Source organism: Shinella sp. S4-D37, from assembly GCF_040812195.1.
GTDB lineage: Bacteria > Pseudomonadota > Alphaproteobacteria > Rhizobiales > Rhizobiaceae > Shinella.
Map to the genome: position 1 here is coordinate 1 of NZ_JBFNXL010000001.1, position 54,435 is coordinate 54,435.

A 54,435-nucleotide genomic window follows, 5' to 3' on the forward strand; every position below is an offset into this window, starting at 1 on the left:
GCAGGTCGCCTATCAGCTCGGCATCAGCGAGATGACCGTCAAGATCCACCGCATGAGCGTCATGCGCAAGATGCAGAGCCGTTCCCTGGCGGATCTGGTCCGGAAGGTCGAGCAACTGCCGAAGAACTGATCGGTAAGGGGCCGCTGACGGGCCATCGCGTCCGGCAAAGCCGAGAGACTCTACTCCATTGCCCGCCGAAAAGACGGAAAGCGCTCCCGCGAAGCCTCGCGCTCGAATCCCGGGCGCGAAGGCTGTGGGACCGGCACGGCCTCCCCCCAAACCTACGTTTAGCTACCCCCCGAACGATATTCTTTTAGGGTTGAAGACAGCCGTCAAACGTCGGCGCCCGTCTCACTTCAGCGAGGAATGACCCAATGACACAGCGCATCGATTTCGCGAAGGAATCCGCGGATATCACGAAGAAATTCGTCGAATTCGTCGCGGCCACCAAGGAGAACGCGGTCGAAGAATCCATTCGCGACCTCGTCAACGTGCGCATCGCGCAGCTCAACAACTGCACGTTCTGCCTCGACATGCACGTCAAGCAGGCGAAAATCCATGGCGAGCGCGATCTGCGCCTCTACCATCTCGCCTCCTGGCGTGAATCGACGCTTTTCGCCCCCCGGGAGCGTGCCGCCCTCGCCTGGGCGGAGGTACTGACCCGGCTGCCGGACCTCGGCGTTCCCGACGACATCTATGAACGCGTGCACACGCAGTTGAACGAGAAGGAAATCTCGGACCTGACATTCGTCGTCATGGCGGCGAACGCCTGGACCCGGGTCAATGCCGGTTTCAAAACCGTCCCGGGGTCCTCGGATACGATGCTCGGCCTCGACAAGGCCGGCCTGAACTGAACCGACGGGGCTGCGTCTGGCCGCCGGCGCAGCCCTCCTGCGATATCCCAACAGACAAGGAGAAAGACATGAAAATCGTCGTTATCGGCGGAACCGGCCTGATCGGTTCGAAGCTCGTGAAGCGCCTTGAGGCCAGGGGGCACGAGACGATTGCCGCCTCGCCGGCATCGGGCGTCAATACGATGACGGGCGAGGGGTTGGCGGAGGTCCTGGCCGGCGCTCAGGTCGTCGTGGACGTCGCCAACTCCCCCTCGTTCGAGGACAAGGCCGTGATGGAGTTCTTCCGGACATCGGGCCGCAACCTGCTGGCGGCCGAAGCCGCCGCCGGGGTCAAGCATCACGTCGCGCTTTCCGTCGTCGGCACGGATCGCCTCCAGGACAGCGGTTACTTCCGGGCGAAGCTTGCGCAGGAAAAGCTCATCGAGGAGGCGAGGATCCCCTATACGCTGGTTCACTCGACGCAGTTTTTCGAGTTCATGTTCGGCATCGCCCAATCCGGCACCCGGGGCGACAGGGTCCATCTCTCGCCTGCGATGATGCAGCCGATCTTTTCCGACGACGTCGCCGACGCGCTCGTCGATCTGGTGCTGGGGTCCCCGGTCAACGGTCTCGTCGAGATCGCCGGCCCGGAGCCGATCCGGATCTCGACCGCGGTCGAGAAATACCTGCGCCAGATCGGCGATCGCCGCGAGATCGTCGTCGACGACAAGACGACGTATTTCGGCGCTCTGCTCGATGACAAGACGCTCATGCCGGGGGCGGGCGCCCGCGTCGGCAGGACGGCCTATTCCGAATGGGTGAGGACGGCCACGCCGCCGCCCGCGCGGTAGCAGGCGTCTGCGCCCCGGTCGCCGCGGCGGTCGGGATCGACATTGATGGTTTCGGTGAAGGAGATCGCAGGCGCTGCGGTCTCTTTTTTATCGTCTCGTTTGGGCGAACGAGGATGCCCGTCTCGGGCATCCTCTCTGCGCATCAGCTTTCGATGAAGCTGAGAATGTCCGCGTTGATAATGTCGGCATGGGTCGTCGCCATGCCGTGGGGAAGGCCCTTGTAGATCTTGAGGGTCGCGCCCTTCAGCAGCTTTGCGGACAGAACCGCCGAATCGGCGACCGGAACGACCTGGTCGTCATCGCCGTGCAGCACGAGGGTCGGCACGTCGATGGACTTGAGGTCGTCGGTGAAGTCCGTCTCGGAGAAGGCCTTGATCCCGAGATAGTGCGCATTCGCCGCGCCGGTCATGCCTTGCCGCCACCAGTTCTGGACCAGCGCGTCCGATGTCTTCACGCCGTCCCGGTTGAAGCCGAAGAACGGGCCGCTGGCGACATCGTAGTAGAACTGGGACCTGTTCGCCGCCAGGGCGGCACGAAAGCCGTCGAAGACCTCGATGGGCAGCCCGCCGGGATTGTCCGCGGTCCGGACCATGATCGGCGGCACCGCGCCGATCAGCACGAGCTTGGAAACCCGCCCCTTGCCGTATCTCGCGGCATAGCGTGTCGCCTCGCCGCCGCCGGTCGAATGTCCGACGTGAACGGCGTTGCGAAGGTCGAGATGGTCCACCACCGCGGCGACGTCCGCCGAATAGTGGTCCATGTCGTGCCCGTCGCTGACCTGGCCCGACCGGCCATGGCCGCGGCGATCGTGGGCGACGACGCGATAACCCTTCGACAGGAAGAAGAGCATCTGGTTGTCCCAGTCGTCGCTGCTCAGCGGCCAGCCGTGATGGAACACGATCGGCGTGCCGTCCCGCGGGCCCCAGTCCTTGTAGAAGATGACGGTGCCGTCTTTCGCGGTCACCCGCCCGGTATCGCCGGAGGTCGCCTGCGCTGCCTTCTGCTTTCCGGCGGCCATCGCCGCGGTCGTCGCGGCAAGGGTCAGCGTTCCCGCCATGACGGACCGGCGCGTGGAGGTAAATGAGCGTGCATTCATTTCGGATCTCCTGATCGAGATGTTGAACAACAAGCTGAACTGAAGCCGGAGAGAGGCAGGCTCCAGTAGAGCAGTTCACGCTAACAATTTGTATTATATGGAGAAACTATACGTTGGTTTCCCTCTGTGCCGCCGCCTCGCCGCAACCGGCTGCACGTCTCCACGTAAGCCAGTAGATTCGCCAGGACGCAGCCGGCGAGGTGCACCTCGCCCGAGTCCAGGAAGGCGTCGGCCCACCTGTAGATCCGGCTCCCGATCCCCACGGAAACGAGAAAATCATGCAGGGCCTCGGGCAGGAACGGGTCGTCGCCTTCGCACTTCATTTGACCTCGGATCATGGGTGACGGGCCGGATGCGGCGGCGCATGGCTAGTCGAGAAGCCCGGACTGCCTCACCAGTTCGGCCAGGGACGATGCCTGCATCTTCTGCATCACGCTGCCTCTGTGAAGCTTCACCATGATCTCGCTGATGCCGAGTTCGTAGGCGACCTGCTTGTTCATCAGGCCGCGCGTCACCAATTCGAGCACCTGCACCTCCCGGGGCGTCAGCGTCGCCGCGCGCTCTCGCACCAGGCGGCGATAGGCCCATTCCTTTCGCTGTCCCGTATCGATGGCGAAAGCCGCATCGATGGCATCGAGAAGCTCGCGAGTGCGCAACGGCTTTTGCAGGAAGTCGATCGCGCCGCCCTTCATGGCGCTCACGCTGGTGGCGACGTCTGCGTGCGCGGTCATGAAGATCACGGGAAGCCCGTAGCCCCTTGCGTCGAGCGCGCGTTGAAATTCGATGCCGTTCACGCCGGGCAGCCTGACGTCCAGGAGGACGCAGCCCGCCGCTTCGCGCGGCACCCGCGCAAAAAAATCCTCGGCGTCCGCATAGACGTCGGCCTCGATGTTCAGCGATTGAAACATATCCTGAAGCGAAAGACGAAGCGGCTCGTCGTCCTCCACGATATGAACGGCCTGGCGTGGCGGGGGGCTGTTCTCGGGAATGGGGGCGACAGCGCGCATGGTTGTTCCTCCAACCGGGACAACGGCCTCGTTTCTCCGGACTATTCTATCCCTCGATCCGCCCGGCACAAGTAAACCAACGTTTGCTATCTTATTGCAATTGAAAGGATAAGTTTGGCAGTCTGTGAGCGCGAAGGGCGGGCAATCCAGCAGACCCGTTCACCGATCATGCGAGGCTACGGGCTATGCAAGGGCTTTTGTCGGAAACCACCGGGCTCGTGACCTTCGTCCGGGTCGTGGAAACGGGCTCGTTCAGCGCGGCTGCCAAGAGCCTGGGGGCGACCCCGTCATCCGCGTCCAAAAGCATCTCCCGCCTTGAAAACCTGCTGGGGGCGAAGCTGTTTCGCAGGTCCACCCGCGTCCTGATGCTGACCGCCGAGGGGGAGGCGTTCTACGAGCGCGTGATGCCCCTGCTTCGGGAAATCGAAAACGCCACCGATGTCCTGCAGTCCCATGGCGCTATATCCGGCCGCCTTCGCATCAGCCTGCCCGGCGAAATGGGACGGCTTCTCGTGCGGTCGATCTTCAGCGGCTTCCTGCCGTCCCATCCGGACATATCGCTCGAAATCGGCATGACGGACAGTCATGTGGATATCCTGCGCGACAACTACGATATCGCCTTCCGCGTCGGCCACACGGATCACAACGGGCTCATGTCCAGGACGCTCGCCCATCTCGACATGGTTCTGGTCGCCGCACCCTCTCTGATCGAGCGGCATGGACGCGTCCAGACGGTCGATGGCCTTCGCCGGCTTCCTTTCGCGCGATACTCGGTCGAGGGCCGCCCCTATCCCATCCGTTTCGCCGACGGGCTTGAAGTCCATCCCCAGGGGCGGCTGGATCTGGATTCCGCCACCGCGATCAAGGAAGCGGCAAGACGGGGGCTCGGCGCGGCCCATCTCCTGAAACGGATCGTGCAGAAGGATATCGACGACGGATCGCTCGTCGTCCTCCTGCCCGATCGTCCCCTGGAGAAAGTCCCGTTCCGGGCCCTCCATGCGTCCGGTCGGATGCCGAGCCTGAGAATGCAGGTATTGACCGATTTCGTCGCGGAAACCATCCGGGCGTCGAGCTGACCGATTTCCTGCTGCCACCGGCTGGCTGGTCGAAACAACCGGACTAGGGTATCACGGAACGCGATGATCGCGTCGGAGCGGCAACGGGCTGTTCGAGCGGTTGGCCGCAACGGATCCCGGAGGGCGGATGTGTCGGTTTATCGGCAAAAGAGTGTTCGGGGATGGCTGAGCTGACGGCACGACGCCCGGACGCCGATCCGGTCGCCGCGGCAAGGACCATCGAAAATCTTTTCGGCAACGGCTGGGCGTTCGATGCCGCCGGCCGATGGATCTACCTTGCGGCGGACGCGCAGGCGGCGTTCGGACGCACGGTGGCGGAACTGAACGCGTCGTGCGACGAGGGCCACATCGCCTGGCGGCAACTCCTTCATCCCGACGAGCATGACGCCGTTGCCCAGACCTGGCTGCATTCGCTGAGAACGGGAGCGCCCTTCGACGCCGAGTTTCGCATGCGACGGAAGACGGGCTACGCCTGGGCCCGGATTTCCGCCCGGGCGGTTCACGACGCCTCCGGCCGGTTGGTCGGCTGGTACGGCACCGCCATCGATATCGACCTCCATCGCAAGACGGTCGATGCTCTCCACGAGCGGGAAAGGGAACTCCTGGAACTCGTCAATGTCGTTCCGAGCAATCTCTGGCGGCTGTCGCAAAACGGCGAACCCAATTTCTTCAACACGAGAATGGTCGACTATCTGGGCGTGTCGGTGGAGGAAATCGACAAGCCGGGCCTTACCCGCCTCGATGCGATGATCGAAACGGCGATACACCCTGAGGACCAACCCCGCTTCAGGGCGGCCATCATGCGGTCGCTGGAAAGCGGCGAGGGCTTTTTCTCCCGCTATCGCCTGCGCCGTTTCGACGGGGCCTATCACTGGATGTCCAGCCGGGCCGAGGCGCTGCGCGGCACAGACGGCGAGATCCTTCAATGGTATGGGCTTTGTCACGATATCGACGACCAGGTGCATGTCGAGGAGGCGCTGAAACGCAGTGAATGGCACCTGCAGCAACTGATAGACGCGCTTCCCGTGCGTGTGTGCAGCTGGACGCCCGAAGGCGAGATTTCCTATGTCAGCAAGCGGTATCTCGACGAGCTTGGCCTGACGGCGGCGACCTTCGCCGAGATAAGCGCGGCCGCGATGAACCTCGTCCACCCGGACGATGTGCCGAACGTTCGCGCGCGTGCCGCCGGAGCCATCGGCAACGGCGAGGTCTTCGTGACGCGGTATCGATGGCGCGGAAGCGACGGCGTCTATCGATGGACGGACGGCCGGTTCGAGCCCTTGCGCAATGCCGAAGGAAAAATCACCGAATGGTACGGCCTGGCAATCGATGTCGATGACGAAATGCGCGTGCAGCAGGCGCTGCGCGAAAGCGAGCAATCGCTCCAGCAGCTCGTCGAAACGCTTCCTGCGCTGATCTATTGCTCCACACCGGACGGCAAGCCGATCTATCGCAGCAAGAAGCTCCGCGAGTTCCTGGGCTTCGGCCTCGAAGACAAGGATGGCCCGGGCAAGACCCGCCTGGAGGGGACCCTGGACGCGATCATCCATCCCGATGATCTCGCGCATGTCCGGGAAAGATACGGCCATTCGCTCGCGACGGGGGAGCCCTATATACTCAAGCATCGTTTGCGGCGTCACGACGGCCAGTACCGTTGGGTGGAGACCCGGGCGTCGGCCATGCGCGATACGCTGGGAACGATCGTTCAATGGAACGGGGTCTGCCTCGACATCGACGACTGGATGCGCGCCCAGGAAGAGCTCGGCCAGGCCCAGCGCAACCTGGCGAAGGCAAGCGAAGCGGCCAGCCTTGCCGAGCTCACCGCCTCCATCGCCCACGAGGTCGGCCAGCCGCTTGCCGCGCTGGTCTCCAGTTCCGATGCCTGCCAGCAATGGCTTTCCGCGGAGCCGCCGAATATCGAAAGGGCGCAGAAGGCTCTTGAACGGGTGATCAGAAGCGCCGGCACGGCGACCGAAGTCGTCACGCGCATCCGCGCCCTGTTCAAGCACAACAATGAGGCAAGGCGCCGGGAAACCTTCGGCTCGGTCCTTGCGGAGACCCGGGAGCTGATGGGCGAGGAAGCCTTGCGCCGCCATGTGCTCGTGGAGATCGACAGCGAGCGGGAGCTGCCGCCCGTCGTCATCGACCGGGTGCAGATACAGCAGGTGCTGGTCAATCTCGTGCGCAACGCATTCGATGCCTTGGAGGCGATCCCCTCCGACCGCGCGCTCAGGATAAGGACCAGCAGGAAGGACGACGCGCTCCAGGTCGAGGTCATCGACAACGGGCTCGGCATCCAGAACGCGGCGCGCATTTTCGAGCCGTTCTTCACAACGAAAGGGCAGGGCATGGGCATGGGACTGGCCATCTGCCGGTCCATCGTCGAGTCCCACGGCGGAAGGCTCTGGGTCGACGAAACGCAGCCGAGAGGAGCGACGTTCGTCTTCACGCTGCCGCTCGACGGCCTCTGACCCCGCCTCCGGTAGCCGTCAGGGGTTGACCGCAAGCTCGATCGCGGACCGCAGCTCCTTGCTGGCGAATGGCTTGAAAAGGCAGGTGCCGGCCTTTCTGGCTTCGTTGATCACGGCGTCCTGGGCATGGCCGGTCATGAAGACGACGGGGATGTCGATCGCGCGCCGCTTGAGTTCGAGATTGAGGTCGACGCCTCCCATGCCGGGCATGGATATATCGAGGAGGAGGCAGTTCGTGTCCGGTATCGACGACGATTCCAGGAATTCTCTGGCGGATGCGAATGTCTTCACGGAATATCCGAGCACTTCGAGCAGGTCGAGCAAGGATTCGCGAACCGATTGATCGTCATCGATGATCGTTATCCGCAGTGCATCGGCCGTCCTGTTCATATCCGCGTCTCATGCAATGCTCGAAGAGGCTCACCGACCCTTTGCCGTTTCTCCGCCGGGCTCGCGATCTGTTCGGATGCGCGCTGGAGCGTAAAGGAAAACGTGGCGCCGTGCCTGTCGTTCCCGCAGGCCCACAATCGCCTCTGCCGTCCGCCTTAGCGCGAATGCACCGCCGGGTCCTCCTCATCGCGCCTTCGAGTGAGCGGAACTTGCAAGGTGCCTGAGAAACCGGCGCCATCTTCCCACACGCGATCCTCCATTTTCGCCGAAGGCGCGTCAAGGCATAGGGAGGACAGGATACCGGTCATCCACCGGACCGCTTCCCCAACAGATGTATAGCTATATCCGTGCTCGCCCGTGAACGACCATGGGTCGGCCACGCGTGGAACACGGCTTGCACGCATGGCTCCCACACATCTTCCAGAAAGGCACCGGGTGAAAGACAATGACACAGCGGCTAAACTACGCGCAGCTATCGCCTGAACATTTCAAGGCCCTCATGGCCTTCAGCAACGAAATCAAGAAAGGTTCGATCGAACAGTCGATCCTCGACCTTGTCGATATCCGGGCATCCCAACTGAACGGCTGCACCTTCTGCCTCGACATGCACACCAAGGAGGCGACGCTCCATCAGGAGCGGCCTCTGCGTATCCATCATGTCGCCGGCTGGCGCGATTCCACGCTGTTCAGTCCGCGCGAGCGCGCGGCGCTCGCCTGGACCGAAGCGCTGACCAGGCTTTCGGATACCGGCGTTTCGGAGGAGCTTTACGACCGGGTTCGCGGTCAGCTTTCGGACAAGGAGATAGTCGATCTGACGTTCCAGATCATGTCCATCAATGCCTGGAACCGCGTGAGCGTCGCCATGCGCGCGGTTCCGGGGTCTGCGGACAAGATCTACGGGCTCGACAAGGCCGGCCTGGCCTGAAGCCCCTCCCGCCAGGCCCTGCCGCGGTCCGGCCGCAGGCGATCCGCTCGGGTTGCCTGTGGCTGGATCGCGTCCGCGTGGCGTTCGTTGCCGGCCCCTGCGCAAGGGCCTCGGAAACCGGTCGGCTCGCCCGTTGCAAGCCCTAAACCTAAGTTTGGATTACGGGTGCCGGGGGGCGGCTGTAAACGTATCGGGGAGCCGTCGCCAGGGAAACGTTCGAACGACCTGCTCGGCAAATATCGGCTCGTGTGCCGGGCCTTCCGCGATTTTCAGCGGTCGCCGAGGTGACGGCTCGTATCCAAGCAACACAGGAGTGCGTTATGTCGCAAGCAGCAACGAAAGCCCGGACCTTGGGTCCGCAGGAAACAAGGGTCCCTTCGGAGAATGCCTTTCATCCCGGCAAGACGGGCACGGGAGAGCTGGTTCCATCGCGCTATGCGCTGCGGATCGGTGATATCGACGTGATGATCGTCAGCGACGGGGTGCTGCCGCTCCCCACCCAGATGCTGGGGCACAATGCGGATCCCGCGGCGCGGGCGTCCTGGATGGAGAACATGTTCCTGCCGGCGGATGCGTTCGACTGGCCGCTGAACGCGGTGATCGTGCGCAGCGGTGAGCAGACCATCCTCGTGGATGCCGGGCTCGGCCTCGACCCGGACCTGCACCTGCCGCGGGCGGGGCAGCTGGTCAAGCGGCTGGAGGCCGCCGACATCGATCTCGCCTCCGTGACCGATCTCGTGCTGACCCATCTGCACATGGATCACATCGGCGGGCTCGTCGTGGAAGGGGTGAAGGAACGCCTGCGCCCGGACCTGCGGATCCATGTGGCGGCGGCGGAAGTCGACTTCTGGGAGGCACCCGACTTCTCCAGCACCAGGATGCCGCAGGGATTTCCGGATGCGCTTCGGGCGACCGCCAAGAAGTTCCTCAGCGAGTACCGCAGCTATCTCCGGCCGTTTGACGAGCGGCAGGAGATCGCACCGGGCGTCGTGGCCCGGCGCACCGGCGGGCACACCCCGGGCCACTGCGTGATCCGCGTGGCGTCCGGAGACGATGCGTTGACCTTCGCCGGCGACGCGGTGTTCGCTGTCGGTTTCGACCAGCCGGACTGGCATAACGGGTTCGAGCACGACCCCGAGGAGGCGGCCCGCGTCCGGGTCGAGCTTCTGCGGCAGATATCGGCGAGCGGCGAACTGCTGGTGGCCACGCACCTGCCGTTCCCGTCCGTCGGCCGGGTCGCGGTGGCCGGCGAGGCCTTCCGCTGGGTGCCGGTGTTCTGGGACTACTGACCTGCGTCGAATCTTGAAACGCGGCGCCGCGATCATCGCGGCGCCGGCCTCAGGTCCTCGCGGCGAGGGTGGCGAGCGCCGTCGAGGGGTCGAGCCAGCCGACCTGCCTGCCGCCGAAGAGGACCGGCATGGGGCCCTCGGCCGAGACAAGCTCTGGCGCGATGTCCGAGATCGTCGCATCCGCCCTCACGCCGGTGCTTGCCGTGCCGTTCTCGGCGGCGGTCATGAGCGAGGAAACGCGGACGACCTTGGCGACACGCCTTTCGGCCCCGGCGCGGGGCGTTGCCTGCACTTCGAGCGGGAAGGCGACGGTGCCGACGACGGTCCGGTTGGGCGGCAGCGCGAAGTGCTGGAACACCTTGCCCATGCGCCGGCGGCGAAGGTCAGCCACCTCCTTGTCGGCGAGTTTCAGGATATCGCGGCCGAACACTTTCCAGCGCGACGGCCGCCACGCCCAGGCCCGCGACGATGCCCGGTCCCGTCTCGCCGCGGGCAAGCGCGGTATAGACTTCCTGGCCGAGTTCGCGCGTGCCGACGAGGGCGGCGATGACCAGTATCGACGGCGCCATCATCACCGTCTGGTTGACGCCGAGGATGAGCGTCGGCAGGGCGGCGGGCAGGCGGCTTTACCTTGATCTCCCATTTCTCGCGGGTCTACCGCGATCATTTCGGAAAATCGCCGGTCAACCAGCGATCCATCCTCAACCGAGCATCCGGAAGGACAGCATGGAAAGATTTCGTGGAAGGGCGGCGCCTGCCCGGCGACCTCACCGATCCCGCCTATGCCTCCACGCTCACGCGGCCGATCGGTTTCGAGCAGCACGCCAGGATGTAATTGTCCTCGATGTCCTCGTCCGTGATGCCGCCGTTGTGGACCATATGGACCTGCCCCTCGGTCTTGCGGATCTTGCACGTTCCGCAGATGCCCATCGAGCATCCCGAGGGGATCACCAGTCCGGCGGCCTTCGCGGCGACGAGGATCGTGTCCGTCTCGTTGCATTTCGCCGTGACGCCGGAGAAGGCGAACTCGATCTCCGCCTGGTTCTGTGCATCGGGCAGCACGTCCTCGGGAACGTCCTCGGCATTGTCCGGCTCCGCGCTGAAGCTCTCCTGGTGATAGCGGCTCATGTCGTAGCCGAGGCCGGCCAGCGCCTCGCGCACCGCGCGCATGAAGGGCTCCGGGCCGCAGCAGAACACCTCGCGCTCCAGATAGTCCTGCGCCATCAGGCCGAGCATGATCTGGTTGAACATGCCGCGATAGCCCGTCCAGGGCCGGTAGGGATCGGCCTCCTCGACCACCCATTTCAGGTCGATGCCGACGATGCGCGAGGCCATGAGTTCCATGCGTTCGCGCAGGATGATCTCCGAGGGGCGGCGCGCGCAGTTGATGAAGACGATGTCCGGCTCGCGGCCGGAATCGTAGAGCCATGTCGTCATCGCCACCATCGGCGTGATGCCGGAACCGGCCGAGATGAAGAGGTATTTTTCGGCCGGATGATGGGCGATCGAGAATTTCCCGGCGGGGCCGATCACCCTTATGCGCATGCCCTTGTGCAGGTTGTCGAGCATCCAGCGCGTGCCGATGGACGCGCGCTGCGCCTTGACGGTGATCGTCAGCGCCGTCGGCCGCGAGGGCGAGGAGGAGATCGTGTAGGTCCGGTAGAGCGGCCCGCCGGGGACGGGCAGCTCCAGGGTGAGGAATTGGCCGGGATCGTGGTTGAACAGCGCGCCGGACGGGCTCTGGAAGCTGAAGGTCACGACGTCGGGGGCTTCCGGCGTGCGCGTCACGCATTCGAGCACTTCCGCATCGCTCCAGAAGGCGAGGTTCTTGAAGACGCTCATCGCGCTTACTCCGCGGCCTGCTGCATCGGCTCCATCGCGTGTTCGAGCCAGGTGGCGTACCAGTCCACGAACTGGATGACGCCGCTCTCCTGGTTCGGCGAATAGGGCCCGGGGACATAGCCGGGCGAGAGAATGCCCTGCTGGTTGGTCTCGACGATCTCGCGGTCCTCGTCATTGGTGGCGATCCAGACCTCGGTGAGGCGCTTGAGATCGTAGTCGACGCCCTCCACGGCGTCCTTGTGGACGAGCCAGGTGGTGGTGACCTCCGTCTCCATCGGGCCGATCGGCGTCACGCGGAAGGTGAGCGAATGATCCGGCAGGAAATGGTTCCAGGTGCTCGGATAATGGAATTTCAGCAGCGTGCCAGCATCCGGCAGGCGAATGCGGCCGAGGTTCTTCGCCACGGCGACCTTGCCGTCCATCGTGTAGCTCAGCGCCTTCTCCTGCAGGGGCATGCGTGCCAGGCGGTACTGGCCGTCCTCGGAAATGTGGAACCTGGCGGGCGCGCCGGCCGCTTCGCAGCGGTCGAAATGCGCCTGGAGGACGTCGGAGACCGACCCGTCAGGCGAAACGCCGGCGACATTGGGGTCGAGCGGGAACGAACGACAGAGGGCGGGATGGTTGCTGCTGCAGTGGTAGCATTCCCGGTTGTTTTCCCACACGAGCTTCCAGTTGGCCTTCTCCACGATGGTCGAGGTGTAGGCGACCTTGGCCTCGGTGAGGTCGTGGACCGCAAGATAGGGGCGGGCCGTCTCGGCGAAGGCCTCGAAATCCGGCGGGGTCTGCGACAGGCAGATATAGATCAGCCCTTCGAGATTGCGCAGCGCGACCGGTTTCAGGCCGTGCTTGGAGGCGTCGAAATCCGCGCCCATGTCGTTCGCCCAGATCAGCTTGCCGTCCAGCTCGTAGGTCCATTGATGGTAGGGACAGACGAGCTTGGCCACCTGTCCCTGTCGCGCCTTGCAGATCAGCGAGCCGCGGTGCCGGCAGGAATTGTGGAAGGCGCGGATCTCGCCGTCGCGGCCGCGCACGATGATCACTTCATAGGCGCCGACGCGCATCGTGACGTAGCTGCCCGCCTTGGCAAGCTGGCATGCCGGGGCGGCATAGAGCCACTGCTTGTAGAAGAGATGCGCGAGGTCGAGATCGTAGACGGCGGGCGAGGTGTAGAAGGGCTGTTCGAGGGCGTGGCCGGGACGGCGGCGGGCTAGCAGGTCGTCTATGGAGGAAGAGAGGATTGTCATGGGAAGGATCCAAACTTGTCGGGTTCAACGGGTCGGAATTGTCATTGCAGCCCGCGTGATTGACAACGGCACTTTTTTTGATGTGAAGTTAGTTTGGCTAATGTCAAAAGCCTGCGAGGCGCCCCATGCGAAGACCCTATGATCTTCCCTCTCTGACCGCTCTTGCCTGCTTCGAGGCCGCCGCCCGGAAGGCGAGCTTCAAGGATGCGGCCCGGGAGATGAACGTGACGCCGGCGGCCATCAGCCACCAGATAAAGGCGCTGGAGACGGACCTCGGCTGCAGCCTGTTCGTCCGCCGCAGCCGTGGCGTCGAACCCACGGAAAAGGGGGCGTTCCTGTTCCTTTCCATCCGGCGCGGCTTCGAGGCGATGTCGGAGACCGTCGCGCAGATCCGCGACCGCCGCGACACCGTCGACGTGACGATCCGCACGACGACGGCGGTGAGTTCCCTCTGGCTGACGCCGAAAATCTCCGCCTTCTGGAAAATCTATCCCGCCGTGACCGTCTCCCAGATTATCAGTGATATCCCCGGAACGAGCGGCCCCTACGACATCATCATCCATTACGGCGACCCCGGCGAGAACGGCCTCGAACATCGCATCCTCTTCCAGGACCGGATCGTGGCGCTGGGCACGCCCGAATTCGCGGCGCAGCATCGCATCGCGAGCGTCGCGGACCTCGCCAAGGTGCCGCTCATCCACATGAGCAACGAGGAAAACGGCTGGACGACCTGGACCGACTGGTTCCAGGCCCTGGGATGCGCGGCGCCGAAAGGCCGTGGCTTCTACGTGAACAACTACATGATCGCGCTTCAGGCCGCCCAGGACGATGTCGGGGCCGTGCTGGGCTGGGACGGGCTGGTGAAGAGCGTGATGGAGGCGGGGCGGCTCGTTCCGCTGGTGCCGCAATCCGTGCCCTCGCCGGCGCCCTTTCATCTGAAGATCCATGCGAAGGCGACCGGCCAGGCCCGCTTGTTCGCGGACTGGCTGGTCAAGACCGCCTAGAGTTGCCGCTTTTCCTCGAATCGCGAAAATGCCCTATCTGTTTGCTTTCACGGCCGGCGGTCTATGATCGGCGGCGACAGGAGGAACCCATGACCCTTTTCAGCGGCCTTTCGGCCTTTTCCATCACGCCGGCGGACGCAGCGGGCCGTGTCGACACGGCTGCCCTTGCCGGTCTTCTCCGCCGCATCCTGGCGGCCGCGGCGGATTCCATCGGCCTTCTCGGCAGCACGGGCGGCTATGCGTTCCTGTCGCGCAGCGAGCGCCGGCGCGCCGTCGAGGCCGCGATGGAGAGCGTCGGTGGCAGGATCCCGGTCATCGTCGGCGTCGGCGCGCTGCGCACGGACGAGGCCGAGGCGCTCGCCCGCGATGCGAAGGTGGCCGGTGCCGATGGCCTGCTGCTCGCCCCCATGTCCTATACGCCGCTGACGGAGGAGGAGGTCTTCCAGCACATGGCCTCGGTCGCGGCGGCGGGCGAGTTGCCGCTCTGCATCTACAACAATCCCGGGACCACCCGTTTCGTCTTCAGCGATGACCTGATCGCGCGGCTCGCGACGGTGCCGAACATTGCGGCGATCAAGATGCCGCTGCCGGCGGACGGCGACTTCGCCGCCGAGCTTGCCCGGCTGCGCGCCCGCACGCCGAAGGATTTCTCCATCGGCTACAGCGGCGACTGGGGCGCGGCGCAATCACTGCTTTCGGGCGGCGATGCCTGGTACAGCGTCGCGGCGGGCCTGCTGCCGGCCGAGGTTCGTGTGTTGGCTCGTGCCGCGACGGCCGGCGACCGCGAGGAGGCGGATCGGCTCGACCGGTCGTTCGAGCCGCTCTGGAGCCTGTTCAAGGAGTTCGGCAGCTTCCGCGTCATGTATGCCATCGCCGATCTCCTCGGCCTTTGCCGGGTCGCGCCGCCCCGCCCCATCCTGCCCCTCGGCCCCGCCGATGTCCTGCGGGTGAAAATGGCACTCGAAACCCTCGGGAGCGAGATCCGGCCCGCGGCCTGACCTGCGAGCCGCATCCCTGCGTCACGGCGCGCCAAGGGGCAGGGACCGGGTGGACATCCGTCCGCCGCCCCGGCAATATCGGGCATCGTCATTGTCACAACGGCATATCCACCGGAGGCACGTCCGTCTTGAACCGGCCGGGACACCATCGCGGCGCGGGCTGGCGTCTGTTGCTCGCCGTCATCCTCGCCTTCGCCTTCCATGAGGCGCGGGCGGCGGACCTGTCGATCATCACCTCCTATCCGCCCTCCTTCTACGAACCCTTCCAGCGCGCCTTCGAGGCGCGCAACCCGGATATCCGCGTCACGGTCGTCCAGCGCAACACGGGCAGCGCCAGCCGCTTCATCCTGGAGAAGCCCGACGTCGCGGCGGATATCTTCTGGGCATCGGCGACGGACGCCTTCGAACTCCTGAAGCGCAAGGGTGCGCTGCGGGCGATCCGGTCGCGGGAGACCGGCGCGCCGGACCGCATCCTCGGCTATCCCGTCGACGATCCGGAAGGCTTCTATCTGGGCTTTGCCCTTTCGGGCTACGGGCTCGTCTACAACGCCGCCTATCTCGCGCAATACGACCTGCCGGTGCCGCAGAACTGGCAGGACCTGCTGAAACCCGTCTATGCAGGCCATATCGGCATCACCTCGCCCTCCCGCTCGGGCACCACGCACCTGGTCGTGGAGGCCCTGCTGCAGACCTATGGCTGGGAGCGGGGATGGGCGCTCCTGTCGGAGATCGGCGGCAACCTGTCGACCGTCACGGCGCGCAGCTTCGGCGTCGCCTCGGGCGTCGCGCAGCGCCGTTTCGGCATCGGCGTGACGATCGACTTCCTGGCCAGGGCGCCGGACATCCCGGGGGCGGAAAACGTCTTCGCGCTGACGCCGGACCCGCTCTATGTGCCGGCCAATATCGCCATCCTGTCGCGCGCGCGGAACGGCAAGGCGGCCGAGCGCTTCGTCGACTTCCTGTTCTCGCAGGAAGGGCAGGCCATCCTCCTGCGGCCGGCCATCGGGCGCATTCCCGTGCGGGCCGAGCTGAATGCGGCGCTGTTGCCGCCGGAAAACACCGGCGGGCTGCTTGCGGCGCACGGTTTCGACGCCCGCCTCTCGGCGGAGCGCTACGGCATCGTCAACCTGATCTTCGACGACTACATCGTCCGCCGCCGGGCGATGCTCGCCCGCCTGTGGGCACGCCTGCGGGCGCTCGAGGGCGAGGCGGAGGGGGTGGCCGACAGGCGGAGCACGCTGGCGAGCGTTCGCCGGCTGCTCGGCACGCCGCCGCTCTCTGCCGGCGATGTCGGCAAACTGGCGGAGGACCTGAAGGGCGAATGGCCGCGGGGCATTGCCCGCACGCCGGCACAGCACGCCTTCGCGCGCGATATCCGCGGCGCCGTCGAGCAGAACCTCGCCCGGGCGGAAAGCCTGCTCGCCGCCATCTCGACCCCGGCCGGGCGGCGATGATAGAAGCCGCCGCCATGGAGACACGCGACGGATCACGACGGAAGGGGCCGCGGCGCTGGCGCTTCGGCATCGGCGCCCGCCTCGGCGCGGCCTTCGTCGCCATCGTCGGCCTTGCCGTCGGCGCCAGCCTCGTCGGCTGGCTCTCCTACCGGGAACTGTCGGGCGAGCTTTCGCGCATCGCCGAGGTGCAGATGCCGCAACTGGCCTTCGCCTCCCGCCTTTCCAAGGCCGGCGCCGATATCGGCTCGGTCACCGCGGCGCTGACCGGCGCGGAGACGCGGGCGGAGTATGACGAGACGAGGCGCCTCTATGCCGAGCGGCTGGCGGCGTTGCAGAGGCTACTGGAGAATCACGAGCCGGAACCCTCGGTGCAGGCCCTGCTGCCGCTGGCCGCGGCAATCAACGACAACCTCGCCCGGATCGACCTTGCCGCCGGCAAGCGTTTCACGCTGGCCGAGGCGATGCGGGCGGATGTGGAGGAGCTGCGCTGGGTCCAGGCCGACCTGATAGAAGAGGCCGATCCGCTGGTCGACGACATTCGCTTCAACATCGAGGCGGAGATCCGCAACGGCCGCAGTGCCGCCGCGCTCGGCGAGCAGCGGCGCAGCGAGGCGCTGCTGACGGTGGTCTCGCAGGCCAACCTCGCCACCGGGCTGATCGCACGGCTGGTCAGCAGCACGACGGCGGAGGAGGTTCAGGAGGCCAACGCCTTTCTCGGCGACAGCGCGGACGAGCTTGCCGCGCGCCTTGCGACGCTGGAGGACTGGACGGACAGCCTGACCGTGCGCCAGCTCGCCCGGCGCATCCTGCAGCAGTCCGATCCCGCCACGGGCGCACCGAACCGGAAGCGGTCCGAGATGCGCGAGGCGGGGCGGCTGGGGGAACTGGCCAGGGAAACCGGCCGGCTCGTCGCCGAACTCGGCCAGCGCATCGAGGCGGAGGTGGTGGCGATCGAGGCGCGGGCCGGCACGGCGGCGCAAAGGGCCGCAGCCGCCATCGATCTCGGGCGAAAGCTGCTTGCCGCCATCGCCGTGCTGGCGGTGGTGCTCGCCATCGTCATCGGCGTCTTCTACGTGCACCGCAGCCTGCTTGCGCGCATCGACCAGCTTGCCCGCGCCGCGATGGCGATCAGCGAGGGCAATCCGGCGGTAGCGATCCCGGCCGGCGGCGGCGACGAACTGGCCGACCTTGCCCGCGCGCTCGCCCTGTTCCGCCAGACGCGCGACGAGCTGGTGCAGTCGGCCAAGCTCGCGGCCCTCGGCCAGATGGCCGCCGGCATCGGCCACGAACTGAACCAGCCGCTCGCGGCGATCCGCGCGCATATCCACAGCGGCTCCACGCTGATTGCCCGCGGCAACAGCCAGCAGGCACTGAACAACCTGGAGAAGATCCGCGCGCTTACCGCCCGCATGGCCGGCCAGATCAGCCATATCCGCCGCTTCGCCCGCCGGCCGGATGCGAAGCTGCACCCCGTCGACCTTCCCGCCGTCGTGCACGAGGCGCTGAGCCTGTTCGAGCACCGTTTCGAGGAGGAGCGGGTGACGCTCCAACTCGCCCTGTCGCCCGACGTGCCGAAGGTGATGGCCGAGCCGGTGCGGCTCGAACAGGTCGTGGTCAACCTCATCGCCAATGCGCTCGACGCCGTCGCGGACCGGCCGGAGCGGGTCGTGACGGTGACGGCGGAGGCCAGCGGTGCGGGGGCGAGCCTGATCGTCGGCGACAGCGGCGGGGGCATCGGCGCCGAACATCGCGATGCCGTCTTCGATCCCTTCTTCACCACCAAGCCGGTCGGCGCGGGCCTGGGCCTCGGCCTTTCTATTTCCTATAACATCATCAAGGATTTCGGCGCCGATATCAGCGTGCTGGAGACCGGACCCGGCGGCACGCGTTTCATCGTGTCCCTGAAAGGAGCGACATGACCGCATCGCCTGACGTCATCCTGGTCGACGACGACGCCAATGTGCTCGACGCCTGCCGCGAGCTTCTGGAGATCGAGGGTTTTCGCGTTTGCGCGCATGCGTCCGTCGCCGCAGCGCTCGCAGGCCTTCGGGTGGACAGCGAGGCGGTCGTCGTCTCGGATGTGCGCATGCCGCAGCAGGACGGTTTCGATCTCATCGCCGCCGTGCGCGCCGTCGACCGGGAGATCCCCATCGTGCTGATGACCGGCCATGGCGATATCCCGATGGCGCTGCGCGCGATGCGGGACGGTGCCTGGGACTTCCTGGAAAAGCCAGCCGACCCGCTGCATCTCATCGAGACCGTGCGCCGCGCGCTCGACCATCGCCGGCTGCTGATCGAAAACCGGCGCTTGCGTCTTTCCATCGCCGCCGATGGCTGGGAGGCGCGGCTGATCGGCCATTCGGCGCCGATGGTGGCGCTGCGCGAGCGGCTGCAGCGCATTGCGGGGGCGGCGACCGACATCCTCGTCCTCGGCGAGACCGGAACGGGCAAGGAGGTGACGGCGCGTGCGCTGCACGATTTCAGCGGGCGCAAGGGCCGCTTCGTCGCGGTCAATTGCGGCGCGATCCCGGAGACCATGCTGGAATCGGAACTCTTCGGCCACGAGGCCGGCGCCTTCACCGGGGCGAAGGACAAGCGCATCGGCAAGATCGAGCATGCCGACGGCGGCACGCTCTTCCTCGACGAGATCGAATCCATGCCGCTCTCCGCGCAGGTCCGGCTGCTGCGCGTGCTCCAGGAGCGCGTCATCGAGCGGCTCGGCTCGAACGACGAGGTGGCGGTCGATCTCCAGGTCGTCGCCGCAACGAAGGCGGACCTGCACCAGCTCGCCCGGCAGGACCGGTTCCGCGAGGACCTTGCCTACCGGCTCGATATCGCCCGCGTCGAGCTTCCCGCGCTTTCGACGCGCCGGGGCGACGTGGCGCTGCTCTTCCGCCACTTCCTCGATCTCGCCGCCCGCCGGCAGGGGCGCGCGGCCCCGCCTGTCGACGCGACCTTCCTTGCCGATCTCGACCGCCGCACCTGGCCGGGCAACGTGCGCGAGCTGCGCAATGTCGCCGAGCGCCATGTGCTGGGCCTCGAGGACCTGCCGGCCGGCGGGCGCGGGGCGTCCGGCGAGACGCTGGAGGCGCGGATGGACAGGGTGGAGCGGGCGATCCTCGTCGACAGCCTTGCCGACCAGGACGGCCGCATCGGCGCCACGGCCGATGCGCTCGGCATCTCGCGCAAGACCCTCTACCTCAAGATGCGCAAGCACGGGCTCGGGGGGGAGGAGGAGGCGTGAGGTTACCGTTCTGACCCCGAAAAACGGGGCCGATGTTACCTTTCTTTCCCATCTTCCGCGCGGCGATGCCGGTTTTCCGGCATTTTCCAAACTGGCACGGGCCTTGCGCACTTACCGATGACCGCCGGAGCACCGGCGGTGCCATTGGGAGGAAAACCATATGCTCAAGACCATTGCCGCGGCGATGCTGATGTCGGCTGCCGTTCTTTCGACGGTTCACGCCGAGGACGGTGGAAAGGTCACCGTCATCACGTCCTTCTCCAAGGACGTCACCGATCCCTTCAAGGCCGGCTTCGAGGCCGCCAATCCCGGCTATACGCTCGACGTGCAGAACAAGAGCACGAGTTCGGGCGTCAAGTTCGTCGACGAGACGAAGGGCAACAACCAGGTCGACCTGTTCTGGGCTTCGGCGCCCGATGCCTTCGAGAACCTGAAGAGCCGCAACCTTCTCGCCAAGTTCACCCCGTCCGTCACGGGCCTGCCGGAAAAGGTCGGCTCCTATCCGGTCAACGATCCCGACGGCTACTATTTCGGCTTTGCAGCCTCCGGCTACGGCATCATGTCGAACGACCGGTACCTTGAGGCCAACAGCCTGCCGCAGCCCACCGAGTGGAGCGATCTCCTGAAGCCGGAATATCACGATCATATCGCGATCGCCGCGCCTTCGCGCTCGGGCACGACGCACCTGACCATCGAGACCATCCTGCAGGGCGAAGGCTGGGAAAAGGGCTGGGCGACGCTGACCGGCATCGGCGGCAACCTCCAGCAGGTGACGGAACGCTCCTTCGGCGTGCCTGACGCGGTCAATTCCGGCCAGACGGGCATTGGGATCGTCATCGATTTCTTCGCCTTCTCCGCCAAGGCGAGCGGCTTCCCGGTCAGCTTCAGCTATCCTTCGGTCACGACCGTCGTGCCGGCCAATGTCGGCATCATCGCCAATGCGCCGAACCCGAAGGGCGCCGGGGCCTTCGTCGACTACCTGCTCTCGGAAAAGGGCCAGGCCGTTCTGCTCGAACCGGCGATCCGCCGCCTGCCGATCAATCCGGCGCTCTACAAGGACGCCCCGGAAGGCTTCCCGAACCCCTTCGAGGATCCGCGCTTCCAGTCGATGATCACGTTCGATTCCGACGTCTCCAAGCAGCGCACGGACGTCGTCGACGCCCTCTATGACCAGCTCATCACCTTCCAGCTCGACAGCCTGCGCGATGCGACGAAGGCGATCCAGACCGCCGAGAAGGCGCTGGCGAGCAACGACCAGGCCGAAGCGCGCGCCCTGATCGCCGAGGCCCACGGCCTGATCTCCAAGATGCCCGTCACGGCGGACGAGGCGGCGAGCGACGAAATGCACGCCGCCTTCACCGGCGGCGAGGAGAAGACGGCCCGCCAGGCCGAGCTGGAACAGGCGTGGGCGGCGTTCGCGAGCGAGAAATACGCCGCCGCCAAGGCCAAGGCCGAACAGGCGCTCGATCTCGTCGACTGATGCCTTGAGGGTTTCCGCGTCTTCCCGGATGGCGGAAACCCTCGATCCCCTGTCTTCCCCGCCCTGTCTTCGTTCCCCCGGTGCCCGTCGGCGCCGGGACGGCCGATCTCATTCCGGAGACTGCCCCATGGCTTTCGCACTTCCATCCCTGCCGGCCCGGCGCGTCGCCGCGCGGCCCGGCCAGATCCTGGCCGTGACGCTGATCGCGCTGTTCCTCGCGATCTTCCTCGTCATCCCCGCCGGAACCGTGATCTACACCGCCTTCACGGAGAAGGGCACCGGCGCGCTGACCGCCGTCAACTTCATCGATTTCTTCAGGACCGATCTCTTCCGCCGCTCCTTCTTCAACTCGGTCTATGTCTCGGCCATGTCCGTGGTCTGGGCGAGCGCCATCGCGCTGCCGCTCGCTGTGCTGACGACGCGCTTCGATTTTCGCGGCTCGCTGATCATCCAGACGCTCGGCTTCGTGCCGCTCATCATGCCGCCTTTCGTCGGCGCGGTCGCCATGCAGCTTCTCTTCGGCCGCAACGGCACGGTCAACCTTCTCTTCAACGACTGGTTCGGCTTCCGTATCCCCTTCATGGAAGGGCTGAACGGCGTCATCTTCGTGCAGTCGCTGCACTATTTCCCCTTCATCCTCATCAATCTCTCCACCAGCCTGCGCAATATCGACCGGTCGATGGAGGAGGCGGCGCAGAACCTCGGCTCGTCGGGCATGCGGCTCTTCCGCCGCATCGTCTTCCCGCTCGCCATGCCGGGTTATCTCGCGGGCGCGTCGCTCGTCTTCGTCAAGGTCTTCGACGATCTCGCCACGCCCCTTCTTCTCAACGTCAAGGACATGCTGGCGCCGCAGGCCTATCTGCGCGTCACCTCGGTCGGCCTGACGGACCCGATGGGCTACGTCATCTCCGTCATCCTCATCGTCGTCTCGATCTTCGCCATGTGGCTTTCGGCGGTCGCCATGCGCGGCAAGGACTATGCCACCACCCAGCGCGGCGGCGGCGGCCTGTCGCGGCGCAAGCTCGGCCTTTGGGAGAGCGTCCTCGCCTACGGCGTCGTCGGCCTCATCCTCCTGCTCGTGCTCTCTCCGCATATCGGCCTGCTCATGCTGTCCTTCGCCACGGTCTGGTCCTTCAGCCCGCTGCCGGATGCCGTGACGCTGGCGCATTACGGCCGGGTCTTCGGGGAAAGCTCGCTCTACATCAAGAACACGCTGATCTACGCGACGCTCGCCGGCCTCATCGACGTGGTCGGCGGCGGCGCCATCGCCTATCTCGTGCTGCGCACCAAGATCGTCGGCCGCCGCTGGCTCGACTGGGCGGCGACCTCGGCGCTCGCCATTCCGGGCGTCGTTCTCGGCATCGGCTACCTGCGCACCTTCTACGGCGTCTCGCTGCCGGACGGCACGCCGCTCGCCACGCTCTGGGTCATGGTCGTGCTGGCGCTCGCCATCCGCCGCCTGCCCTATGCGCTGCGCGCCTGCTACGCGGCGCTGCAGCAGGTGTCGGAATCGCTGGAGGAAGCGGCAGAAAACCTCGGCGCGACCAAGCAGCGGACCATCCGCCGCATCGTGCTGCCGCTGATGACGGGCGGGCTTCTCGCCGGCTTCGTCACCAGCTTCTCGACCGCCGCCGTCGAGCTTTCCGCGACGCTGATGCTCATCCAGAGCAATTCCGACGCCCCGCTCGCCTACGGTCTCTACGTCTTCATGCAGTCGCCGGCCGGTCGCGGCCCCGGCGCTGCGCTCGGCGTCATCGCGGTCGTCATGGTCGCGCTGTGCACGCTCTTGTCCCACTACGTCATCGAGCGCCGCCAGAAGGCGCTCGGCATCGGCAAATGATCCGGGAGGAACGGACTATGACCATCGACATCGACAAGGCCACCCTCGCGGAAAGCCCCGCCAAGGCGATCAGCATCCGGGACGTGAACCTCTATTACGGTTCGCTGCATGTGCTGAAGGACATCAATCTCGACATCCGGCCCGGCGAGTTCTTCGCCTTCCTCGGCCCGTCCGGCTGCGGGAAGACGACGCTGCTGCGCCTCATTGCCGGCTTCAACCAGGCCCAGAGCGGTGCGGTCGTCGTCGGCGGCGAGGACGTGCTCGACATGCCGCCGTGGAAGCGCGACATCGGCATGGTGTTCCAGTCCTACGCGCTCTGGCCGCACATGACCGTGGCGCGCAACGTCGCCTTCGGCCTGGAAGAACGGCGCCTGCCGCGCGCGACGGTGGAAAAGCGCTGCGCCGCGGCCCTTGCGCTGGTGGGGCTCTCCCATCTCGCCGACCGTCGGCCCTCGCAGCTTTCCGGCGGCCAGCAGCAGCGCGTGGCGCTCGCCCGCACCATCGCCATAGAACCGAAGGTGCTGCTGCTCGACGAACCGCTGTCGAACCTCGACGCGAAGATGCGCGTGGACGTGCGCCGGGAACTGCGCGAATTGCAGCAGCGTCTGAAGCTCACCACCATCTTCGTCACCCACGACCAGGAGGAGGCGAATACGGTCTGCGACCGTATTGCCGTCTTCAACGAGGGCAGCATCCAGCAGGTCGGCACGCCGATGCATCTCTACGAGAAGCCGGCCAATCTCTTCGTCGCCAACTTCCTCGGTACGGCCAATATCCTGGAGGGCAGCGTGAAGGGGGAGGGCGCGGCGCGCAGCTTCGAGGTCGCCGGCGGCGGCAGCATTCCCGTGCCGGCGGGCGCCGAGGTCCCGGCGGGCGCCAGGCTCGTCTTCCGGCCGCAATATGCGACGATCGGCACGGTCGGGGCCGATGCCGTTCCGCTCTCCGGCACCATCGCCCACCGGGAATTCCTCGGGGCCACGGTGCGCTATGGCGTGGAGGTGGGCAAGGCGACGGTGCTGGTCGATGCGCCCTTCCATTCCGGCGACGGCCTGCTGGCCCCCGGCAGCCGGACGGTGCTCGGCATCAATCCGGCCTCGGTGCTGTGGCTTGCCGATTGACGGTCCTTCCTTCGCCGCTCCGGCGGCGAAGCCCCTCCATGCAAAGGCCTCCATATCCATGACTGAAAGCCTGCCCAGCCTCCTCGTCATCCGCCATGGGGAGACCCAATGGAACGTCGCCGGCCGCCTGCAAGGCCGCCGCGACACGCCGCTGACCGCCAATGGCGTGCGGCAGGCGCAGGCCGTGGCCGTGCGGCTCTCGGAAACCGTGGCGGCCCTGCAGGACGCGGCCTTCTGGGTCAGCCCCCTCGGCCGCGCCCGGCAGACGGCCTCCCTCCTTGCCGATCTCTGGGCGCTGCCCTTCGACCGCTTCGCCGAGGAGCCGCGGCTCGCCGAGCGCAGCTATGGCGCCTGGGAGGGGCGCCTCCACGGCGAAATCGAACGGGACCTGCCGGAGCAGTACGGCGCGCACGCCGCCGACCCCTGGGACTATTCCATGCCCGGCGGCGAGAGCCGGACGGCGCTTTCCGGACGGCTGCTGGCATGGCTGAGGACCCTCGACCAGGACCGCCCGCATGTCGCCGTCACCCATAGCGGCTGCCTGCGTGCCCTGCGGGGCCTCTACACGCGCGCCTCGCGGGACGAGATGCTCGCCTATCGCGAGCCGCAGACGGCGGCATTCTTTCTGACGGACCGGAGCGAGCGGCTGTTCGACGTATCGCCGGGCCTGCTGCGCGCATTCGGATGCGAAGGCGAAGGACGGACGGTCTGGATATAGGACCCCGGGCTTATGCGACGACGCCTGCCGAAAGCCCCTCCCGCCGATGCGGCTCGCCGACGCCGCGGCTTGACGGCACGGCCGCATCCGTCCGCCAGGTCCGGAGCCATTGCTCGAACCCGGCCGCCCGGCCTGTCGGTGCGGGGCCTGCGATCTCGTAGGCTCCGACGATGGGGTTGAGGGACGGGCAGAGCAGGATGAGCTGGCCGTCGCGCAATTCCCGCTCGATCAGCGAAGGGCTCGCCTGGCCGATGCCGAGGCCGGTCATGCAGGCGTCGATGGACGCCTCGTCGGTATCGAAGGTGATGCTGCCGCCGCGCGGCTGGAACGCGATCCCCGCCGCCGCGCACCAGCGGTGCCACGACCACGCATCCGCGGTGTCGAGCAGGATCGGCAGGTCCAGCAAGGCTTCGGGCGCCACCGTCTTGGCCACGCTGCCGATCAGCAGCGGCGAGCAGACGGCCACCGTCCGGTCGAGAAGGAAGGCGGAGGGAAACCCGGCCTCGTCCGCGCCCCTCTTGTAGCGCACCGTGACATCGGGAATATCGCCCGCGCCGAGCGCGAGCGACTGGATGTTGAGGTCGACGCTGGGGTTTTCCTGCAGATAGGCGCCGAGCCTTGGAATGAGCCAGCGCCGCGCCAGCGTGATCGGCGCCTGGATGACGAGGCGAACGCGATCCGGCAGAAGGGCGCGTGTGCCGTTCTCAAGCGTGGCGAGGGCCGCATTCACATGGAGGAGATATTGCCGTCCCGCATCGGTGAGCGAGATCGCATTGTGCCCGCGATGGAAGAGCTGGACGCCGAGCGCGTCTTCCAGCGCCTTGATCTGCCGGCTGATCGCGCCGGGCGTCAGGTGGAGTTCGCGCGCCGCCAGCGTGAGGCTGCCGGTGCGCGCGGCGATGGAAAAGGCCGGCAGCGTCGCCAGCGGCGGCAGTTTGGCGCGTGTGGATTGAGAATTCCTCATGCCGGCGTGAGAATCTTTCGCTTGCAAATAAGTTGACCATATCTATCCACATTCTGTCAGAACGACAAGAATGATCCGGGAACCCCGCCTTGAAGACCGATATCCGCAATCGGCGTGATCGATGTGCGCCGGGCTTTCCGCCGGGCAGCAGCATGCATTCTGCGCAACCGTGCGTGCGGCCATCCGTCCGCTACTGTCATCACCGATCAGCTTCCAGGGAGAGAACCATGTTTTCCAGTCTTGCCGTGCCCAGCAGGCGCGCCCTTTTGTCCGGCGTCTTCGCCGCCTGGCTCGTCGCCGGCGCAGGCCCCGTGCTCGCGCAGGACGCGACGCAGAAGGTGACCGACGACCGCGGCGTCGAGGTCGAGGTCCCCGCCCATCCCAAACGCATCGCGTCCATCTCGTACTTCGCCGACGACGTGGCGCTGGCGCTCGGCATCAAGCCGGTGGCGAGCACCTACATGGTGGCGGACCGCCCGCCGGAATTCCTGCTCGGCCTCACGGGGGACATGACGCAGATCGGCCAGCGCGCCAAGCCGAACCTCGAACTGCTCTCGGAGGCAAAGCCCGACCTTATCGTCGCGATCCGCCGCTACACCATCGGCAATGCGCCGCAGCTTGAGAAGATCGCGCCCTATGTCGCCTGGAACATGGAGCTGCTCGACGGCAGCGACAAGGAGATCGAGGCGCTCGCAAAAATCCTCGGCAAGCCCGAGCGCGGCGTCGAGCTAAACAAGGAATTCCGCGCGCATCTGGCGGAGATCGCGGCCAAGGCGCCGAAGGACACGCATCCGCGCTACGCCATCATGTGGGGCGGCGAGGTGCCGTTCGCCTTCCATGACGAGAACACCTCGGCTTCCATCGTCAACGCCATCGGCGGCGAGAACATCGCCGGCGCCATGACGCCGGGCGGCGAATTCGGCATCGACCTCAGCCTGGAGACCATGTTGGAGAAGGATCCGGAAGTCCTTTTCATCTATGACTACGGCCCGGACCGCCCGCATGAGAACAACCCGATCTGGAAGGAGCTGACGGCGGTCAAGAACGATCGGGTCTTCTATGTCGGCGACCAGTGGGTGGAGACCAACGGCCCGATCGCGCGCGAGATCGTGCTGCGCGAAGCGGCCCATTACCTCTATCCGGATGCCTTCCCCAAGGTCGACGTGAAGGCGGAAGCGGCCAAGCTCATCCCGGCCGAGCTTCAGAAGTAACCGGCTGAAGCGACGGCGATGGATGCACGGAAATCCTCGATAGCCATCGGCCTCGTCGCCGTCGCGACCCTTCTCGTCATCGCGGTCGGGCTGATGCCCGGCGCGCGCATGCTCTCCGTCGATGCCGTCCTGCGGGTGCTGTTCGCCCCGGACGGCAAGATCGAATCCATCCTCGTCTGGACGCTCAGGCTGCCGCGCAGCCTTGCGGCGGCCACGGCCGGCGCGGGGCTTGCCGTGTCGGGCTATCTCCTCCAGTCGCTCACCCGCAATCCGCTGGCCGATCCCGGCATCACCGGCGTCACGGCGGGCGCCATCGCGCCGATCGTCACCTGCTTCGTCTTCCTGCCCTGGGTCTCCGGACTCTACTACCCGCTGGTCGGGCTCGCGGGCGGGCTTGCGGCGGCCTCGGTGACGTTCTGGGTGGCGCGCGGCGGCAGCGGCCGTCCGCTGCACCTGGCGCTCGGCGGCGTCAGCGTCTCGCTCTTCCTCGGTGCGATCACGATCTATGTGCTGCTGTTTGCCGGGCCGCAATCGACGGCGCTGCTGTTCTGGCTGGCCGGCGGCTTTGCGGGCCGGACCTGGGCGCACCTTCTCCAGATGCTGCCATGGGTGCTGGTCGGGGTGGCGGGGGCCCTGCTCCTCCACCGGATCCTCGCGATGTTCGCCCTCGACGACCATTCCGCCGCCGCGATGGGCGTGCAGCTCACGTTCTGGAAGCCGGTGCTGCTGCTGCTCGGCATCTGCCCCGTGGCGGGTGTCGCGCCCGTCGCCGGGCCGGTGGCGTTCGTCGGCCTAGCCGCGCCCCATATCGCCCGCCTGATGAAGCCGCGTGGCACGATTTTAGAGATCGGCCTCACCGCGGCCGTCGGCGCGCTGATCGTGACGGCGGCCGATCTCGTCGCGCGAACCGTCGCCATCCCCAAGGAACTGCCGGTCGGCATCGTCACCGCTTTGCTCGGCGGGCCGCTCTTCGTCTATCTCATCCAGCGCGGTCGCCTCGATTTCAAGGGGGAGGGCGCATGAGGTCGAATGCCCCGGCCATCGGCCAGCCCGGCCGGTGGGTCCTGCCCGCCGCCCTGGCGCTCGTCCTCCTCTCCTTCGTCGCCGCCGTCTGTCTCGGCATCGTCGACCTTCCCGCCCGGGACGTCCTGTCGGCGCTGAGTGGAACCGGTTCGCCGGAAGCGCGCTCGATCATCCTCGACATCCGGCTGCCGCGCATCGTGACGGGCATCCTCGCCGGGGTGCAGTTCGCGCTCGCGGGACTGCTCCTCCAGACCATCACGCGCAATCCGCTCGCCGACCCCTCGCTGATGGGCGTCTCGCAAGGAGCGACCCTGGCCGTGACCGTCTTCCTCCTCTTCACGGTCTATCTTGCCAATCCCGATTCCTATTCCGTCAACGCGCTGCCGATCGCCTGGCTGCCGCCCGCCGGGATGGCCGGCGGCATGCTCGCGGGCGGCGTGATCTATCTCCTCGCCTTCCGCCTCGACCTCAGCCCGCTGCGCATCACGCTCTGCGGCATCGCCATCGGCGCGGTGCTCCATGCGCTCGCCATCGGCCTCATCGCCGGCTGGGGCTCGGCGCGCATCGAGATCATCCTGGAATGGCTGTCCGGCAGCCTCTATGCCCGCACCTGGGACCATGCGCTCTTCCTGCTGCCCTTCACGATCGCGGGCCTTGCCATGCTGCCGCTGATCTACCGCCCGCTGATCCTGCTGCGCTTCGATGCGACGGTCGCCCGCTCCTTCGGGCTGTCCTACAAACGGCAGTTCTCGCTCGTCCTGCTCGTCTCCTGCGCGCTTGCGTCCAGCGCCGTCGGTGCCGTCGGGCCGGTCGTCTTCGTCGGCCTCATCGTTCCGCATCTGGCGCGCTTCCTTGCCGGTCGCCATTTTCCCCTGGTCCTTCCGCTCACCGTCGTGCTCGGCGCGGTCGTCGTCACGCTGGGCGATCTGATCGGCCGGCTCGCCGGCGGGCCGGAGGAAGTGCCGATCGGCGTCGTCACCGCCCTGATGGGCGTTCCCGTCATGCTCGCGCTCCTGCGCAAGACCCTGTGAGATCGCCCATGCCGCTCGCCTGCTCGCAATTGTCGGTTCTCTACGGCCGCCGCAAGGCGCTTTCCGGCTTTTCGCTATCGATGGAGAAGGGCGAGATCCGCGCGCTCATCGGCCCCAACGGATCGGGCAAGAGCACCGCCTTGCAGGCGCTGGCCGGCCTGATCGCGCCGTCGCAGGGCAGGGCCGAGATCGAGGGCGTCGCCGTCGCCTCCATGTCGCGGCGCGCCATCGCGCGAAAACTCGCCTTCCTGCCGCAGCAGCCCGTAGCACCCGACGAGATGACGGTCGCCCAGCTCGTGCGCCAGGGCCGCTTTCCCCATGTCGGCCTGTTCCGTTCCTATGGCGGCAGGGACGAGGAGGCCATCGCATGGGCGCTGGACAGCACCGGCCTAACGGGCCTTGCCGACCGCACGCTGCAGGAGCTTTCCGGCGGTGAGCGCCAGCGGGTGTGGATATCGGCGGCGCTGGCGCAGGAGGCGGGCATCCTGCTTCTCGACGAGCCGACATCCTTCCTCGACATCGGCTATCAGGTGGAGGTACTGGACCTCGTCCATCGCCTGAGCCGCGAGCGCGGCGTGACGATCCTGATGGCGATCCACGACATCAACCAGGCGATCGCCGTCAGCGACCGCATCTCGCTTCTGGAGAAGGGGGAACTGCGCTTCGACGGCGAGCCGAAGGCGCTTGCCGAAAGCGGCCTGATCGAAAGCACGTTTCGCGTGAAGGGACGGTTCGTTGAGGTCGCCCCCGGCAAGCCGCCCCATTTCGACGTCGAGCTTACGAAGCTGCACCGGACGGGTTCTTGACGAGTCGGAAGACGACCTTGGTCTGCGTGTAGTAGTCCATGGCATCGGCGAAGTCGGGCGTCCAGCCGTCCTCGAAGAACGGAATGAAGCCGTCGAATTCCAGCTTGCGGCCGGAGACCTCGAAACCGGCCTTGGCGAAAGCCCTGGCATAGTCGGTGACCGACCGGTCCTGGACGACGGTGTTCGTGCGCTTGGCGACGAGATCGCGCCATTTCGGCCAGAGCGGATTGTCGGTGTGGCAGCCCGTGACGGCATAGTAGACCCCGCCCGGCTTCAAGGCCTTGAAGATATCGGCGGCATGGGCGCCGATATCCTCGACGAGATAGATCACCTCATGGCTGATCGCCAGGTCGAATTCCTCGACCCAGCCTTCGAGCGTGCCGCCCACGGCATGCTGGACGGGGATGTTGCCCTTGAAGGCCTCGGCCCTGGCGACCGACTGTTCGGCGATATCGATGCCGAGCGCCTTGCGGAAGGGCCGGATCGCATAGAGATGCCGCAGCAGGCCGCCCTGGTTGCAGCCGAAATCCAGCACGCTCTTCTGGCTGAGGTCGCGCTCGACGATCAGGTCGATCAGGTGCCGCCAGATCGGCGCGTGGCCGTCGGCCATCCGGTCCTCGGCGTCCGGATCGACATACCAGGTGGCGATGGTCTTGTTGTTCTGGCTCACGGCAAACCTCCGGTGCGTCCTCGTCGTGAGGGCGTTCTAGAGCATGGAGACGCGCGCGGGTAGCCTCATTCGCCTCCGATCATCCGGCTTCCGCCTCCCCGAGCGCGCGGAGGAAATGGTCGTTCTCGTCGGGCGCGCCGATGCTGACGCGGATGAAGCGCTCGAAGCCCGGCTGCTTCCACGGCTTGACGATGACGCCGCGCGCAAGCAGCGCCAGGCTGAGTTCCGACGCGTCCCTGCCGACATCGATGAAGAGGAAATTGCCCTTCGAGGGGGCGATCCGGTAGCCGGCGGCGGCAAGGGCCGCCCTCATGCGCTCCCGCTCCCCAAGGGCGGCGGCGACCGACCGCGCCAGGTGGCCCGGATCGTCGAGGGCGGCGACCGCGGACGCCTGGGCGATGGCATTGGTATTGAAGGGCGTGCGGGCGCGGTTGAAATAGTCGCACAGGCCGCTGTCGCCGACGACGCCGTAGCCGATGCGCAGGCCCGCAAGGCCATAGGCCTTGGAGAAGGTGCGCAGCACGACCCAGGGAATGTCCTTGCCGTTCAGCATGTCGATGGCCGACGGGTAGTCGTCGCCGGCGGCATATTCGGCATAGGCCTCGTCGACGACCAGCAGCGTTTCGGCGTCCAGCGCGGCGACGACCTCTGCCAGCGCCTCGGGCGTCAGCCAGCAGCCGACCGGATTCATCGGGTTGGAGAACATCAGCATGCGCGGCTTGCGCGCCGCGGCGGCCAGGAGCGCCGGCATGTCGACGGTGAGGTCCTCCGTCACCGGCACGCGCTCGACCCGGCCGCCCATCAGCGTCGTATAGTCCTCGTGCAGCGGGAAGGAGGGATAGAGCGTCGCGACCGTGTCGCCGGGGCGCACGACCGAGCGGCAGATCACGCCGATCAGGTCCTCCGAACCATTGCCGAGGATCATCTGGTCGGCGTTGACGCCGAGGCTGTCGGCCAACCGGGCGCACAGGGCGCGGCCCTGCGGATCGGGATAGAGCCGGGCAAGTTCGCCGATATCGGAAAACAGCCGCCGCAATGCCGGGGAAGGGCCGAGCGGGTTCTCGTTGGAGCCGAGCTTGGCGATGGTGTCCACCCCGTATGTCGCCCGCACCTCTTCGAGCGTCAGGCCGGCATTGTACGGGGCGATCGAGCGGATTTCTCCCCGGATCAGGCTTGAAGGGTCTGCCATTTTGCGGCTCCATGCGATCGGTTTGCCATGCGCATTCATACGACGGGAATTTCGGTCTGTACATATGTATAGACATTTTCCCGCGGAAGTGCTGTCATTCGCCAGGAAGCCAATCGAGGTGCCGCCATGAACCGTCCGATCTTCGATCTCTCCCGCCGCCGGGCGCTCGTCACGGGAGCCAGCCGCGGGATCGGCCAGGCCATCGCGCTGGCGCTTGCCGAGGCTGGGGCAGACATCGCCGTGACGGCGCGGTCGCTCGACGGCCTGGCCGAGACCCGGGCGCTGGTAGAGAAGGCCGGCCGGCGTTGCGTGGCGCTGGCGCAGGACGTGCGCGACTCGCAGGCCTGCGCGGAGGGGACGAAGGCGGCGGCCGATGCGCTCGGCGGCCTGGATATCCTTGTCAACAATGCCGGCTTCGAGAATGTCCGTCCGTCCTTCGACGTCGACGAGGCGCTGTGGGAATCGATCCTCTCGACGAACCTGAAGGGCGCCTTCTTCTGCGCGCAGGCGGCGGGCCGCATCATGGCCGGCACCGGGGGCGGCGCGATCGTCAACCTCTGCTCGCTGACCTCCTATGTCGGCATTCCGACGGCCGTGCCCTACGGCGCGTCGAAATCCGGTCTTCTCGGCATGACGCGGGCGCTCGCCACGGAATGGGCGCCGCACGACATCCGCGTCAACGCCATCGCGCCCGGCTATTTCCGCACCGCCATGACCGAAGCGTTCTACGAGAACGAGGACTGGCAGGCGCGGATGCTGGACAAGATCCCGCAGCGCCGCTTCGGCAGCGAGGGCGATATCGGCGGCGTGGCCGTTTTCCTGTGCAGCGATGCCGCCGCCTATGTCACCGGCCATTGCATTCCGGTCGACGGCGGCTACCTTGCCTCGATCTGACCGCGGCGCCTCGGCCGTGACGCCCTGCGGGCGCGGCTTTTCGCGTTTGCACAAAATTTAAGCGCTTGTCTTTGCAGTGCAAAAAACGCGCAGATCCGGTTGACGGAGCTTGTATGCATATGTATAGACAACCATGTGGAATGCTCGGTCGCACGCCCGCGGCTTGAGCGGCAAGAGGAAGCCTTCCAGCGGCCCCGCGTCGCCGTGAAGGCGGCACAGGGGAATAGTATGGGCGCTGTCGATGCCGGGCAGGATGCGGTCGAGCAACTCGACCGGATTGCGGTTTCCGTCAAGGATGTCAGCATGGTCTTCGGCACTGTCCATGCCGTGAAGAGCGCATCCTTCGATCTGCCGAAAGGCCGTTTCCTGACTATCCTCGGGCCCTCGGGTTCCGGCAAGACGACCCTGCTGCGCATGATCGCCGGCTTCGACCGGCCGACCGGCGGCGAGATCTTCATCAACGGCCAGCCCGTCAGCGCCGTCCCGCCGCATGGCCGGGCCATCGGCATGGTGTTCCAAAAGCTGGCGCTCTTCCCCCACATGACCGCGGCCGAGAACGTCGCCTTTCCTCTGAAGATGCGCCGTCACGATGCCCGCCGCATCCCGGAGAAGGTGGAGCGCTATCTCGACCTCGTCCGCCTCGGCGGCTACGGCAGCCGGCGCATCAACGAGCTTTCCGGCGGCCAGCAGCAGCGCGTCGCCATCGCCCGCGCCCTGGTGTTCGAGCCGGACCTCCTGCTGCTCGACGAGCCGCTGGCCGCGCTCGACCGCAAGCTGCGCGAGGAGATGCAGCTGGAGTTCCGCCGCATCCAGAAGGAGCTCGGCGTGACGACGATCAACGTCACGCATGACCAGCGCGAGGCGCTGGTGGTGTCCGACGAGGTCATCGTCATGGACGGCGGGGTGATCCAGCAGAAGGCGCGCCCGGTCGACGCCTATCGCGCGCCCTCCAATGCCTTCGTCGCCAATTTCATCGGCGTGACCAATTTCATCGAGGGCAGGGTGGTCGAGCTTGCCGGGTCGCGCGCGGCGATCGAGGCGAACGGCCTGCGCGTTGCCGGCCTGGCGGCGGACGAAACGCTTTCGGCCGGAAAGGCCTGCGCCGGCGCCGTGCGCGCTGAACAGATCCGCGTCGCGCCGAAGGACGGCCGTCTCGACGGGCTCGAAACGGTGGTCGATGGCCTGGTGACCGACTGCATCTTCGAGGGCGAGCGCGTCGTCTATGAAATCCGGGTGCCGCAGCTCGGCGACGTCATGATGCGCGTCTTCGATCACGATCCCGAATCCCATCTGCAGTTCGGCCCGGGCGACATGGTTCGCCTCGGCTGGAATGCAAGGGACATGCATGTCTTTGCAAGATAACCAACGAAGGCTGAGCCAGAGGAGAACGCGTAATGTCGCATGATAAACTTTCTTCCATGCAGATCCGTCGCCGCACGCTGCTGGCGTCGATGGCCGCTGCCGGTGCGTCCGCAGGTCTTTCGACGCTCGGCGTCAGCCGCGCCTTTGCCCAGGAGCCCGAGAAGCCGGCCGAGATCATCGTCCGCGCCTGGGGTGGCAGTTGGGTCGACGCGCTGAAGGCCGGCGTTTCCGACAGCTTCACCAAGGCGACCGGCATCGCGGTGCGCCATGACCTGACCGAGGACAACGAGATCCAGCCGAAGGTCTGGGCCGCCGTCGCGCAGAAGCGCGTGCCGCCGATCCATGTCAACTGGGACACGACCACCAACGCCACCAAGTCGGCGCTGCGCGGCGTGACGGAGGACCTGTCGGACCTGCCGAACCTCAAGAACACCACCGACCTTGCCAAGCCCGTCGGGCTCGACGGCTATCCGATCGTCAACACCTACGGCTATGTCTACGTGCTGGCCTATCGCCCCTCGGCCTTTCCGAACGGTGCGCCGAAGTCCTGGAAGGACCTGCTCGATCCGAAGCTGAAGGGCCGCATCGCGCTCTACAACGACGGCATCGGCTTCCACTTCCCCGCCCAGGTCGCCGGCGGCGGCAAGCTGGAGGATATCCCCGGCAACATGCAGCCGGCCTGGGATTTCATCTCGAAGATCAAGGAGCAGCAGCCGCTGCTCGGCGAGGACCCGGACTTCACCACCTGGTTCCAGAAGGGCGAGATCGACGCCGCCTGCACCATTTCCACCAATGCGCGCGAAGCCAAGAAGAACGGCATCGAGCTTGCCTGGGTGGTGCCGGAAGAGGGCGCCAAGTTCGATACGGACGGCCTGTGGATCCCCAAGGGCCTGCCGGAAAACGAACTCTACTGGGCCAAGCAGTACATCAACCATGCGCTGACCAAGGAAGCCCAGCAGATCTGGCTCGACGGCCTCGGCCTGCCCGGCGTCGTGCCCGGCCTCACCCCGCCGGCCGATCTCGTCGACGACCCGTCCTATCCCACCACGGAAGAGGCCTTCAAGCACCTCATCCGCATCTCGTCCAGGGTGCAGGTGGAGAACGAGAGCCAGTGGTTCGCCAAGTTCAAGGAAATCATGCAGGGCTGAAGCCCTGCCTGCCCGCCGCGACAATGAGCGGCGGGCCATCTCCTTTCGTTAAGAGGATCGGTTGATGCGCACTCCCCGTGCCGCATATCCCGTGACATGGCGTGTCATGGATATGCTCGAACGCCTTGCGGCCGCCGTCTGGCCATCGAGTTTCCAGCGGGGCCTGCCCTATCTCATGCTGCTGCCGGCCCTCGTGCTGGTGGGGCTCCTAGTGCTCGGCCTCGTGCAGATCGGCGATACCAGCCTGAGGGTGCTCGATACCAGCACGTTCCTGATGTCGGAGACCTATACGCTCGCCAATTACCAGCGTGCGCTGACGGAGAGTTTCTTCGCGACGGTCGCCGGCCGCAGCCTGATGGGCTCGCTGATCGTCACCGTCGTCACGCTGCTCTTCGCCTTCCCCTATGCCTATCTGATGGTGCGAACGCCCTCCTCGGCGCTACGCAAGTTCCTGCTTATCGCCCTGTTCCTGCCGTTCTTCATCGGCCAGGTGGTGCGCGCCTATGGCTGGCTAATCATCCTCGGCAACCAGGGCATGGTCAACGAGGCGCTGGGGCTCGTCGGCGTGTCGCCTATGCGGCTGCTCTACAACTATCCGGCCGTGCTGTTCGGCCTCGTGCAATACATGCTGCCCTTCGCGGTGCTGATGCTCGCCCCCGCGCTGACGGCGATCCCGAGCGAGCTGGAGGCTGCCGCCGCCTCGCTCGGCGCGGGCTGGGTGCGCACCTTCCGCCACGTCGTGCTGCCTCTGTCCCGGCCCGGGCTGGTCGGCGCGGGCCTCGTCGTCGTCACGCTGTCGCTGACGGATTTCGCCATCCCCGCCATCCTCGGCGGCGGCACGCAGGATTTCATCGCCAACGCCATCTACGATCAGTTCTTCCGCACCTCCGACCAGGGGCTCGGCGCGACGCTGTCGCTGATGCTCGTCGCCGTCGGTTCCATCCTCGTCGGCGTCGTCTTCATGCTCTTCGGCGCGGGCACGCTCGCCATGGGGGAGACGCGCAAATGACCGGCAGCCGCAGCAAATCCATCGTGCTCTGGACCTTCGTCACCACGGCGCTCCTCATGCTCTCCGCGCCCACCGTCGTGGTGCTCGGCGCGTCCTTCACCGCCGGCAACATCATCACCTTCCCGCCGGACGGCCTGTCGCTGAAATGGTACGGCGCGATCGCGCAGGCGAGCGATCTCAGGCAGGCCTTCCTGCGCTCGCTCATCGTCGCCACGATCTGCACGATCGTCGCCATTCCCGTCGGCACGCTCGCCGGCATCGCGCTGGCGAAATACCGCGTGCGCTTCGCGCGCTCGATCCAGGTCTACCTGCTGCTGCCCTTCACCATTCCGCTGATCGGCTCCGGCATCGGCCTGATGCTGGTGTTCGGCAATGCCGGCGTGCTCGGCAAGCTCTGGCCCGTCGGCATCGCCTGCTGCGTCATCAACCTGCCCTTCATGATCTGGGCGGTGACCGCGAGCGCCAGCAACCTGTCGCCCGACCTGGAGCTGGCCGCGGCCAATTGCGGCGCGCCGCCCTTGCAGCGCTTCCTCTACATAACGCTTCCGGCAGTGCTGCCGGGCGTCATCACCGGCTCGCTCCTGATGTTCATCCTCGCGCTCAACGAGTTCCTGGTCAGCCTGCTCCTGGTGGATGCGCGGAGCGTCACGCTGCCGGTGCAGATCTACAATTCCATCCGCTCGATCATCACGCCGGACCTTGCCGCCATCTCGGTGGTCTTCATCGCCTGCGCCGCCTTCGTGATCGCGCTGCTCGATCGCCTGGTCGGCCTCGACATCTTCCTCAAATCGAAATGACCCTGCGGCCCGCGATGGGCCAGACATCAAGGACAAGACGATGACCAACGTGTCTTTCTACGAGTATTCCAAGCTGAGCGCCGAGGAGAAGGCGGCCCTGCTGCGCCGGTCGGAGACCGATATTTCGAGCTTCATCGAGAAGGTCGCGCCGATCCTCGAGGCGGTGCGCACCGAGGGCGACAAGGCGCTGGCGCGCTTCGGCCGCGAACTCGACAAGGCGGACGTGACGGAGGCGAACCTCAAGGTCACGGAAGCGGAATTCGACGGGGCCTTCAAGCTGGTCGATGCGAGCGTCGTGGAATCCATCCGGTTCGGCATCGACAATATCCGCACCTTCCACGAAGAGCAGAAGCCGGAAGCCATGTGGCTGAAGGAGATCCGGCCCGGGGCCTTTGCCGGCGACCGCTTCACGCCCATCCAGTCGGTGGCGCTCTACGTGCCGCGCGGCAAGGGCTCCTTCCCGTCGGTGACGATGATGACCTCGGTCCCCGCCGTCGTGGCCGGCGTGCCGAACCTTGCCATCGTCACGCCGCCCGCGCCGGACGGCTCCGTCGATGCCGCGACGCTGGTCGCCGCGCGCCTTGCCGGCGTGGAGACGGTCTACAAGGTCGGCGGCGCGCAGGCGGTGGCGGCGGTCGCCTACGGCACCGAGACCGTCAGGCCGGCGCTGAAGATCGTCGGGCCGGGCAGCCCCTGGGTGGTCGCCGCCAAGCGCTCGCTTTCCGGCGTCATCGACACCGGCCTTCCGGCCGGCCCCTCGGAGGTGATGATCCTTGCCGACGACACGGTGCATGGCGGGCTCGCCGCGCTCGACCTCCTGATCGAGGCCGAGCACGGCCCGGATTCCTCGGCCTACCTCGTTACCCACAGCCGCCGCGTCGCGGAAGAAGCGCTCGCCGCCCTGCCGGACCATTGGTCGCGCATGTCCGAGCAGCGTGTCGCCTTCTCCACGGCCGTGCTCACCGGCAGGACGGGCGGTATCGTGCTGACAAGCTCGATCGAGGAGAGCTACGCCTTCGTCAACGCCTATGCGCCGGAACATCTCGAACTCCTCTCCGAAGAGCCCTTCATCCATCTCGGTCATATCACCGAGGCGTCGGAAATCCTGATGGGCACGCATACCCCGGTCAGCATCGCCAATTTCTCGCTCGGGCCGAATGCCGTGCTGCCGACGAGCCGCTGGGCCCGCACCTTCGGCCCGCTCTCCGTCACCGATTTCGTCAAGCGCAGCTCGATCGGCTATGTCACCGCGCCGGCCTATCCGGAATTCGCCCGGCATTCGCACAATCTGGCGGTCTACGAGGGCTTCTCCTCCCATGCGCTGGCCGTGTCGCCGCTGCGCCAGACCTATCTGAAGAAGGGCGGCTGAGGCCATGAAGGCGGTGCGGCTCCACGATGCGAAGGACCTGCGGGTGGAGGCGGTGGCCCCGCTTTCCGCGCCGCCTGCCGGCTTCGTCAACCTTGCGGTCCGGGTCGCCGGCATCTGCGGCTCCGACCTGCACAACTATCGCACCGGCCAGTGGATCACCCGCCGGCCCTCGACGGCGGGACACGAATTCTGCGGCCGCGTGACGGCGGTCGGGGATGGTGTCGGCCATGTCGCCGTCGGCGACGTGGTCTGCGTGGATTCCCGCGTGGAATGCGGCGCGTGCCCTGCCTGCCGCAGCGGCCGCGGCAATGTCTGCGAGGCCCTCGGTTTCGTCGGCGAGGTCTGCGACGGCGGCTTCGCGGAAGCGGCGCAATTGCCCGCCCGGCTCGTCCTGCGCCACGATCCGGCGCTTTCGCCGCTCGTCGCCGCGATGGCCGAACCGCTGGCGGTGGCGCTGCATGCCGTGCGCCGGCTGGCCGCTCCGGCGGGCGAACCGGTCCTCGTCGTCGGCTGCGGCACGATCGGCGGGCTCGGCGCGCTGCTGCTGTCGCGCCTGCATGACGGCCCGCTTCTCCTCGCCGATCTCAACCCGGAAAAGGCGGCGCTGGTGCAGGCGGTGGCGGGCGGCACGGCCGTCGCGCTCGAAAGGGACGCCATCGACGCGGCACTTTCCCGCGGGCGCCTGCGCTATGCGCTCGATGCGACCGGCAGCATCCGCGCCATTGCCGGGACGCTGGACCTCCTGTCGGGCGGCGGCGCGCTCGGCCTTGTCGGCATCGGCCACGGCAAGCTCGACCTCGACCCCAACATCCTCGTCGAGCGGGAAATCGCGCTGGTCGGTTGCCATGCCTTCGCGGACGAACTGTCCGAGGCGGTCGATCTGCTTCCCGACCTCGCCCCGGCGCTTGCCCGGCTGGTCGAGGTCCTGCCGGATCTCGATGCGGTGCCGGCGGCCTATGAGCGGCTCTTGCGGGGGGAAAGCCGGGCACTGAAGACGATCGTCGCGGTGGAGAGACAGTGAACCATGAACACGCTTTCGGATTCCGCATCGCCGCTCTACGAGAAGGTCAAGGATTTCGTCCTCGGCAATATCGGCAGCGGCAAATGGGGCCGTAACAGCCGGCTTCCCTCGGAGAACGAGCTCGTCTCGACGCTCGGCGTGTCGCGCATGACCGTGCACCGGGCGCTGCGCGAGCTCACCTCGGAGGGGCACCTTCGCCGCATCCAGGGCGTCGGCACCTTCGTCGCGCCGCCGAAGCCGCAATCGACGCTGATCGAGATCAGCAACATCATCACCGAGATCAAGGCGCGCGGCAGCCGCCACCGGGCCGAGGTCGTCGTGCTGGAGCGGATAAAATGGCCCGCGCCGGAACTCCTGCTCGCCTTCGAATTCGAAACGCTCCGGCCCGTCGATCATTCGGTCGTGATCCATTTCGAGAACGACCTGCCCGTCCAGCTCGAGGAGCGCTTCGTCAATCCGGACCTCGTCTCCGGCTATGTCGAGCAGGATTTCAGCGCCACGGCGACCTATGACTATCTGCAGACCGCCACGCCGCTCACCGAAGTCGAGCACCTGATCAGCGCCCTGCCGGCCGGCGAGGACAATGCGCGCCTCCTGCAAATCCGCCCCGGCGACTGCTGCCTCGTCCTCAACCGCAAGACCTGGACGGGACCGGTCGTCGCCACCGTCAACACGCTGACCTATGTCGGCAGCCGCTATTCGCTCGGCAGCCGCTACCTGCACGGCAGCAAATGATCCCCGCCCATCCGGAAGGAACGCCATGACCCAGCCCACCAGCCGCACGGCGGAAATCAGGACGCTCGCGAAAGCCGGAAACGGGGAAGCGGAACGGCTTCTGGCCGACCTTCTGCGCGATCTCTTCACGATCGAGGCGCGCAACGTCGCGATCAACCACGACCAGTACAGCCTCAATTCGCTCAACGGTTTCTTCGAGACCGATGACGGCGCCTTTTTCTTCAAGTTCCACCAGGAGGAGGGCGAGGAGGCGATGAGCGGCGAATATTACCGCGCCGATATCCTGGCAAAGGCCGGCCTGCCGGTGGACCAGCCGCTCCTGATGTCGGTGCTGCCCGGCGAGCAAATCCTCGTCTACCGCCGCCGTACCGATCCGCGCTTCTCCGACGTGCTGCGCGCACTCGACATGACGGACGACGTCGCGGCGCGCGAAAAGGCCGTGGCCGCCGAGCGCGCGCTGAGCGAGGCCGTGCTGCAGGTCTATCTCGACACGCTGCATCCGGTGAGCGCCGCCGAGGTCGCGGCCGAGCCGATCCACCGCCTGTTCTACGAACGCCTTATTGATCCGCCGGCCGGCCTTTATCCGGGCGGGCGGCTTTCGCGCTTCTATGTCGGAAAGGATTTCGCCTTTCCCGGCCTCACGCTCGGCTGGGACCGGCTTTCGCGCTGCCGCTTCGTCGTCAACGGCATCGAATACGAAGACAGTATCGGCGCGCTCTTTAACGCGGCGCACGAAAGGCTCGCCCCGGCGCGCCTTGCCGATGCCGGCGGCGTCGTCGCCCATGGCGATGCGCACAATGCCAATGTCTGGTACGAGGAGCACGGCGGTTCCGCCCGCCTTGCCTTCTTCGACCCGGCCTTTGCCGGCGAGAACATCCCGACGCTTCTCGCCGAGGTGAAGACGACCTTCCACAACATCCTCGCCCATCCCTTCTGGCTGTACGATCCCGCCGAGGCGGCGGAGCGGTACACGGCGAGCGCCGTCCTTGAGGGCGACCGGCTGCATGTCACCATGGATTTCGAACCGAGCCCCGTCCGGCGGGCGCTGCTGGAGGTCAAGGCCGAGTCCCTGTGGCGTCCGTTGCTGGCGGCCCTGAAGGCGCGGGACATGCTGCCCGCCGATTGGCGGCGCGTCGTCCGGCTCGGCCTCTTCCTCTGCCCGACGCTCGTCATGAACCTGCGCGCCGGCGCGACGAGCCACAACCCCGTTTCCTCGCTCATCGGTCTTTCCGTCGCGGTGATGGCCGGCAGCGAGCCGGTGGCGGGGGAGGATGCGGTGAGCCGCTTCCTCAATGCCATCGATCCCGGCAGAGGCTGACGTGGCGCCGGTCAACATCCACGATTTCCGCGAACTGGCCCGCCGGCGCCTGCCGAAGATCTTCTTCGACTATATCGACGGCGGGTCGTTCGAGGAGGAGACCATGCGGGCGAACCGGTCGGACTTCGCCCGGTTCGGGCTCAGTCAGACCGTGCTGGTGGAGTCCCGCCCGCAGGACCTTTCGACCGCCTATCTCGGCCGCCGCCATCCCCTGCCGTTCATGCTGGGGCCGGTCGGCTTCCTCGGGCTCTATTCCGGCGGCGGCGAAGGGAAGGCGGTGCGCGCCGCCCATGCCGCGGGCATCCCCTTCTGCCTGTCGACCTTCTCGATCGCTTCGCTCGCCGATCTGCGCGCGGTGACGGACGGGCCGCTGCATTTCCAGCTCTATGTGCTGGAGGATCGCGCGCTCTCGGAGGAATTCCTCGTCGCGGCCGAACGGGCCGGCGTCGATACGCTGTTCGTCACGGTCGACACGGCCATTACCGGCATCCGCGAACGGGACGTGCGCAATGGGTTCCGCTCCCTGACACGGGTGACGCCGGGGCTTCTGGCGCGCCTCGCGCTGAAGCCGCGCTGGCTTGCCGACGTGGCGCTGCGCGGCATGCCCTCGGTACGGGCGATCGAGCACCGGCCGGATTTCGGCCGCGGCGCCCTCGAACAGGCGGCCAACCTGTCGCGCCGCATCGACAAGACGCTGTCCTGGAAGGATATCGCCTGGCTGCGCGAGCGCTGGACCGGCAAGCTCGTCGTCAAGGGCGTCCTGGCACCGCAGGACGCCGTGACGGCGCGCGATATCGGCTGCGACGGCGTGGTGATCTCCAATCACGGAGGCCGCCAGCTTGACGGGGCGTCGAGCACCATCGCCGCGCTTGCCGGTATCCGGGCCGCCGTCGGCCCCGGCTTCTGCCTCATGCTGGACGGCGGCATCCGCCGCGGCACCGATATCCTCAAGGCGATCGGCCTCGGCGCCGACGGCGTGATGCTCGGCCGCGCCTACGCCTACGGCCTTGCGGCGGCAGGGGAGGCAGGCGTTGCCGAGGTGATTTCGATCCTGACGCGGGAAATCTCGATCAGCCTCGCCCTGATGGGCATCGCCTCCATCGACGATCTCAAGGCGGCGGGCCGCGCGGCCGTGCCGCTTGCAGACGGACGGCGCGCCTAACGCCTTCCCTGCAACGGCGCGCCGAAGCCTCGCAGCGCCCAGCGCCTGCCGTCGCTGGTCAGCGTCAGCATCGCGAGCGGCTCGACGTCGATGCGCCGGAGCGAGGTGAGGGGCGCGCCGACCACATGCAGGAAAAGCAGCTTGAGCACGATGGCATGGGTGACGGCCAGCGTGTGCCCGCCCTTTGCGTGAAGTCCGTCCAGCCAGTCCGCCGCCCGGGCCCGCACCGCTTCCGCGGTTTCGCCGCCATGCGGGGCCGAGGACGGATCCGCCATCCAGCGCTGCAGGTCCTCCGGCGACCGCTCTGCTACGTCGGCGACCGTCCGGCCGGTCCATTGCCCGTAGTCGGCATCCCGGAGCGCCGGGCACGATGCCGCGTCGGCGCAGAAGGCGGCGGCGGTCTCGGCCGCGGAACGCTCGGGCGCATGCAGCACCGGGTGGAACCTGCCGAGGCTATGCGCCAGTTCGCTCAATCGCGCCTGCTCCCCGGGCAGCAGGGGATCATCGGCGGAAAAGCGCGGCAGCCGATTGGCCGCGGTCGCGCCGCGGCTGAGGACCGTCAGGCGCGTCGCCCTGCCTGCGGCCGGTTTTGGCTCTTTTGCCTGCGTGCTCATGGTCTCTCCGTGCGTCACGCGGCCGGCGGGTGCAGCCGGGTGTCGAGCGCGAAACTCTCCTGGAATTTCAGCGTATAGGCGCCCGGCGCGGCGCCTGCGAGAAAGATCAGGTTCCAGCTATGCGGCGAGACCGCGCTCGGAATGGCGACGAAACGGTGCCGCCGCAACAGGTCGTCGCCGAAGGCCTGCTGGCCCGCGCCGGGAATACCCGGGCGCAGCCAGTTCGCATTGGGCACCGTTTGGGGATCGACGACGTGGACGTCGCCGCTATCGGCGATGACGGCGGCGGTCATGCGGTGCGCCACCGTGTCGAGCGCGCGAAACCCCTTATGGACCGCGACTTCGAGGATCGCCGTCGCGGGGTCGAGCGAACAGTAGACCGCGCGCGTGCCCTTGCCGTTCCAGCGGCCGCCGACGCGATAGGCGCCTTCGCCGCTGTCCCAGGTCGGCGCATGGACGGCCTGGTCGAGCCGCCAGGCGACCAGTTCGCTCCCGCCGAGCGCGATCGGCAGGAAGGTCACGCGTAGACGCCGTATTCGAGCCGGGCGAGGTGATCCTCGACCAGCTCCACGCCGGCCGGCGTTCCCAGAAGGTCGATGGGGCGGCGCTGGTCCAGCCCGACGGCCGGCCGCTCCAGCCATTGCTCGGCTTCCGCCTGCGAGCCGAAGATATCCGTCGCCTTCGCCAGGATCTCGGCGAATTTCCATGTCCGGCCGCTCTGCTCCAGGCTGAGCGGCTTGGAGGGCGTGTCCTTGCGCCGCTGCCAGGTGCGCAGGCTCATGCCCACCGCCTTTTCGAGCGATTCGTTCTTGCCGATGAAGACGAGATTGCCGACAAGGTGATCCAGCGCCGAGGCGGGCAGGCCGTGCAGAAGCAGTTCGTGGGCGTCGAGCGCATTGGTGAGGCGGCGCGACAGGATGCGCGAACCGCCGAGCAGGGCTTCGATTTTCTGCAATTCGCCACCGGCTGCTGCCGGGGATGCCTTCGCCACGAGGGCCATGATCGTTCTCCGCGTCATCTGTCGTTTGAAATATGTCACTTGTCGCCGGCTATTTCAAGCGCCGGCGTACCCCACGAGTGCGCGTCACGGTGGATTTCCCGCCGCGGCCAATTCCGCTGGCCCCGCCGGACGGTTAAGGTACGGCGCTAATATCAGGCGCGGAGAGCGGCGGAATGACGACAATCACAGTGGACGAGGTCCTCGACCGCGCCGGCGCCGGCGCCTATCAGCGGCGGCTTCTGGCGATTTTCGGCCTCGTCTGGACGGCCGATGCGATGCAGGTGCTCGCGGTCGGCTTCACGGCCGCGTCGATCGCCGCCACGTTCGGCCTCACCGTCCCGCAGGCCTTGCAGACCGGCACGCTCTTCTTTCTCGGCATGCTTCTCGGCGCCGCCGGCTTCGGCCGGCTTGCCGATCGCATAGGGCGGCGGCGGGTGCTGATCGTCACGGTCGCCTGCGACGCCCTCTTCGGCACGCTCTCCGTCTTCGCGCCCGATTTCACCATCCTGCTCGTCCTGCGCTTTCTCACCGGGGTGGCCGTGGGCGGCACGCTGCCGGTCGATTATGCGATGATGGCGGAGTTCCTGCCGGCACGAAACCGCGGCCGCTGGCTGGTCATGCTCGAAGGCTTCTGGGCGGTCGGCACGCTCATCGTCGCGCTCGTCGCCTGGGCCGTCAGCCTTGCGGGCATTGCCGACGGCTGGCGCTACATCTTCGCGGCGACGGCCATTCCGGCGCTGATGGGCATCGGCCTGCGCTTCCTGGTGCCTGAATCCCCGCTCTACCTCCTGCGCCTTGGAAAGATGCGGGAGGCGAAGGGCGTTCTCGACCGGATCCTCCGTGTCAACGGCAAGGCGCCGCTGGCGGCGGATGTGCCCCTGGTGCAACCTCCCAGCGTCGGAGAGCCCGGCATCTTCGGCGCGGATCTGCGCCGGCGCAGCGTGATGATCCTGGTGATCTGGTTCCTGGTCTCGGTCTCCTACTACGGCGTCTTCACCTGGCTGCCGCCGAAGCTTGCGGGCGAGGGGTTCGGCTTCGTCCGCGGCTACGGCTTCCTCGTCTTTCTCGCGCTGGCCCAGATTCCCGGCTATGCGCTGGCCGCCTACGGCGTCGAGACCTGGGGCCGCAGGCCGACGCTGACGGGCTTCTGCCTGCTTTCAGCGCTGGGCTGCCTGCTGTTCGTGGTCGCCGGCACGGGAACGCTGATCGGCGCCTCCCTGCTGATCATGAGCTTCGCGCTGCTCGGCACCTGGGGTGCGCTCTACGCCTTCACCCCGGAACTCTACCCGACGGCGTCGCGGGCGACCGGCATGGGCACGGCGGGGGCCGTCGCCCGGCTCGGCGGCCTCCTGGCGCCGTCGCTGACGGGCCTTGTCGTGCAGCAGGGTTTCGGCCTTGCCATCGGCATCTTCGCCGGCCTCCTGGTCGCCGCGGCCATTGCGGCCTTCCTGATCGATGCGGAGACGCGGCAGGCATCGCTGGCCTGACGAGGCGCCACCCGCCTGCGCGGTTTCGCGCCGTTGCAAACCCTTGTGCTTGCGGCGCCCGTCGTGGCATTAGGATGCCTTCCTGCGGAGAACGGTACATGATCAAGAACACGATGGCCGGACGACCATGGAAGAGCCTGGTGCTCGCAGCGTCCCTTTTCATGGGGACGGCCGCGCATGCGACGCCCGTGCTCGTCGTGGATGCCGACAATCACCAGGTGCTGCACGAGGAGGATGCCGGGGTGCCCTGGTATCCCGCCTCGACGACCAAGCTCATGTCGGCGCTCGTCGTCTTCGAGGCCATCCGCGCCGGCGAGGTGAACCTCGCGACGCCGGTCATCATGTCCCGCAACGCGACGAAGCAGGCCTTCCTCGAATCCGGTCTCACCCTGGGGCGGACGATGACGCTCGAGGATGCGCTCTTCGCCATGATCACCGCGTCGGCAAACGACGTCGCCGTGGCCCTTGCGGAAACCGTTGCCTCCGACGAGGCCTCCTTCGTGCGGCGCATGAACGAGACGGCGGCCCGCATCGGGCTCACCGGCACGCATTTCTCCAATCCGAACGGCCTGTTCGACCGCAAGAACTATACGACCGCCCGCGACCTTGCGCTGCTGGGCATCGAAGTGGACCGGCTGTTCCCGCAATATCGCCGCTTCTTCCTCGCCTCGGCCGTCACGATCGACGGCAAGGAGATAAAGTCCAACAACCTGCTGCTGACCCGGTTCAGCGGCACGATCGGCATGAAGACGGGCTTCCTGTGCGCCTCGGGGCGGAACTATGTCGGGCTGGCCGCGCGCAACGGGCGGCGCGTCATGGTGGTTATCCTGGGTGCTACGACCGAGCGCGAACGCAACGAGCGGTCGGCGCAATACCTGACGCAGGCCTTCGACGACCGCCTGTCCTCGGGTGCCGGGCTTCTGGAGAACCTGCGCAACCGGACGGACGTGGCGCCGGAGGACATGCGCATCCGCCTGTGCACCGACAAGAGCGCAGCCTACGAGGCGAGCCGCGACGCGCTTTATCCGATGGGCCTGCCGGGGCACGAGACCTATCTGCAGGACTCGACGCCAGGGCAGGTCCACGCGATCAGCACCTGGGCCACCGACACCGTGGACGACGTGCCGGTCCCCAGGCGCCGTCCGTCCTGAACGGCGGCCGGCAAGGTCTCAGGCGTAGCGGCTGACGGCGAGGTCGGTGGCGTCGATCTCCGGCTTTTTCCCGGAAACGAGGTCGGCGACGAGGCGGGCGGAACCCGAACTCATCGTCCAGCCGAGCGTGCCGTGGCCGGTGTTGAGGTAGAGGCCGGCGACCTTCGTCGGGCCGATCACCGGCGTGCCGTCCGGCGTCATCGGGCGAAGACCCGACCAGAAGCTCGCCTTCGACACGTCGCCGCCCGGGAAGAGGTCGGTGACGGAGTGCTGCAGCGTCAGGCGGCGGGGCTCGCCGAGATCGTTGGTATAGCCGGAGATCTCCGCCATGCCGCCGACGCGGATGCGGTCGCCGAGGCGGGTGATGGCGATCTTGTAGGTCTCGTCCATGACGGTCGATTCCGGCGCGCGCGCCGCATCGGTGATCGGGATGGTCAGCGAATAGCCCTTGACCGGATAGACCGGCAGGCGGATGCCGTGCGGGCGCACGAGGAGCGGCGAGAAGCTGCCGAGCGCGACGACCACGGCATCGGCCTGAAGTCTGCCATGCGCGGTGACGACGCCGGTGACGCGGCCGCCCTCCACGTCGAGACCGCGGATGATGCTGCCGTAGTTGAAGGTGACGCCGAGGGCCTTTGCCTTTTCCGCCAGCGCACCGGCGAACTTGAAGCAGTCGCCGGTCTCGTCCTTCGGCGTCAGAAGGCCGCCGACGATCTTTTCGCGCACATGCTTCAACGCCGGTTCGACGCGGATGCAGCCCTCGGGATCGAGCACTTCATAGGGAATGCCGTCGGCGGCGAGCGCCTTGACGTCCTTGGCCGAGGCGTCGAGCTGGGCTTCGGTGCGGAAGAGCTGCAAGGTGCCCTGCATGCGCTCGTCATAGGTGATGCCGGTCTCTTCGCGCAGCGCGGCGAGCGAGACGCGGCTGTAGTCGGCAAGGCGCAGCATGCGGCTCTTGTTGAGCGCATAGCGCGCCGAGGTGCAATTGCGCAGCATCTGCGCCATCCAGGCAAGCATGGCCATGTCGACCTTGGGGCGCAGGATCAGCGGCGCATGCTGCATGAACAGCCACTTCATCGCCTTCATCGGAATGCCGGGCGCAGCCCAGGGCGAGCAATAGCCGAAGGAGACCTCGCCGGCATTGGCAAAACTCGTCTCCAGCGCCGGGCCGGGCTGGCGGTCGACGACCGTGACCTCGTGGCCGGCGCGGGCAAGCTGGTAGGCGGAGGTGACGCCGACGATGCCGGCGCCCAGAACGATGACTTTCATGATGTCCTCACTGGGGAAGAAGAAGGCTCAGCGGTACTGCCGCCGGTAACGGTGGCCGAGGCCGGTCAGGATTTCATAGGCAATGGTGCCGGCGTCGCGCGCCACGTCCTCCAGGCTCTGGTGGGGGCCGAGGATCTCGACGCGGCTGCCGAGCGTGAGGCGGCCTTCCGGCAGGGCGGAGATGTCGATCGTGATGCTGTCCATCGACACCCGCCCGACGATGGGCAGGCGCACGCCGTCGCAATAGGCCGCGCCCCGGCCCGAGAGGCTGCGCGGCAGGCCGTCGGCATAGCCGGCGGCGATGGTGGCAAGGCGCGCCGGACCGGCCGTGACATGGGCGGCGCCGTAGCCGACGCGCGTGCCCGCAGGCACGGTGCGCACCTGCACCACGGCGACGTCGAGGCGGACGACCGGCTCCATCGGGTTCGCCCGGCCGGCGGTCGGCGCGCCGCCATAGAGCGCGATGCCGGGACGGGCAAGCACGCCGTGATAGCGCTTGCCGAGGAAGATGCCGCCCGAATTGGCAAAGCAGATATCGAAGCCGGGAAACTCCGCCGCAATGCGGTCCATCTCGGTGCGCTGGTCTTCGTTCTGTTCGCTCTCTGCATCGTCGGCGCAGGCGAGGTGGCTCATCAGGAACAGGACGTCGATGCCGCCACCGGCGCCGACGAGGCCGGCAAGTTCCGTGCGCTCCTCCGGCGGCACGCCGAGGCGCGACATGCCGGTGTCGAACTGGAGCACCGCTGGCAGCGTGCGGCCGAGGGCCTTCGCCATGCCGCTCCATGCGTGCCACTGTTCCAGCGAATTGACGACCGGCACGATATTCTCGCGGGCACAGGCGCTTTCGTTGCCGGGCTGCAGGCCGTTCAGCACGAAGACTGCGGCATCGACTGCCAGGCGTGGGCGCAGGCGTAGCGCCTCGACGAACTGGGCGACGAAGAAATGGCGGCAGCCATGGGAATGGAGTTTCTCGGCCACCCGGCCGGCGCCGAGCCCGTAGGCGTCGGCCTTGACGACGGCCGCGGCGCGCGCCGGCGCCACCTCGGCGGCGAGCTTCTCATAGTTGCGGGCCATCGCGCCAAGGTCGATGTCGAGATAGCCCGATGCACCGTCCGCCGCCTGCGTCCCGCCGTTCTCGTCCTGTCGTATCGCGCCGCCCATGCCAAGCCCCCCGCCGATCATGCGAAGCCTAGTGAAAGGATCGTGAAATTGCCGAGGAAACAGCGATTGATTGTTGCGTCAAAGCATGATTTTTGAAGGAAACGACGACGATTTGGAATGATCTGCCATGGCCGCCCTCGACGCGATCGACCGCAACATCCTCCGGCTCCTGCGGCTCGACGCGCGCATGAGCAATGCCGCCCTTGCCGCCGAAGTGGGCCTCTCCCCGTCAGCCTGCCTTCGCCGGATCAAGCTGATGGAGCAGGCGGGCGTCATTCGCGGCTATACGGCGCTGGTGGATACGTCGAATGTCGAGGCGACGATCGCCGTCATCATCAACATCACGCTGGAGCGGCAGACGGAGGACCATCTCGACCGCTTCGAGGCGGCGGTGCGCAAGCATCCCGAGATCCGCGAATGTTTCCTGATGACGGGCGGCTCGGACTACCTGCTGCGCGTCGAGGTGGCCAATGCGGGCGAGTTCGAGCGCATCCACAAGGAAATCCTCTCGGCCATGCCGGGTGTCTCGCGCATCCATTCGAGCTTTGCGATCCGCAACGTGCTGGCGACGCGGCCGCGGGGGCGGCGATAGGGGGGGCCTATGCGTCAGGTCCGGTTGCCGTAGTACTTTTCCGCGATGCCGCGGGCGGCGGCGGCGACCTTCCGGCCGATCTCGTGCATGCGGGCCGTGTCGGCACAGCCACCGCCAGCGCGCCCATCGGCCGTCCCGCGGGCGTGAGGATGGGCGCCGCGGCGCTGATGACGCCGATCTCGAACCCCGGCCATCGGCATCCTGTTCTGCTTTGCCGCCTTCATCGGCTTCTTCTACATGCTGACCTCCCGGCTGATGGTGAACGGCGCGGGCGTCGACAAGCTGGCGCCGGAAATCCAGGGCCTTGCCGATCCGACCACCTTCCTCTTCGTCACGAGCCCGTTTCCCGGCGTCGTCGCTTTCCACAACGGCGTCGCGCGCTATCTCTATGTCGCCGGCCGCGAGGGCCTGCTGCCAAGGGCGCTCGGCGTCACCCATCCGGTGTTCCAGAGCCCGCATGCCGGCTCGCTCGTCCAGATGGCGATCGCCGTCGCGGTCGTCACGCTCTTCGCCTTCACGGGGCAGGATCCGGTGCTGGCGCTGTTCTCCTATATCGCCACGAATTTCGGCGCGGCTGACCGGCGCGGAGGGCGCGCTTGCCGTGTTCCTGCCGGGCCTGGTGCTGATCGCCACGATCATCCGCCTCCTGTGCGCCCTGCGCCTGAAGGCGGGCGATGCCGGCGCCTTCGCCCGGCTCGGCGCTCGCCTGGAAGTGTGAGAACAGGGGTGGCGCCCCGGCGCCACCCGTCTTTAGAGGGAAGCCTGTGCAGGAAAAGATCGAGGCGCTCCGCAACCTTGCCGTCGCTCCGCAGGCGCTGTTCATAAACGGCCTCCGGCAGGACCCGGTAGAGGGCGCGGTGCTGGCTGTGGTCTCGCCCATCGACGGGCGTAGGCTGACGACCATCGCAGATGCCGGCGCCGAAGATATCGACCAGGCGCCGAAGGCCGAGCCCGGCAGCGCCGCCGGCACGTTCCGCTACTATGGCGAGGCGATCGACAAGGTCTATGGCGAGATCGCGCCGGCGTCATGCATGTCAACACCTGTGGCGGGGCCGACGGCACCGTGCCGCTCGGTGGCGTGCGCCAGTCCGGCAACGGGCACGACAAGTCCCTGCACGCGCTGGACAAATATCTCGACCTGAAGACGGCCTGGATCCAGCTCAAGAGCATTTCCAGCCGAAGCGAGATCGCTTCGGCGTCGGGTAATGCGGTAAAAACAAGAATCGAGAGCATTTCCGGAGTTCGCCGGAAATGCTCTAGCTGCCTTCCAGCGCGCGGGCGATTTGCGTGATGACGGTGAAGGCGGTGTCCGCGTCGTCGCGAGTCATTTCGAACTGGCCAGCCTGGAAGCGGATGGCGATGTGGCCGTCGACGCGGGTCTGCGTCAGGTAGATGCGGCCGTCGTCGTTGATGGCATTGACGAGGGCGATGTTGTGCCGGTCGGCCTCCGTGCCGCCCTTGTGGCGGAAGGAGAAGAGCGAGAGCACCGGTTCGCTGACGATCTCGAAATCCGGTTCGCCGGCAAGCCGCCCGGCAAGTTTCCTCGACCAGGCGACGTGGTTGCGGATCATCTTGCGCAGGCCCTCAAGGCCGTGATAGCGCAGCAGGAACCAGAGCTTCAGTGCGCGGAAGCGGCGGCCGAGCGGCACGGACCATTCGGAATAGTTGATGATGCCGTCATGGCCGTGGGTCTTCAGGTATTCCGGCTGGATGGCCAGCGTGCGCACCTGGTCCTCGGGGCTGCGGATGAACTGCACGGAGCAGTCGAAATTGGCGCCGAGCCATTTGTGCGGGTTGAAGACGACGGAATCGGCCGCCTCGATGCCCTTCCAGAGGGTGCGGAATTCCGGGCAGATCATCGCCGAGCCCGCCCAGGCGGCATCGACATGGAGATAGAGCCCGTGCGCCCTGGCGATGCCGGCGACGGCGCCGATCGGGTCGCAGGCGCCGATGGAGGTGCCGCCGGTGCAGGCGATCACGCCGGCCGGGATGTGGCCGGCGGCAAGGTCCGCGCGGATCGCGGCGTCGAGCGCCTGCGGGTCCATGCCGTTGAGCGGGCCGCTGGTGGGGATGCGCACAAGGTTCGCCTCGCCGATGCCGGAAATCCAGATCGCCCGGTCGATGGAGGTATGCACCTGCTTCGACGCATAGACGCGCACCGCCGCGTGCGTCGCCAGCCCGTCGCTGTTGCCCTTCCAGCCGAGCGCCTTCTCGCGCATGACCAGCACGGCGGCGAGCGTCGCGGTGGAGGCGGAATCCTGGATGACGCCGGAAAAGCCCTCCGGCAGGCCGAGCGCCTGGCGCAGCCAGTCGACGACCCGCGTTTCAAGCTCGGTGGCGGCCGGCGACGTCTGCCAGAGCATGCACTGCGCGGCGACGGAGGTGACGAGATAGTCCGCGATCACCGATACCGGCGCGGCATTGGCGGGGAAATAGGCGAAGAAGCGCGGATGCTGCCAATGGGTGAGGCCATCGGGAACGATGCGCTCGAAATCCGCGAAGATCGCCTCCATCGTCTCGCCGTCTTCCGGGGCAGTGGCGGCGATCTGGCGGGCGATATCGCCCGGCTTCGTCTGTGCCCGAACCGGCCGGTCGCGCAGGCCTGCGCGGTAGTCGGCGCCCCAGTCGGCGACGGTGTGCGACCATCGGCGGAAGTCTTCGTTGTCCATGTCCTGCTCCTTGTCTGGCCTTCGCATTTCTCGGCGCTCGCCGGCCGATTTGCAATGCCTCTCCGACTCTCGGGGAAAATCCACGGCGATGTCGGTTCATTATGCAAACCTATATTTCAAATGGGGCGGCCTTGCCGTCCTGGTCGATGCCAGCGTGCTCGGCGATCCGCCCTGCCGGCCCGATCATTCAAAGCGCGACATCGCCGCCGCGGCCGGCGCCACCATGGAGGCGATCACCGGAAACGGCGACGAGAACACCGCCATGGCGCTGATGGCCAGAGGTGCGGCAGCGCTGGTGGGCCGGCTTTCGGACGCGGGGGACGTCAGGCGCCAACGTCATCCTCTCGCCGCCGCTCGTCATCACGGCGGCCGATGTGCGCAAGATCGTCTCGGCACTGGATGCGGGCCTGTCGGCCGCCGCGCGGACATGGGCGAGGAAGGACGTCGCCTTTGCGCGGCCGGGCTTCTTCCGGGGGGCACGGCAATCACCCGTGGTGGAGTATCCACCGAGATCGGGCACCCGACACGGTGGCCTGCGATCGATGAATAGTTTCATCGGAAGATGATCGATCTCTAATATTTCTTTCCCGCCATCAGGATCAACTCCGCATTTTCCGCTTATTTTATGCGAATTTCTTCGAAGCGTTATATTTTTACGGATACGACCGCAATTGATATTGCGCAAATATATTCTTGAGTAAAATAGAAAAGTTTATTCCACTTTATTTTCAGTGAGGCAATGCTAGTATTGCCGCCATGATAGGTATCGGAGGACGTGTTGCTTGTCTGAGGTCGCCCCGGAACAACTGACGCCCCAAATGCCCGGATCCCGTCGGCGGCGGGAGCTCGTCACCTTCTTCATCCTTGCTTTCGGCATTTGGCCGATTGTCGCGGTCGGTGTCGTCGGCGGCTATGGTTTCCTCGTCTGGATGTTCCAGATCCTCTATGGCCCGCCGGGCCCGCCCGGGCATTGAGGGCAAGGCCATGACGCAGCAAGCTCTTTCCCGGCGGCATTTCCTCGGCGGCGGCAGGCGCGGCGCGGTCGCCCGCATTCGCCCGCCCGGCATCGCGCAGGACGCCCTTGCCGCCTGCACGGGGTGCGGGCAATGCGTCGAGCACTGTCCGACCGGCGTGATCGCCCTCGTCGACGGTCTGCCCGCGCTCGATTTCGCGGCGGCGGAATGCACTTTCTGCGGCGCCTGCGCGCAAAACTGTCCCGAGCCGGTGTTCGCCGATGGCGCCGCCGGCCGCTTCGATCATGTCGTCGCCATCGCGTCGTCCTGCCTGCCGTTCCGCGGCGTCGACTGCCAGGCCTGCCGTGACGCCTGTCCGGCGGAGGCGATCCGCTTTCGCCCGGTGCGCGGCGGCCCCTTCGTGCCCGAGCTTGCGGCCGAGGCCTGCACCGGCTGCGGCGCCTGCATCTCCGTCTGTCCGGTTGGCGCGGTCACCGCCGCGCCGCGCAGCCTGGAGGCCGCCCATGCCTGAGGCGCGCCGCCATCACATTTCAAGCGCCGTCGTCGCCGTCAGGCCCGGCTATGTCGAGGGCGTGCTCGACGTCCTTGCCGGCCTTGCCAATGTCGAGGTGCACGGCTGCGACAAGGGCAAGATCGTTGTCGTCATCGAGGGGCCGTCGACCGGCGTGCTCGGGGATACGCTGATGCGCATCTCCGTCCTCGACGGCGTGATCGCGGCGAACATGGTTTTCGAACATGTCGAATTGGAAGAGGACGAGGTGCATGGGCAGCGAACTGACGCGGCGTGACATCCTGAAGGCCCAGGCGGCGGGCGTCGCGGCGGCGGCGGCGGGCATCGCGCTTCCCGCTGCCGCCCAGCCGGTTCCCGGCGGGGTGAGCGCGCTGGAGATCAAATGGGACAAGGCGCCCTGCCGCTTCTGCGGCACGG

The 54,435-nt window shown here is 66.8% G+C and carries 56 protein-coding genes and 2 pseudogenes (1 of these 58 only partly in view); 41 read left to right on the forward strand and 17 right to left on the reverse strand.

Features of this window, described 5'->3' with window-relative positions:
* From AB3G45_RS00005 to AB3G45_RS00015, 3 genes are all read left to right on the forward strand, one after another.
* A partial coding sequence (locus tag AB3G45_RS00005; RefSeq protein WP_367828950.1) for a LuxR C-terminal-related transcriptional regulator occupies positions 1-130 on the forward strand: 130 nt, incomplete at its 5' end.
* 245 nt (positions 131-375) lie between these two features.
* A complete protein-coding gene (locus tag AB3G45_RS00010; RefSeq protein ID WP_367828629.1) occupies positions 376-855 on the forward strand; it encodes a carboxymuconolactone decarboxylase family protein in 480 nt (159 codons plus the stop codon).
* A gap of 68 nt (positions 856-923) precedes the next feature.
* Positions 924-1,685, forward strand: a complete 762-nt coding sequence (locus AB3G45_RS00015; RefSeq protein ID WP_367828630.1) for an SDR family oxidoreductase — start codon at positions 924-926, stop codon at positions 1,683-1,685.
* Positions 1,686-1,827: 142 nt separating this feature from the next.
* Here the strand turns inward: AB3G45_RS00015 and AB3G45_RS00020 are convergent, their stop codons facing one another.
* Positions 1,828-2,781: an alpha/beta fold hydrolase gene (locus AB3G45_RS00020; protein WP_367828631.1), complete on the reverse strand. Its 954-nt coding sequence runs from the start codon at positions 2,779-2,781 to the stop codon at positions 1,828-1,830.
* 368 nt (positions 2,782-3,149) lie between these two features.
* Positions 3,150-3,788, reverse strand: coding sequence for a response regulator transcription factor (locus AB3G45_RS00025; protein ID WP_367828632.1), 639 nt, complete (start codon positions 3,786-3,788; stop codon positions 3,150-3,152).
* A gap of 218 nt (positions 3,789-4,006) precedes the next feature.
* Between AB3G45_RS00025 and AB3G45_RS00030 the strand changes: the two genes are divergently transcribed.
* Both AB3G45_RS00030 and AB3G45_RS00035 read left to right on the forward strand, forming a co-directional pair.
* Positions 4,007-4,864 (forward strand): LysR family transcriptional regulator, encoded by an 858-nt coding sequence (locus AB3G45_RS00030; RefSeq protein WP_367828633.1) that lies wholly within the window; start codon positions 4,007-4,009, stop codon positions 4,862-4,864.
* A 161-nt stretch (positions 4,865-5,025) separates the two neighbouring features.
* On the forward strand, positions 5,026-7,335 hold the full coding sequence (locus AB3G45_RS00035) for a PAS domain-containing protein (RefSeq protein ID WP_367828634.1): 2,310 nt from the start codon (positions 5,026-5,028) through the stop codon (positions 7,333-7,335).
* A gap of 18 nt (positions 7,336-7,353) precedes the next feature.
* On the opposite strand, the gene AB3G45_RS00040 is transcribed toward AB3G45_RS00035, so the two are convergent.
* Positions 7,354-7,725: a response regulator gene (locus AB3G45_RS00040; RefSeq protein ID WP_367828635.1), complete on the reverse strand. Its 372-nt coding sequence runs from the start codon at positions 7,723-7,725 to the stop codon at positions 7,354-7,356.
* 445 nt (positions 7,726-8,170) lie between these two features.
* On the opposite strand from AB3G45_RS00040, the gene AB3G45_RS00045 reads away from it, so the two are divergent.
* Together AB3G45_RS00045 and AB3G45_RS00050 are read left to right on the forward strand one after the other, a co-directional pair.
* Positions 8,171-8,650, forward strand: coding sequence for a carboxymuconolactone decarboxylase family protein (locus AB3G45_RS00045; RefSeq protein ID WP_367828636.1), 480 nt, complete (start codon positions 8,171-8,173; stop codon positions 8,648-8,650).
* Positions 8,651-8,970: 320 nt separating this feature from the next.
* Entirely contained in the window at positions 8,971-9,939 is a 969-nt protein-coding gene (locus AB3G45_RS00050) for an MBL fold metallo-hydrolase (RefSeq protein WP_367828637.1), read from the forward strand.
* 49 nt (positions 9,940-9,988) lie between these two features.
* Here AB3G45_RS00050 and AB3G45_RS00055 read toward each other — a convergent pair whose 3' ends face one another.
* From AB3G45_RS00055 to AB3G45_RS00070, 4 genes and pseudogenes are all read right to left on the reverse strand, one after another.
* Positions 9,989-10,330, reverse strand: a complete 342-nt coding sequence (locus tag AB3G45_RS00055; protein ID WP_367828638.1) for a hypothetical protein — start codon at positions 10,328-10,330, stop codon at positions 9,989-9,991.
* Positions 10,323-10,562 (reverse strand): annotated as a pseudogene (locus tag AB3G45_RS00060) (hypothetical protein); the annotation flags it as partial. The pseudogene AB3G45_RS00060 and the gene AB3G45_RS00055, both read right to left, overlap by 8 nt.
* A gap of 157 nt (positions 10,563-10,719) precedes the next feature.
* Positions 10,720-11,781, reverse strand: a complete 1,062-nt coding sequence (locus AB3G45_RS00065; protein ID WP_367828639.1) for a 2Fe-2S iron-sulfur cluster-binding protein — start codon at positions 11,779-11,781, stop codon at positions 10,720-10,722.
* A 5-nt stretch (positions 11,782-11,786) separates the two neighbouring features.
* Entirely contained in the window at positions 11,787-13,025 is a 1,239-nt protein-coding gene (locus AB3G45_RS00070; RefSeq protein WP_367828640.1) for an SRPBCC family protein, read from the reverse strand.
* Positions 13,026-13,150: 125 nt separating this feature from the next.
* Here AB3G45_RS00070 and AB3G45_RS00075 point away from each other — a divergent pair, with 125 nt between their 5' ends.
* From AB3G45_RS00075 to AB3G45_RS00115, 9 genes are all read left to right on the forward strand, one after another.
* Positions 13,151-14,029 carry a LysR substrate-binding domain-containing protein gene (locus AB3G45_RS00075; protein WP_367828641.1) on the forward strand — a complete coding sequence of 293 codons (879 nt, stop codon included), beginning with the start codon at positions 13,151-13,153 and terminating at the stop codon, positions 14,027-14,029.
* 89 nt (positions 14,030-14,118) lie between these two features.
* Entirely contained in the window at positions 14,119-15,027 is a 909-nt protein-coding gene (locus AB3G45_RS00080) for a dihydrodipicolinate synthase family protein (protein WP_367828642.1), read from the forward strand.
* 128 nt (positions 15,028-15,155) lie between these two features.
* Positions 15,156-16,481: an ABC transporter substrate-binding protein gene (locus AB3G45_RS00085; RefSeq protein WP_367828643.1), complete on the forward strand. Its 1,326-nt coding sequence runs from the start codon at positions 15,156-15,158 to the stop codon at positions 16,479-16,481.
* Between the two features lie 14 nt (positions 16,482-16,495).
* Positions 16,496-18,400 carry an ATP-binding protein gene (locus AB3G45_RS00090; RefSeq protein ID WP_367828644.1) on the forward strand — a complete coding sequence of 635 codons (1,905 nt, stop codon included), beginning with the start codon at positions 16,496-16,498 and terminating at the stop codon, positions 18,398-18,400.
* Complete coding sequence (locus tag AB3G45_RS00095; protein WP_367828645.1) at positions 18,397-19,725, forward strand: sigma-54-dependent transcriptional regulator; 1,329 nt, start codon at positions 18,397-18,399, stop codon at positions 19,723-19,725. The genes AB3G45_RS00090 and AB3G45_RS00095 overlap by 4 nt, the downstream gene beginning before the upstream one ends.
* A 160-nt stretch (positions 19,726-19,885) precedes the next feature.
* A complete protein-coding gene (locus AB3G45_RS00100) occupies positions 19,886-21,205 on the forward strand; it encodes an ABC transporter substrate-binding protein (protein ID WP_367828646.1) in 1,320 nt (439 codons plus the stop codon).
* 127 nt (positions 21,206-21,332) lie between these two features.
* Positions 21,333-23,045 carry an ABC transporter permease gene (locus AB3G45_RS00105; protein ID WP_367828647.1) on the forward strand — a complete coding sequence of 571 codons (1,713 nt, stop codon included), beginning with the start codon at positions 21,333-21,335 and terminating at the stop codon, positions 23,043-23,045.
* 17 nt (positions 23,046-23,062) lie between these two features.
* Positions 23,063-24,163 (forward strand): ABC transporter ATP-binding protein, encoded by a 1,101-nt coding sequence (locus AB3G45_RS00110; protein ID WP_367828648.1) that lies wholly within the window; start codon positions 23,063-23,065, stop codon positions 24,161-24,163.
* Between the two features lie 58 nt (positions 24,164-24,221).
* Complete coding sequence (locus AB3G45_RS00115) at positions 24,222-24,881, forward strand: histidine phosphatase family protein (RefSeq protein ID WP_367828649.1); 660 nt, start codon at positions 24,222-24,224, stop codon at positions 24,879-24,881.
* 10 nt (positions 24,882-24,891) lie between these two features.
* On the opposite strand, the gene AB3G45_RS00120 is transcribed toward AB3G45_RS00115, so the two are convergent.
* Entirely contained in the window at positions 24,892-25,845 is a 954-nt protein-coding gene (locus tag AB3G45_RS00120; RefSeq protein WP_367828650.1) for a LysR family transcriptional regulator, read from the reverse strand.
* Positions 25,846-26,072: 227 nt separating this feature from the next.
* Here AB3G45_RS00120 and AB3G45_RS00125 point away from each other — a divergent pair, with 227 nt between their 5' ends.
* From AB3G45_RS00125 to AB3G45_RS00140, 4 genes are read left to right on the forward strand one after another with little or no spacing between them, the layout of a single operon-like run.
* Complete coding sequence (locus tag AB3G45_RS00125; protein WP_367828651.1) at positions 26,073-27,056, forward strand: ABC transporter substrate-binding protein; 984 nt, start codon at positions 26,073-26,075, stop codon at positions 27,054-27,056.
* An 18-nt stretch (positions 27,057-27,074) separates the two neighbouring features.
* Positions 27,075-28,079 (forward strand): FecCD family ABC transporter permease, encoded by a 1,005-nt coding sequence (locus AB3G45_RS00130; RefSeq protein ID WP_367828652.1) that lies wholly within the window; start codon positions 27,075-27,077, stop codon positions 28,077-28,079.
* Positions 28,076-29,110, forward strand: coding sequence for a FecCD family ABC transporter permease (locus AB3G45_RS00135; protein ID WP_367828653.1), 1,035 nt, complete (start codon positions 28,076-28,078; stop codon positions 29,108-29,110). Before AB3G45_RS00130 ends, AB3G45_RS00135 begins: the two co-directional genes overlap by 4 nt.
* 8 nt (positions 29,111-29,118) lie before the next feature.
* Positions 29,119-29,916, forward strand: coding sequence for an ABC transporter ATP-binding protein (locus AB3G45_RS00140; RefSeq protein ID WP_367828654.1), 798 nt, complete (start codon positions 29,119-29,121; stop codon positions 29,914-29,916).
* Here the strand turns inward: AB3G45_RS00140 and AB3G45_RS00145 are convergent.
* Both AB3G45_RS00145 and AB3G45_RS00150 read right to left on the reverse strand, forming a co-directional pair.
* Entirely contained in the window at positions 29,888-30,526 is a 639-nt protein-coding gene (locus AB3G45_RS00145) for a class I SAM-dependent methyltransferase (RefSeq protein ID WP_367828951.1), read from the reverse strand. The genes AB3G45_RS00140 and AB3G45_RS00145 overlap by 29 nt on opposite strands.
* Before the next feature lie 139 nt (positions 30,527-30,665).
* Positions 30,666-31,775 carry a histidinol-phosphate transaminase gene (locus tag AB3G45_RS00150; RefSeq protein WP_367828655.1) on the reverse strand — a complete coding sequence of 370 codons (1,110 nt, stop codon included), beginning with the start codon at positions 31,773-31,775 and terminating at the stop codon, positions 30,666-30,668.
* A gap of 126 nt (positions 31,776-31,901) precedes the next feature.
* On the opposite strand from AB3G45_RS00150, the gene AB3G45_RS00155 reads away from it, so the two are divergent.
* From AB3G45_RS00155 to AB3G45_RS00200, 10 genes are all read left to right on the forward strand, one after another.
* The gene (locus AB3G45_RS00155; RefSeq protein WP_367828656.1) at positions 31,902-32,669 is read left to right on the forward strand and encodes an SDR family NAD(P)-dependent oxidoreductase; all 768 of its coding nucleotides are present in this window, start codon (positions 31,902-31,904) and stop codon (positions 32,667-32,669) included.
* A gap of 228 nt (positions 32,670-32,897) precedes the next feature.
* A complete protein-coding gene (locus AB3G45_RS00160) occupies positions 32,898-34,031 on the forward strand; it encodes an ABC transporter ATP-binding protein (protein ID WP_367828657.1) in 1,134 nt (377 codons plus the stop codon).
* A 32-nt stretch (positions 34,032-34,063) separates the two neighbouring features.
* A complete protein-coding gene (locus AB3G45_RS00165; protein ID WP_367828658.1) occupies positions 34,064-35,179 on the forward strand; it encodes an ABC transporter substrate-binding protein in 1,116 nt (371 codons plus the stop codon).
* A 64-nt stretch (positions 35,180-35,243) separates the two neighbouring features.
* Complete coding sequence (locus AB3G45_RS00170; RefSeq protein ID WP_367828659.1) at positions 35,244-36,188, forward strand: ABC transporter permease; 945 nt, start codon at positions 35,244-35,246, stop codon at positions 36,186-36,188.
* The gene (locus AB3G45_RS00175; protein WP_367828660.1) at positions 36,185-36,985 is read left to right on the forward strand and encodes an ABC transporter permease; all 801 of its coding nucleotides are present in this window, start codon (positions 36,185-36,187) and stop codon (positions 36,983-36,985) included. The genes AB3G45_RS00170 and AB3G45_RS00175 overlap by 4 nt, the downstream gene beginning before the upstream one ends.
* A 40-nt stretch (positions 36,986-37,025) precedes the next feature.
* Entirely contained in the window at positions 37,026-38,354 is a 1,329-nt protein-coding gene (gene hisD, locus AB3G45_RS00180; RefSeq protein WP_367828661.1) for a histidinol dehydrogenase, read from the forward strand.
* 4 nt (positions 38,355-38,358) lie between these two features.
* Positions 38,359-39,375 (forward strand): zinc-binding dehydrogenase, encoded by a 1,017-nt coding sequence (locus AB3G45_RS00185; protein WP_367828662.1) that lies wholly within the window; start codon positions 38,359-38,361, stop codon positions 39,373-39,375.
* A 3-nt stretch (positions 39,376-39,378) separates the two neighbouring features.
* Positions 39,379-40,110, forward strand: a complete 732-nt coding sequence (gene hutC, locus AB3G45_RS00190; protein ID WP_367828663.1) for a histidine utilization repressor — start codon at positions 39,379-39,381, stop codon at positions 40,108-40,110.
* Positions 40,111-40,135: 25 nt separating this feature from the next.
* Positions 40,136-41,428, forward strand: a complete 1,293-nt coding sequence (locus tag AB3G45_RS00195; RefSeq protein ID WP_367828664.1) for a hypothetical protein — start codon at positions 40,136-40,138, stop codon at positions 41,426-41,428.
* A 1-nt stretch (position 41,429) separates the two neighbouring features.
* On the forward strand, positions 41,430-42,590 hold the full coding sequence (locus AB3G45_RS00200) for an alpha-hydroxy acid oxidase (RefSeq protein WP_367828665.1): 1,161 nt from the start codon (positions 41,430-41,432) through the stop codon (positions 42,588-42,590).
* Here the strand turns inward: AB3G45_RS00200 and AB3G45_RS00205 are convergent.
* Genes AB3G45_RS00205 through AB3G45_RS00215 form a run of 3 tightly spaced genes read right to left on the reverse strand, consistent with a single transcriptional unit; the run spans position 42,587 to position 44,204 of the window.
* Positions 42,587-43,204, reverse strand: coding sequence for a histidine phosphatase family protein (locus AB3G45_RS00205; protein WP_367828666.1), 618 nt, complete (start codon positions 43,202-43,204; stop codon positions 42,587-42,589). The two genes, AB3G45_RS00200 and AB3G45_RS00205, sit on opposite strands and share 4 nt — an antisense overlap.
* Before the next feature lie 14 nt (positions 43,205-43,218).
* Entirely contained in the window at positions 43,219-43,725 is a 507-nt protein-coding gene (locus AB3G45_RS00210; protein ID WP_367828667.1) for an RES family NAD+ phosphorylase, read from the reverse strand.
* Positions 43,722-44,204 (reverse strand): antitoxin Xre/MbcA/ParS toxin-binding domain-containing protein, encoded by a 483-nt coding sequence (locus tag AB3G45_RS00215; protein WP_367828668.1) that lies wholly within the window; start codon positions 44,202-44,204, stop codon positions 43,722-43,724. The genes AB3G45_RS00210 and AB3G45_RS00215 overlap by 4 nt, the downstream gene beginning before the upstream one ends.
* A 173-nt stretch (positions 44,205-44,377) precedes the next feature.
* Here AB3G45_RS00215 and AB3G45_RS00220 point away from each other — a divergent pair, with 173 nt between their 5' ends.
* Together AB3G45_RS00220 and AB3G45_RS00225 are read left to right on the forward strand one after the other, a co-directional pair.
* Positions 44,378-45,691, forward strand: coding sequence for an MFS transporter (locus AB3G45_RS00220; RefSeq protein ID WP_367828669.1), 1,314 nt, complete (start codon positions 44,378-44,380; stop codon positions 45,689-45,691).
* A 98-nt stretch (positions 45,692-45,789) separates the two neighbouring features.
* Positions 45,790-46,842, forward strand: coding sequence for a D-alanyl-D-alanine carboxypeptidase family protein (locus tag AB3G45_RS00225; RefSeq protein WP_367828670.1), 1,053 nt, complete (start codon positions 45,790-45,792; stop codon positions 46,840-46,842).
* A gap of 18 nt (positions 46,843-46,860) precedes the next feature.
* Here the strand turns inward: AB3G45_RS00225 and AB3G45_RS00230 are convergent, their stop codons facing one another.
* Positions 46,861-48,111, reverse strand: a complete 1,251-nt coding sequence (locus AB3G45_RS00230) for a D-amino acid dehydrogenase (protein WP_367828671.1) — start codon at positions 48,109-48,111, stop codon at positions 46,861-46,863.
* 27 nt (positions 48,112-48,138) lie between these two features.
* Positions 48,139-49,272: an alanine racemase gene (gene alr / locus AB3G45_RS00235; protein ID WP_367828672.1), complete on the reverse strand. Its 1,134-nt coding sequence runs from the start codon at positions 49,270-49,272 to the stop codon at positions 48,139-48,141.
* Between the two features lie 127 nt (positions 49,273-49,399).
* On the opposite strand from alr, the gene AB3G45_RS00240 reads away from it, so the two are divergent.
* Positions 49,400-49,864 (forward strand): Lrp/AsnC family transcriptional regulator, encoded by a 465-nt coding sequence (locus AB3G45_RS00240; protein ID WP_367828673.1) that lies wholly within the window; start codon positions 49,400-49,402, stop codon positions 49,862-49,864.
* Positions 49,865-49,878: 14 nt separating this feature from the next.
* On the opposite strand, the gene AB3G45_RS00245 is transcribed toward AB3G45_RS00240, so the two are convergent.
* Positions 49,879-50,088, reverse strand: coding sequence for a hypothetical protein (locus AB3G45_RS00245; protein ID WP_367828674.1), 210 nt, complete (start codon positions 50,086-50,088; stop codon positions 49,879-49,881).
* Between AB3G45_RS00245 and AB3G45_RS00250 the strand changes: the two are divergent.
* The 3 genes and pseudogenes from AB3G45_RS00250 to AB3G45_RS00260 all read left to right on the forward strand — a co-directional run.
* Positions 50,042-50,582 (forward strand): annotated as a pseudogene (locus tag AB3G45_RS00250) (amino acid permease); the annotation flags it as partial. The gene AB3G45_RS00245 and the pseudogene AB3G45_RS00250 sit on opposite strands and share 47 nt — an antisense overlap.
* Before the next feature lie 46 nt (positions 50,583-50,628).
* Positions 50,629-51,006: a hypothetical protein gene (locus AB3G45_RS00255; protein ID WP_367828973.1), complete on the forward strand. Its 378-nt coding sequence runs from the start codon at positions 50,629-50,631 to the stop codon at positions 51,004-51,006.
* Entirely contained in the window at positions 50,892-51,155 is a 264-nt protein-coding gene (locus AB3G45_RS00260) for a hypothetical protein (protein WP_367828675.1), read from the forward strand. Before AB3G45_RS00255 ends, AB3G45_RS00260 begins: the two co-directional genes overlap by 115 nt.
* Here the strand turns inward: AB3G45_RS00260 and AB3G45_RS00265 are convergent.
* A complete protein-coding gene (locus AB3G45_RS00265) occupies positions 51,121-52,533 on the reverse strand; it encodes an aspartate aminotransferase family protein (protein ID WP_367828676.1) in 1,413 nt (470 codons plus the stop codon). The genes AB3G45_RS00260 and AB3G45_RS00265 overlap by 35 nt on opposite strands.
* Before the next feature lie 88 nt (positions 52,534-52,621).
* On the opposite strand from AB3G45_RS00265, the gene AB3G45_RS00270 reads away from it, so the two are divergent.
* The 5 genes from AB3G45_RS00270 to napA form a co-directional block, all read left to right on the forward strand.
* Entirely contained in the window at positions 52,622-53,083 is a 462-nt protein-coding gene (locus AB3G45_RS00270; protein WP_367828974.1) for a hypothetical protein, read from the forward strand.
* A gap of 268 nt (positions 53,084-53,351) precedes the next feature.
* Positions 53,352-53,507 (forward strand): periplasmic nitrate reductase, NapE protein, encoded by a 156-nt coding sequence (napE, locus tag AB3G45_RS00275; RefSeq protein ID WP_367828952.1) that lies wholly within the window; start codon positions 53,352-53,354, stop codon positions 53,505-53,507.
* A gap of 10 nt (positions 53,508-53,517) precedes the next feature.
* Positions 53,518-54,018: a ferredoxin-type protein NapF gene (gene napF / locus AB3G45_RS00280; RefSeq protein WP_367828677.1), complete on the forward strand. Its 501-nt coding sequence runs from the start codon at positions 53,518-53,520 to the stop codon at positions 54,016-54,018.
* Complete coding sequence (locus AB3G45_RS00285) at positions 54,011-54,295, forward strand: chaperone NapD (protein ID WP_367828678.1); 285 nt, start codon at positions 54,011-54,013, stop codon at positions 54,293-54,295. The genes napF and AB3G45_RS00285 overlap by 8 nt, the downstream gene beginning before the upstream one ends.
* On the forward strand, positions 54,270-54,435 hold the beginning of the coding sequence (gene napA, locus AB3G45_RS00290; protein WP_367828679.1) for a periplasmic nitrate reductase subunit alpha. 2,339 nt of this gene lie beyond the right edge of the window; the window shows 166 of its 2,505 coding nt (coding positions 1-166); its start codon is at positions 54,270-54,272; the stop codon falls past the right edge of the window. Before AB3G45_RS00285 ends, napA begins: the two co-directional genes overlap by 26 nt.

Bases quoted from the DNA above. Each gene is read 5' to 3' on its own strand.
- AB3G45_RS00130 (WP_367828652.1), top strand. From the start codon at position 27,075: ATGGATGCACGGAAATCCTCGATAGCCATCGGCCTCGTCGCCGTCGCG.
- AB3G45_RS00165 (WP_367828658.1), top strand. From the start codon at position 34,064: ATGTCGCATGATAAACTTTCTTCCATGCAGATCCGTCGCCGCACGCTG.
- AB3G45_RS00155 (WP_367828656.1), top strand. From the start codon at position 31,902: ATGAACCGTCCGATCTTCGATCTCTCCCGCCGCCGGGCGCTCGTCACG.
- AB3G45_RS00090 (WP_367828644.1), top strand. From the start codon at position 16,496: ATGGAGACACGCGACGGATCACGACGGAAGGGGCCGCGGCGCTGGCGC.
- AB3G45_RS00115 (WP_367828649.1), top strand. From the start codon at position 24,222: ATGACTGAAAGCCTGCCCAGCCTCCTCGTCATCCGCCATGGGGAGACC.
- AB3G45_RS00075 (WP_367828641.1), top strand. From the start codon at position 13,151: ATGCGAAGACCCTATGATCTTCCCTCTCTGACCGCTCTTGCCTGCTTC.
- AB3G45_RS00125 (WP_367828651.1), top strand. From the start codon at position 26,073: ATGTTTTCCAGTCTTGCCGTGCCCAGCAGGCGCGCCCTTTTGTCCGGC.
- AB3G45_RS00020 (WP_367828631.1), bottom strand. From the start codon at position 2,781: ATGAATGCACGCTCATTTACCTCCACGCGCCGGTCCGTCATGGCGGGA.
- AB3G45_RS00095 (WP_367828645.1), top strand. From the start codon at position 18,397: ATGACCGCATCGCCTGACGTCATCCTGGTCGACGACGACGCCAATGTG.
- AB3G45_RS00100 (WP_367828646.1), top strand. From the start codon at position 19,886: ATGCTCAAGACCATTGCCGCGGCGATGCTGATGTCGGCTGCCGTTCTT.
- AB3G45_RS00215 (WP_367828668.1), bottom strand. From the start codon at position 44,204: ATGGCCCTCGTGGCGAAGGCATCCCCGGCAGCAGCCGGTGGCGAATTG.
- AB3G45_RS00145 (WP_367828951.1), bottom strand. From the start codon at position 30,526: ATGGCCGACGGCCACGCGCCGATCTGGCGGCACCTGATCGACCTGATC.
- AB3G45_RS00150 (WP_367828655.1), bottom strand. From the start codon at position 31,775: ATGGCAGACCCTTCAAGCCTGATCCGGGGAGAAATCCGCTCGATCGCC.
- alr (WP_367828672.1), bottom strand. From the start codon at position 49,272: ATGGGCGGCGCGATACGACAGGACGAGAACGGCGGGACGCAGGCGGCG.
- AB3G45_RS00040 (WP_367828635.1), bottom strand. From the start codon at position 7,725: ATGAACAGGACGGCCGATGCACTGCGGATAACGATCATCGATGACGAT.
- AB3G45_RS00065 (WP_367828639.1), bottom strand. From the start codon at position 11,781: ATGAGCGTCTTCAAGAACCTCGCCTTCTGGAGCGATGCGGAAGTGCTC.
- AB3G45_RS00285 (WP_367828678.1), top strand. From the start codon at position 54,011: ATGCCTGAGGCGCGCCGCCATCACATTTCAAGCGCCGTCGTCGCCGTC.
- AB3G45_RS00035 (WP_367828634.1), top strand. From the start codon at position 5,026: ATGGCTGAGCTGACGGCACGACGCCCGGACGCCGATCCGGTCGCCGCG.
- AB3G45_RS00185 (WP_367828662.1), top strand. From the start codon at position 38,359: ATGAAGGCGGTGCGGCTCCACGATGCGAAGGACCTGCGGGTGGAGGCG.
- AB3G45_RS00080 (WP_367828642.1), top strand. From the start codon at position 14,119: ATGACCCTTTTCAGCGGCCTTTCGGCCTTTTCCATCACGCCGGCGGAC.
- AB3G45_RS00205 (WP_367828666.1), bottom strand. From the start codon at position 43,204: ATGAGCACGCAGGCAAAAGAGCCAAAACCGGCCGCAGGCAGGGCGACG.
- AB3G45_RS00070 (WP_367828640.1), bottom strand. From the start codon at position 13,025: ATGACAATCCTCTCTTCCTCCATAGACGACCTGCTAGCCCGCCGCCGT.
- AB3G45_RS00270 (WP_367828974.1), top strand. From the start codon at position 52,622: ATGTCGGTTCATTATGCAAACCTATATTTCAAATGGGGCGGCCTTGCC.
- AB3G45_RS00140 (WP_367828654.1), top strand. From the start codon at position 29,119: ATGCCGCTCGCCTGCTCGCAATTGTCGGTTCTCTACGGCCGCCGCAAG.
- AB3G45_RS00170 (WP_367828659.1), top strand. From the start codon at position 35,244: ATGCGCACTCCCCGTGCCGCATATCCCGTGACATGGCGTGTCATGGAT.
- AB3G45_RS00135 (WP_367828653.1), top strand. From the start codon at position 28,076: ATGAGGTCGAATGCCCCGGCCATCGGCCAGCCCGGCCGGTGGGTCCTG.
- hisD (WP_367828661.1), top strand. From the start codon at position 37,026: ATGACCAACGTGTCTTTCTACGAGTATTCCAAGCTGAGCGCCGAGGAG.
- napF (WP_367828677.1), top strand. From the start codon at position 53,518: ATGACGCAGCAAGCTCTTTCCCGGCGGCATTTCCTCGGCGGCGGCAGG.
- napE (WP_367828952.1), top strand. From the start codon at position 53,352: ATGCCCGGATCCCGTCGGCGGCGGGAGCTCGTCACCTTCTTCATCCTT.
- AB3G45_RS00225 (WP_367828670.1), top strand. From the start codon at position 45,790: ATGATCAAGAACACGATGGCCGGACGACCATGGAAGAGCCTGGTGCTC.
- AB3G45_RS00015 (WP_367828630.1), top strand. From the start codon at position 924: ATGAAAATCGTCGTTATCGGCGGAACCGGCCTGATCGGTTCGAAGCTC.
- AB3G45_RS00175 (WP_367828660.1), top strand. From the start codon at position 36,185: ATGACCGGCAGCCGCAGCAAATCCATCGTGCTCTGGACCTTCGTCACC.
- hutC (WP_367828663.1), top strand. From the start codon at position 39,379: ATGAACACGCTTTCGGATTCCGCATCGCCGCTCTACGAGAAGGTCAAG.
- AB3G45_RS00240 (WP_367828673.1), top strand. From the start codon at position 49,400: ATGGCCGCCCTCGACGCGATCGACCGCAACATCCTCCGGCTCCTGCGG.
- AB3G45_RS00195 (WP_367828664.1), top strand. From the start codon at position 40,136: ATGACCCAGCCCACCAGCCGCACGGCGGAAATCAGGACGCTCGCGAAA.
- AB3G45_RS00025 (WP_367828632.1), bottom strand. From the start codon at position 3,788: ATGCGCGCTGTCGCCCCCATTCCCGAGAACAGCCCCCCGCCACGCCAG.
- AB3G45_RS00010 (WP_367828629.1), top strand. From the start codon at position 376: ATGACACAGCGCATCGATTTCGCGAAGGAATCCGCGGATATCACGAAG.
- AB3G45_RS00220 (WP_367828669.1), top strand. From the start codon at position 44,378: ATGACGACAATCACAGTGGACGAGGTCCTCGACCGCGCCGGCGCCGGC.
- AB3G45_RS00120 (WP_367828650.1), bottom strand. From the start codon at position 25,845: ATGAGGAATTCTCAATCCACACGCGCCAAACTGCCGCCGCTGGCGACG.
- AB3G45_RS00160 (WP_367828657.1), top strand. From the start codon at position 32,898: ATGGGCGCTGTCGATGCCGGGCAGGATGCGGTCGAGCAACTCGACCGG.
- AB3G45_RS00045 (WP_367828636.1), top strand. From the start codon at position 8,171: ATGACACAGCGGCTAAACTACGCGCAGCTATCGCCTGAACATTTCAAG.
- AB3G45_RS00260 (WP_367828675.1), top strand. From the start codon at position 50,892: ATGCATGTCAACACCTGTGGCGGGGCCGACGGCACCGTGCCGCTCGGT.
- AB3G45_RS00050 (WP_367828637.1), top strand. From the start codon at position 8,971: ATGTCGCAAGCAGCAACGAAAGCCCGGACCTTGGGTCCGCAGGAAACA.
- AB3G45_RS00105 (WP_367828647.1), top strand. From the start codon at position 21,333: ATGGCTTTCGCACTTCCATCCCTGCCGGCCCGGCGCGTCGCCGCGCGG.
- AB3G45_RS00265 (WP_367828676.1), bottom strand. From the start codon at position 52,533: ATGGACAACGAAGACTTCCGCCGATGGTCGCACACCGTCGCCGACTGG.
- AB3G45_RS00110 (WP_367828648.1), top strand. From the start codon at position 23,063: ATGACCATCGACATCGACAAGGCCACCCTCGCGGAAAGCCCCGCCAAG.
- AB3G45_RS00245 (WP_367828674.1), bottom strand. From the start codon at position 50,088: ATGAAGGCGGCAAAGCAGAACAGGATGCCGATGGCCGGGGTTCGAGAT.
- AB3G45_RS00230 (WP_367828671.1), bottom strand. From the start codon at position 48,111: ATGAAAGTCATCGTTCTGGGCGCCGGCATCGTCGGCGTCACCTCCGCC.